Annotated in this window: 54 protein-coding genes (2 of these 54 running past the window's edge); 26 read left to right on the top strand and 28 right to left on the bottom strand. The window is 67.2% G+C overall.

Annotated elements, in window-relative coordinates; all coding sequences use genetic code 11:
* On the top strand, positions 1–543 hold the 3' portion of the coding sequence (chsH3, locus tag GOPIP_RS11320; protein WP_006369787.1) for an enoyl-CoA hydratase ChsH3. Its footprint begins 318 nt before the window's first position; the window shows 543 of its 861 coding nt (coding positions 319–861); its start codon lies beyond the left edge, outside the window; the stop codon is at positions 541–543.
* A gap of 35 nt (positions 544–578) precedes the next feature.
* Here chsH3 and GOPIP_RS11315 read toward each other — a convergent pair whose 3' ends face one another.
* Complete coding sequence (locus tag GOPIP_RS11315; RefSeq protein WP_006369786.1) at positions 579–1199, bottom strand: acyl-CoA-like ligand-binding transcription factor; 621 nt, start codon at positions 1197–1199, stop codon at positions 579–581.
* Positions 1200–1328: 129 nt separating this feature from the next.
* Here GOPIP_RS11315 and GOPIP_RS11310 point away from each other — a divergent pair, with 129 nt between their 5' ends.
* The 5 genes from GOPIP_RS11310 to GOPIP_RS11290 all read left to right on the top strand — a co-directional run bounded on the left by GOPIP_RS11310 (position 1329) and on the right by GOPIP_RS11290 (position 5533).
* Positions 1329–2156 (top strand): mycofactocin-coupled SDR family oxidoreductase, encoded by an 828-nt coding sequence (locus GOPIP_RS11310; RefSeq protein WP_006369785.1) that lies wholly within the window; start codon positions 1329–1331, stop codon positions 2154–2156.
* 46 nt (positions 2157–2202) lie between these two features.
* Positions 2203–3060, top strand: a complete 858-nt coding sequence (locus GOPIP_RS11305) for a mycofactocin-coupled SDR family oxidoreductase (RefSeq protein ID WP_006369784.1) — start codon at positions 2203–2205, stop codon at positions 3058–3060.
* Entirely contained in the window at positions 3057–4025 is a 969-nt protein-coding gene (locus GOPIP_RS11300; protein WP_006369783.1) for an AAA family ATPase, read from the top strand. Before GOPIP_RS11305 ends, GOPIP_RS11300 begins: the two co-directional genes overlap by 4 nt.
* Positions 4026–4049: 24 nt before the next feature.
* The gene (locus tag GOPIP_RS11295; protein ID WP_006369782.1) at positions 4050–5018 is read left to right on the top strand and encodes a vWA domain-containing protein; all 969 of its coding nucleotides are present in this window, start codon (positions 4050–4052) and stop codon (positions 5016–5018) included.
* Between the two features lie 86 nt (positions 5019–5104).
* Positions 5105–5533 carry a DUF6918 family protein gene (locus GOPIP_RS11290; protein WP_006369781.1) on the top strand — a complete coding sequence of 143 codons (429 nt, stop codon included), beginning with the start codon at positions 5105–5107 and terminating at the stop codon, positions 5531–5533.
* Between the two features lie 52 nt (positions 5534–5585).
* Here the strand turns inward: GOPIP_RS11290 and GOPIP_RS11285 are convergent, their stop codons facing one another.
* A complete protein-coding gene (locus GOPIP_RS11285; protein WP_238534764.1) occupies positions 5586–5753 on the bottom strand; it encodes a hypothetical protein in 168 nt (55 codons plus the stop codon).
* Positions 5754–5903: 150 nt separating this feature from the next.
* Here GOPIP_RS11285 and GOPIP_RS11280 point away from each other — a divergent pair, with 150 nt between their 5' ends.
* Both GOPIP_RS11280 and GOPIP_RS11275 read left to right on the top strand, forming a co-directional pair.
* Positions 5904–7415, top strand: coding sequence for an MFS transporter (locus tag GOPIP_RS11280; protein WP_006369779.1), 1512 nt, complete (start codon positions 5904–5906; stop codon positions 7413–7415).
* A 9-nt stretch (positions 7416–7424) separates the two neighbouring features.
* On the top strand, positions 7425–8717 hold the full coding sequence (locus GOPIP_RS11275; RefSeq protein WP_006369778.1) for an SLC13 family permease: 1293 nt from the start codon (positions 7425–7427) through the stop codon (positions 8715–8717).
* A 7-nt stretch (positions 8718–8724) separates the two neighbouring features.
* Here GOPIP_RS11275 and GOPIP_RS11270 read toward each other — a convergent pair whose 3' ends face one another.
* Genes GOPIP_RS11270 through GOPIP_RS11240 form a run of 7 tightly spaced genes read right to left on the bottom strand, consistent with a single transcriptional unit; the run spans position 8725 to position 17477 of the window.
* Positions 8725–10419 (bottom strand): AMP-binding protein, encoded by a 1695-nt coding sequence (locus GOPIP_RS11270; protein WP_006369777.1) that lies wholly within the window; start codon positions 10417–10419, stop codon positions 8725–8727.
* Between the two features lie 28 nt (positions 10420–10447).
* Entirely contained in the window at positions 10448–11623 is a 1176-nt protein-coding gene (locus GOPIP_RS11265) for a lipid-transfer protein (protein ID WP_006369776.1), read from the bottom strand.
* A gap of 13 nt (positions 11624–11636) precedes the next feature.
* Positions 11637–12053, bottom strand: coding sequence for a MaoC family dehydratase (locus tag GOPIP_RS11260; RefSeq protein WP_006369775.1), 417 nt, complete (start codon positions 12051–12053; stop codon positions 11637–11639).
* Complete coding sequence (locus tag GOPIP_RS11255) at positions 12050–13060, bottom strand: bifunctional MaoC family dehydratase N-terminal/OB-fold nucleic acid binding domain-containing protein (RefSeq protein WP_006369774.1); 1011 nt, start codon at positions 13058–13060, stop codon at positions 12050–12052. Before GOPIP_RS11255 ends, GOPIP_RS11260 begins: the two co-directional genes overlap by 4 nt.
* Positions 13057–14220, bottom strand: a complete 1164-nt coding sequence (locus GOPIP_RS11250; protein WP_006369773.1) for an acyl-CoA dehydrogenase family protein — start codon at positions 14218–14220, stop codon at positions 13057–13059. The genes GOPIP_RS11255 and GOPIP_RS11250 overlap by 4 nt, the downstream gene beginning before the upstream one ends.
* A complete protein-coding gene (locus tag GOPIP_RS11245; RefSeq protein WP_006369772.1) occupies positions 14210–15280 on the bottom strand; it encodes an acyl-CoA dehydrogenase family protein in 1071 nt (356 codons plus the stop codon). Before GOPIP_RS11245 ends, GOPIP_RS11250 begins: the two co-directional genes overlap by 11 nt.
* 49 nt (positions 15281–15329) lie before the next feature.
* The gene (locus GOPIP_RS11240; RefSeq protein WP_006369771.1) at positions 15330–17477 is read right to left on the bottom strand and encodes an acyl-CoA dehydrogenase family protein; all 2148 of its coding nucleotides are present in this window, start codon (positions 17475–17477) and stop codon (positions 15330–15332) included.
* A 136-nt stretch (positions 17478–17613) separates the two neighbouring features.
* Between GOPIP_RS11240 and kstR the strand changes: the two genes are divergently transcribed.
* Both kstR and GOPIP_RS28275 read left to right on the top strand, forming a co-directional pair.
* Positions 17614–18258 carry a cholesterol catabolism transcriptional regulator KstR gene (gene kstR, locus GOPIP_RS11235; protein WP_006369770.1) on the top strand — a complete coding sequence of 215 codons (645 nt, stop codon included), beginning with the start codon at positions 17614–17616 and terminating at the stop codon, positions 18256–18258.
* Complete coding sequence (locus GOPIP_RS28275) at positions 18255–18401, top strand: YuzB family protein (RefSeq protein ID WP_006369769.1); 147 nt, start codon at positions 18255–18257, stop codon at positions 18399–18401. The genes kstR and GOPIP_RS28275 overlap by 4 nt, the downstream gene beginning before the upstream one ends.
* Positions 18402–18413: 12 nt before the next feature.
* On the opposite strand, the gene GOPIP_RS11230 is transcribed toward GOPIP_RS28275, so the two are convergent.
* Entirely contained in the window at positions 18414–19529 is a 1116-nt protein-coding gene (locus tag GOPIP_RS11230) for an alpha/beta hydrolase (RefSeq protein WP_006369768.1), read from the bottom strand.
* Between the two features lie 199 nt (positions 19530–19728).
* Here GOPIP_RS11230 and styD point away from each other — a divergent pair, with 199 nt between their 5' ends.
* Both styD and GOPIP_RS11220 read left to right on the top strand, forming a co-directional pair.
* Entirely contained in the window at positions 19729–21216 is a 1488-nt protein-coding gene (gene styD / locus GOPIP_RS11225; protein ID WP_006369767.1) for a phenylacetaldehyde dehydrogenase StyD, read from the top strand.
* 72 nt (positions 21217–21288) lie between these two features.
* Positions 21289–22401 (top strand): NDMA-dependent alcohol dehydrogenase, encoded by a 1113-nt coding sequence (locus tag GOPIP_RS11220; protein WP_006369766.1) that lies wholly within the window; start codon positions 21289–21291, stop codon positions 22399–22401.
* 413 nt (positions 22402–22814) lie between these two features.
* Here the strand turns inward: GOPIP_RS11220 and GOPIP_RS11215 are convergent, their stop codons facing one another.
* From GOPIP_RS11215 to GOPIP_RS11170, 10 genes are read right to left on the bottom strand one after another with little or no spacing between them, the layout of a single operon-like run.
* Positions 22815–23777 carry an AraC-like ligand-binding domain-containing protein gene (locus GOPIP_RS11215; protein ID WP_006369763.1) on the bottom strand — a complete coding sequence of 321 codons (963 nt, stop codon included), beginning with the start codon at positions 23775–23777 and terminating at the stop codon, positions 22815–22817.
* A 4-nt stretch (positions 23778–23781) separates the two neighbouring features.
* Positions 23782–25098, bottom strand: a complete 1317-nt coding sequence (gene paaK, locus GOPIP_RS11210; RefSeq protein WP_006369761.1) for a phenylacetate--CoA ligase PaaK — start codon at positions 25096–25098, stop codon at positions 23782–23784.
* Between the two features lie 32 nt (positions 25099–25130).
* Positions 25131–26237: a 1,2-phenylacetyl-CoA epoxidase subunit PaaE gene (gene paaE / locus GOPIP_RS11205; protein ID WP_006369759.1), complete on the bottom strand. Its 1107-nt coding sequence runs from the start codon at positions 26235–26237 to the stop codon at positions 25131–25133.
* A gap of 2 nt (positions 26238–26239) precedes the next feature.
* Positions 26240–26749: a 1,2-phenylacetyl-CoA epoxidase subunit PaaD gene (gene paaD, locus GOPIP_RS11200; protein ID WP_020170097.1), complete on the bottom strand. Its 510-nt coding sequence runs from the start codon at positions 26747–26749 to the stop codon at positions 26240–26242.
* A 1-nt stretch (position 26750) separates the two neighbouring features.
* Complete coding sequence (gene paaC, locus GOPIP_RS11195; RefSeq protein WP_006369756.1) at positions 26751–27668, bottom strand: 1,2-phenylacetyl-CoA epoxidase subunit PaaC; 918 nt, start codon at positions 27666–27668, stop codon at positions 26751–26753.
* 12 nt (positions 27669–27680) lie between these two features.
* On the bottom strand, positions 27681–27974 hold the full coding sequence (gene paaB / locus GOPIP_RS11190) for a 1,2-phenylacetyl-CoA epoxidase subunit PaaB (RefSeq protein ID WP_006369755.1): 294 nt from the start codon (positions 27972–27974) through the stop codon (positions 27681–27683).
* The gene (gene paaA / locus GOPIP_RS11185) at positions 27971–28921 is read right to left on the bottom strand and encodes a 1,2-phenylacetyl-CoA epoxidase subunit PaaA (protein ID WP_006369754.1); all 951 of its coding nucleotides are present in this window, start codon (positions 28919–28921) and stop codon (positions 27971–27973) included. Before paaA ends, paaB begins: the two co-directional genes overlap by 4 nt.
* 13 nt (positions 28922–28934) lie before the next feature.
* Positions 28935–29714 carry an enoyl-CoA hydratase-related protein gene (locus GOPIP_RS11180; RefSeq protein WP_006369753.1) on the bottom strand — a complete coding sequence of 260 codons (780 nt, stop codon included), beginning with the start codon at positions 29712–29714 and terminating at the stop codon, positions 28935–28937.
* Positions 29711–30589, bottom strand: coding sequence for a 3-hydroxyacyl-CoA dehydrogenase family protein (locus tag GOPIP_RS11175; RefSeq protein ID WP_006369752.1), 879 nt, complete (start codon positions 30587–30589; stop codon positions 29711–29713). The genes GOPIP_RS11180 and GOPIP_RS11175 overlap by 4 nt, the downstream gene beginning before the upstream one ends.
* Entirely contained in the window at positions 30586–31347 is a 762-nt protein-coding gene (locus GOPIP_RS11170) for an enoyl-CoA hydratase/isomerase family protein (RefSeq protein ID WP_006369751.1), read from the bottom strand. The genes GOPIP_RS11175 and GOPIP_RS11170 overlap by 4 nt, the downstream gene beginning before the upstream one ends.
* A gap of 114 nt (positions 31348–31461) precedes the next feature.
* On the opposite strand from GOPIP_RS11170, the gene GOPIP_RS11165 reads away from it, so the two are divergent.
* The 4 genes from GOPIP_RS11165 (at position 31462) to paaI (ending at position 34931) form a co-directional block, all read left to right on the top strand.
* Positions 31462–32076 carry a TetR/AcrR family transcriptional regulator gene (locus tag GOPIP_RS11165; protein ID WP_006369750.1) on the top strand — a complete coding sequence of 205 codons (615 nt, stop codon included), beginning with the start codon at positions 31462–31464 and terminating at the stop codon, positions 32074–32076.
* 79 nt (positions 32077–32155) lie between these two features.
* Positions 32156–34195, top strand: a complete 2040-nt coding sequence (paaZ, locus tag GOPIP_RS11160; protein ID WP_006369749.1) for a phenylacetic acid degradation bifunctional protein PaaZ — start codon at positions 32156–32158, stop codon at positions 34193–34195.
* 5 nt (positions 34196–34200) lie between these two features.
* A complete protein-coding gene (locus tag GOPIP_RS11155; protein ID WP_006369748.1) occupies positions 34201–34515 on the top strand; it encodes an EthD family reductase in 315 nt (104 codons plus the stop codon).
* A 44-nt stretch (positions 34516–34559) separates the two neighbouring features.
* Positions 34560–34931, top strand: a complete 372-nt coding sequence (paaI, locus tag GOPIP_RS11150) for a hydroxyphenylacetyl-CoA thioesterase PaaI (RefSeq protein ID WP_170320195.1) — start codon at positions 34560–34562, stop codon at positions 34929–34931.
* A gap of 18 nt (positions 34932–34949) precedes the next feature.
* Here paaI and GOPIP_RS11145 read toward each other — a convergent pair whose 3' ends face one another.
* Positions 34950–35885, bottom strand: coding sequence for an NADP-dependent oxidoreductase (locus GOPIP_RS11145; RefSeq protein WP_006369746.1), 936 nt, complete (start codon positions 35883–35885; stop codon positions 34950–34952).
* Between the two features lie 171 nt (positions 35886–36056).
* On the opposite strand from GOPIP_RS11145, the gene GOPIP_RS11140 reads away from it, so the two are divergent.
* From GOPIP_RS11140 to GOPIP_RS11120, 5 genes are read left to right on the top strand one after another with little or no spacing between them, the layout of a single operon-like run.
* Positions 36057–37319, top strand: coding sequence for a flavin-containing monooxygenase (locus tag GOPIP_RS11140; protein ID WP_006369745.1), 1263 nt, complete (start codon positions 36057–36059; stop codon positions 37317–37319).
* A 34-nt stretch (positions 37320–37353) separates the two neighbouring features.
* Entirely contained in the window at positions 37354–37821 is a 468-nt protein-coding gene (locus tag GOPIP_RS11135) for a RidA family protein (RefSeq protein WP_006369744.1), read from the top strand.
* Positions 37818–38492: a DUF1028 domain-containing protein gene (locus GOPIP_RS11130; protein ID WP_006369743.1), complete on the top strand. Its 675-nt coding sequence runs from the start codon at positions 37818–37820 to the stop codon at positions 38490–38492. Before GOPIP_RS11135 ends, GOPIP_RS11130 begins: the two co-directional genes overlap by 4 nt.
* A complete protein-coding gene (locus GOPIP_RS11125) occupies positions 38489–39646 on the top strand; it encodes a M20 family metallopeptidase (RefSeq protein ID WP_006369742.1) in 1158 nt (385 codons plus the stop codon). Before GOPIP_RS11130 ends, GOPIP_RS11125 begins: the two co-directional genes overlap by 4 nt.
* Positions 39647–39683: 37 nt before the next feature.
* Positions 39684–41123, top strand: coding sequence for an aspartate ammonia-lyase (locus tag GOPIP_RS11120; RefSeq protein WP_006369741.1), 1440 nt, complete (start codon positions 39684–39686; stop codon positions 41121–41123).
* Here the strand turns inward: GOPIP_RS11120 and GOPIP_RS11115 are convergent.
* Positions 41062–41718, bottom strand: a complete 657-nt coding sequence (locus GOPIP_RS11115) for a TetR/AcrR family transcriptional regulator (protein WP_006369740.1) — start codon at positions 41716–41718, stop codon at positions 41062–41064. The two genes, GOPIP_RS11120 and GOPIP_RS11115, sit on opposite strands and share 62 nt — an antisense overlap.
* A 208-nt stretch (positions 41719–41926) precedes the next feature.
* On the opposite strand from GOPIP_RS11115, the gene GOPIP_RS11110 reads away from it, so the two are divergent.
* Positions 41927–44029, top strand: coding sequence for an oxidoreductase (locus tag GOPIP_RS11110; RefSeq protein ID WP_006369739.1), 2103 nt, complete (start codon positions 41927–41929; stop codon positions 44027–44029).
* 19 nt (positions 44030–44048) lie between these two features.
* Entirely contained in the window at positions 44049–45701 is a 1653-nt protein-coding gene (locus GOPIP_RS11105; protein ID WP_006369738.1) for an amidohydrolase, read from the top strand.
* A 109-nt stretch (positions 45702–45810) separates the two neighbouring features.
* Here the strand turns inward: GOPIP_RS11105 and GOPIP_RS11100 are convergent, their stop codons facing one another.
* The gene (locus GOPIP_RS11100; protein WP_006369737.1) at positions 45811–46191 is read right to left on the bottom strand and encodes a cupin domain-containing protein; all 381 of its coding nucleotides are present in this window, start codon (positions 46189–46191) and stop codon (positions 45811–45813) included.
* Positions 46192–46244: 53 nt separating this feature from the next.
* Positions 46245–47747 carry an APC family permease gene (locus GOPIP_RS11095; RefSeq protein ID WP_006369736.1) on the bottom strand — a complete coding sequence of 501 codons (1503 nt, stop codon included), beginning with the start codon at positions 47745–47747 and terminating at the stop codon, positions 46245–46247.
* Between the two features lie 125 nt (positions 47748–47872).
* On the opposite strand from GOPIP_RS11095, the gene GOPIP_RS11090 reads away from it, so the two are divergent.
* Positions 47873–48772, top strand: coding sequence for a LysR substrate-binding domain-containing protein (locus tag GOPIP_RS11090; protein ID WP_006369735.1), 900 nt, complete (start codon positions 47873–47875; stop codon positions 48770–48772).
* Here GOPIP_RS11090 and GOPIP_RS11085 read toward each other — a convergent pair.
* Both GOPIP_RS11085 and GOPIP_RS11080 read right to left on the bottom strand, forming a co-directional pair.
* Entirely contained in the window at positions 48769–50319 is a 1551-nt protein-coding gene (locus GOPIP_RS11085; RefSeq protein ID WP_006369734.1) for a GMC family oxidoreductase, read from the bottom strand. The two genes, GOPIP_RS11090 and GOPIP_RS11085, sit on opposite strands and share 4 nt — an antisense overlap.
* Positions 50319–51737, bottom strand: a complete 1419-nt coding sequence (locus tag GOPIP_RS11080; protein WP_006369733.1) for a purine-cytosine permease family protein — start codon at positions 51735–51737, stop codon at positions 50319–50321. The genes GOPIP_RS11085 and GOPIP_RS11080 overlap by 1 nt, the downstream gene beginning before the upstream one ends.
* 212 nt (positions 51738–51949) lie before the next feature.
* Between GOPIP_RS11080 and GOPIP_RS11075 the strand changes: the two genes are divergently transcribed.
* On the top strand, positions 51950–53446 hold the full coding sequence (locus tag GOPIP_RS11075) for an aldehyde dehydrogenase family protein (RefSeq protein WP_006369732.1): 1497 nt from the start codon (positions 51950–51952) through the stop codon (positions 53444–53446).
* Positions 53447–53475: 29 nt separating this feature from the next.
* Here the strand turns inward: GOPIP_RS11075 and GOPIP_RS11070 are convergent, their stop codons facing one another.
* The gene (locus tag GOPIP_RS11070; RefSeq protein ID WP_006369731.1) at positions 53476–54108 is read right to left on the bottom strand and encodes an isochorismatase family protein; all 633 of its coding nucleotides are present in this window, start codon (positions 54106–54108) and stop codon (positions 53476–53478) included.
* Between the two features lie 133 nt (positions 54109–54241).
* Between GOPIP_RS11070 and GOPIP_RS11065 the strand changes: the two genes are divergently transcribed.
* Positions 54242–55192, top strand: coding sequence for a GlxA family transcriptional regulator (locus GOPIP_RS11065; protein ID WP_006369730.1), 951 nt, complete (start codon positions 54242–54244; stop codon positions 55190–55192).
* Positions 55193–55207: 15 nt separating this feature from the next.
* On the opposite strand, the gene GOPIP_RS11060 is transcribed toward GOPIP_RS11065, so the two are convergent.
* Positions 55208–56562 carry the 3' portion of an AMP-binding protein gene (locus tag GOPIP_RS11060; protein ID WP_085949123.1) on the bottom strand. 367 nt of this gene lie beyond the right edge of the window, so 1355 of the gene's 1722 nt are visible here — the last part of the coding sequence; its start codon lies off the right edge, out of view — the gene reads right to left on this strand; it ends in the stop codon at positions 55208–55210.

Raw genomic sequence — 56562 nt, 5'->3', positions numbered from 1 at the left:
CGGACCACGATCGCCGAGATCCAGGACAAGGGATCGGCGGCGGTGATCATCCAGGAATCGGTCACCGTCGACGGCGCCGGCACACCGCTGTGGACGGCGCGCTCGTCCATCTTCGCCAAGGGCGAGGGCGGTTTCGGCGGCGACCGCGGCAACTCCGCCAAGCTCGACTACCCCGATCGGGCGCCCGACCAGCGCCTGTCGGTACCGACACTGCCCAACCAGGCGCTGCTCTATCGGCTGTGTGGTGACCGCAACCCGCTGCACTCCGACCCCGAATTCGCTTCTCGTGCAGGATTTCCCCGCCCGATCCTGCACGGACTCTGCACGTACGGGACGGTGTGCCGAGCCGTCGTCGACGCACTCCTCGCCGGCGACGTGACCGCTGTGGCCGACTACTCGGCCACCTTCGCCGGCGTGGTGTTCCCGGGCGAGACCATCGACATCGACGTGTGGGACGAAGGCCGGTCGTTGCTGATCGCGGCGAGCGTCGCCGACCGCGACGGCGCACCCGCGCTGAAGAACGTGGTCATCGAGAAGCGCTGACGGCACTGCCGCGGTGCCTCGACGGGCCCGCCCGGTCAGGCCCGTCGAGGCACCATCAGCGCGAACATCGGGGCCAGGCTCGCCCGGAGACCACGACCCGGATTCGCGATCCACTGCTCGTGCCCGGCGGCCGACGCCGCCATCATGGCGTGCGCGACCGCGGTCGGATAGATCGCGGTCGCCGGCATGTCGCTCCGGTCGCCGACGAACTCGGCGATCACCGCGCGCCACTGGCGATAGACCTCGCTGGCGCGAGCCTGCACGGCGGGCACCTCGAGGATCAATTGTGCTCGCCCGCGGGCCCATTCGTCCTCATGACGCCCGTGATCGACGACCGAGATGAACGCCTCGACCACGATCTCGATCGGGTCGGTCTCCGAATCCGACGCCGCGAGCAGACGACGGAATTCGTCGAGTTCCGTGTCGGATTCGACCCACACCACGTCGGCCTTGGTCGGGAAGTACCGGAAGAAGGTGCGTCGGCTGACGCCGACCGCGGCAGCGATGTCCTCGACGCTCGTCTCGTCGAATCCGTCGCGGAGAAACAAGCGTTGTGCGGCCGCCGCGAGTTCGTGGGCGCTCGTGCTGGCAGGCCGTCCCCCGCGATCGACCTCGCCCGAGGCGTCCGCGACGCTCCGCTCTGCGCTGAATGCCATCCGCCCATCGTCCCACCGACCGATGTCAGCGTGGGGACCTTCGTCCCTCTGGCGTTGTGACACCGTGTGACATATCCTCGGGGTGCGACGTGGATCACACGAGTTCGTCGAGGGAAGCAGGTCATCATCATGGGCACACTCGAAGGCAAGGTCGCCTTCATCACCGGAGCGGCACGCGGCCAAGGACGTAGTCACGCACTACGTCTGGCGCAAGAGGGCGCCGACATCATCGCCGTCGACATCACCGAACAGGTCGACACCGTCCCCTACGCAACGGCACGTCCCGGCGATCTCGAGGAGACGGTGCGTGCGGTCGAGGCGCTCGACCGTCGCATCATCGCCTCCGAGGTGGACGTGCGGGATCTCGCCGGGCTGACCAAAGCCGCGCAGGACGGGGTCGCCGCCCTCGGCCGGCTCGACATCGTCCTCGCCAACGCCGGGATCTCCACCATGGCCCCCACCCTCGAGATGGACGAGCAGACGTGGCAGACCATGATCGACATCAACCTGACCGGCGTGTGGAAGACCGTGCGCGCGGCGGTGCCGCACATCGTCGCCGGTGGGCGCGGCGGTGCGGTGGTCCTGACCAGTTCGCTCGCGGCCATCACGACCAATGAGAACATCGCCCATTACACCGCCGCCAAGTACGGTCTGATCGGACTGATGCGCGTACTGGCGAAAGAGCTCGGGCCGCAGAGCATTCGGGTGAACACCGTGCATCCCACCACGGTCGCGACCGACATGATCCTCAACGAGCCCACCTACAAACTGTTCCGACCGGATCTCGAGGAACCGACCCGCGCCGACTTCGAGGAGGCGGCCTCGCAGATGAACCGGCTACCGGTGTCGATGGTCGAACCCATCGACATCTCCAACGCAATCCTCTATCTCGTCTCCGACGCCGGACGCTACGTCACCGGAACCACACAGGTCATCGACGCCGGCGGAGCGCTGTAAACCTCTCCATCCCCCACGACACAGACCCAACGACAAAGGAGTTGACATGGGACTCTTGGACGGCAAGACCGCACTCATCACCGGCGGTGCCCGCGGACAGGGCCGCGCCCACGCAGTGACCTCGGCACGCGAGGGCGCCGACGTGATCCTGCTCGACATCACCTCGCAGGCCCTCGGATCGGTCGACTATCCGCTCGCGACCGCCGACGACATGGCCGAGACGGTGCGTCAGGTTGAGGCACTCGACCGTCGCGCGTTGACCTTCGACGCCGATGTTCGCGATCAGGACCAGCTCGACGCGGCAGTCACCGCGGGCATCGCGGAGTTCGGCAAGATCGACATCCTCATCGCCAATGCCGGCATCTGGACCCGGGCACCGTTCTGGGAGATGAGCGAACAGATGTGGTCGGACATGATGGACGTCAACCTGACCGGGGTCTGGAAATCGGCAAAAGCGGTGGCGCCGCACATGATCGAGCGTCAGTCCGGCTCGATCGTCATCACGTCCTCGGTGAACGGACTCGAACCGGGCATGAACTACGCCCACTATGTCTCGACCAAACACGGCGTGATCGGGTTGATGAAGAACATCGCGCTCGAACTCGCCCCGTACGGAATCCGCTGCAATTCCATCAATCCCGGTGCGATCCTGACGCCCATGACCAATCAGCAGGGCGCGTGGGACATGTTCGCCGGGCACGAGGGCGGCACTCCCGACGACCTCATCGCGGGTGGCTACAGTTTCCACGCGCTCAAGGGCACCTCGTTCATGCCGCCGGAGGTCATCGCGAACACGGCGCTGTACCTGAATTCCGATCTCGCGGCCACCGTCACCGGGGTCACCATTCCGGTCGACGCCGGGCATATGCTGCTGACCGGCGTGAACCCGGATCCGGTGAAGTGAGCGGGCCCATCCCGACGGGACCCACCCTGACCACGGACCGCAGCGATGTCGCTGCGGTCCGTTCGGCCATCGCGACCGAGATCGTCGGGCGCGACCGCGAATTGGATCTCGTCCTCGCTGCGGTCGCCGCCGGGCGCGACATGATCCTCGAGGGCCCACCGGGTACCTCCAAGAGCACCCTGCTGCGGGCGATCACCGCGCACTGGGGCATTCCGCTGGTGCTGGTGGAGGGCAATGCCGATCTCACGCCAAGTCGCCTTGTCGGCCACCACAATCCCGCTCGGGTCCTCAAGGAGGACTACCGTCCCGACAATTTCGTCGACGGGCCTCTGCTGCAGGCGATGCGCAGCGGCGGGTTCCTGTACGTCGAGGAATTCAACCGCGCGCCCGAGGACACCGTCGACACACTGCTGACCGCGATGGCCGAGCGGGTCATCACCGTGCCTCGGGTGGGAACCGTCGTCGCCGCCGACAGTTTCCGGATCGTCGCGTCGATGAACCCGTACGACAACGTGGGCACCACACGCCTGTCGACCTCGGTGCACGATCGGATGTGCCGACTCGTGGTGGACTATCAGGACGACGCGGCCGAACGCGAGATCGTCCGGCGCCGAACCGGATCGGGGTCGGATCGGATCGTCAACGACTCGGTGGCACTGACCCGGGCCACCCGGATCCGTGACGACATCCGTCAGGGCAGCAGCGTGCGCGGAGCGATCGACCTCGCGCTCATCACCGCACAGTTGTGCGCGATGCGCGGGGTTCCGGTGCCCGCCGACGGCGCCGTGCCGCCGCCGCGCGACCTCCCGACCGACTACACCGCCACCGTCCTCGATGCGATGATGGTGGCGCTGTCGGGTCGAATCCATCTCGACGACACCGCCTTCACCACTCCGGAGGGCGTCCTGACCGAGATCTGGCAGGACCATTTCGTCCTCGACCCCGCGGCGGCCGAGCCCGGTTGAAGAGCGATCGCCGCCGAGTCGCCGTTGACCCGCCGCCGCGGTGCCCGGCGCACCGACCCGCGCACACTCGCGCCGCTGCGTCGTAAGCCGAAGCACCTCGACACCGAGCCCGATCTCCTCGTGCCGGGCGCCGGCGGCGCGGGCTGGGTTCTCCTCGGACGACGTGATCGCCGCCCGCCCGGGGCACCCGGCGCGGCGGGCTCGACCCAACCGGGAATGACCTCGGAGACAGGCGAACTCGACACTGCTGACCACCCGGCCGCACATGACGACGAAGCCCGCCGGCGGGCACATCAGATCGCCCGGAAGCTCGCATTGACCGAGGTCGTCCGATCCCCGCGTGCCCCGCGGTCGGCCACGGGAACCCTGCGGACCGGTCGGTGGCGTGGCGATTCCGACGAGATCGATCTCGATGTGACACTCGAGGCGATCGCGGCGAATCCGCTGCCGACCGACGACGACATCGCGGTGCGTCGGCGCATCCGGCGCAGGCGGTCGGTGGTGATCGTCGTCGACATCTCCGGATCGGCCCGCGGAGAACAGGTCCGCACCGCGGCGGCCACCGTCGGCGCGCTCACCGGTGAACTCTCCCGAGATGCCGTGTCGGTCATCGCCTTCTGGTCCGATGCCGCCGTGATCTCTCGACTCGGCGATCCGGTCGACCCCGACCGGGTCATCGACGCACTGCTCACGCTGCCCACCCAGGGGCTGACCAATCTGAGCTTCGCGTTGAGCACCGCGGCCGACCAACTCCGTGGGGTACCCGCAGCGGACTCCCGCGTGCTGCTGCTGAGCGACTGCGTGCACAACGCCGGCCCGGACCCGCGAGAGATCCCGGGAACATTGAACCGGCTCGACGTCCTCGTCGACGTCTCCGGCGAGCACGACCTCGAGTTGGCGGCCGACCTGGCTCTCCTCGGCCGCGGCCGCGCCATGCCGATCCGGGATCATCGCGGCGTGGCGCCGGCGCTGCGCACCATCTTCGAGAACTGACCGATCCGTCTATTCTGCTCAGGGGGCGCCGGTCGCGCCGGCCGCGCCCGTCCTTCGTCGAAACCCGTCCCTTGAGGAGAATCTTGATGAGCGATTCGCTGCAGTCCCTGCTCGGTCCGAACCGTCCGGCCGTCGTCGACGATCTGGTGGGGGTGATCGACTCGCAGGTCGCAGCCCAGAAGGGGCTCGGCGGTGCGACCGTCAAGGCTGCATACGGTGCCGTCGGCAAGGTCAAGCCCGACATCGTGAAGAAGGCGACCAACCTGATGCTCCCCGAATTCGTCGCCGCCCTGCAGCCGTTCTGGGACTCCAAGCCCGCGGGCACACCGTTCGGTGCGCATCTGGCCAGTGACCCCGACACCGCGTCGGAGGCCCTGCTCGCGGTGACCGACGCCCAGGTGGAATCCGCCAAGGCGCCGCTGGCCAAGGCCTACGGCACGCTGCGCGGCAAGGCCAAGGGCTATGTGTCCGAGGCGCTTCCCGCCGTCGGCGACGTGATCGAGAAGCACGCGTGACCCGCGGCCGCGGCTCGCTCACCCGGTCGCACCCGGGTGGGCGTCGCGGCCCTCAGGCGGCGCTGGTGACGACGAGTACCAGCGCGCACACGACGGCGATGAGCGCCGCCAGCATCACCAGGACCCGCCAGACGTGCAGGCGCGCGGTCGGTGTGTCGGTGGATCGTGAAGAGGCGACCGGTGCGGCCATGATCTCCCACTTTCGGTTGTCCGAGGACACGACCACAGTGGCGATCTGCAACCTCGGGTTTGTTACTCCAGTGATCAATGTGTCACAGGTTGCCTGTGGTGTCGCGATTTGCGCCCCGCGTGTCGCCTGGATCACACTCTTGGATTCGTTTTCTGCAGCACTTCGGGGAGGGAGGGCCGGATGAATCGGTTCAGGGCGCTCGATCTGCGCTCGGTGTGGCTGATCGCGATCGCGTGTGCGGCGGTCAGCATGGTGGTCGCCGCCATGGCCGCACTGAACACCGCGCTCGCCGACATCGCCATCGACCTCGGCGCCGACACCGGCCAGATGACCTGGATCGCCGACGGCTACACCCTCGCCCTCGCCGCGCTGCTGCTGCCCGCCGGCGCGATCGGCGACCGTTTCGGCCGCCGCGAGATGTTGATCGTCGGTCTGGCCATCTTCGCGGTCGGGTCGCTGACCGCGATCTGGGCCACCGATCCGACGCAGTTGATCATCACCCGATGCGTCGCCGGCGTGGGCGCGGCATTCATCATGCCGACGACGTTGTCGCTCATCACCTCCGGTGTGCCGGCCGACAAGCGCAGCATCGGCATCAGTATCTGGGCCGCTGTCGCCGGCGCGGGCGCGATCGCCGGATTCTTCGTCTCCGGCGTCCTGCTGGAATTCTTCTCGTGGCATTCGATTTTCATCACCTTCGCCGCGTCGGCGGTGCTGACGGCACTGGTGTGCCTGACGATCGGCACCTCCAAGGACTCCCATCCACGACCCTTCGACTACGCCGGATCGGCCGTGTCGATCCTCGCGGTCACCGGCATCGTGTTCGGGCTCCTCGAGGCCCCACACCGCGGCTGGGACGATGCGCTGGTCCTTCTCACCCTGATCGGCGGCGTACTCCTCGTCGCCCTGTTCTGCGTGATCGAATTGCGCGGCACCCGGCAACTCCTCGACGTCCGGCTGTTCACCAACCGCGCGTTCGGGGCCGGTGCGTTGTCGGTGGCGCTGCAGTTCTTCGCCTCCTTCGGCGCCTTCTACCTTCTACTGCAACGCCTGCAGCTGGTGTTCGACTTCTCGCCGCTGCGCTCGGCCTTCGCCCTCATGCCGATGGTCCTGGGTGTGAGCATCTTTGCGCTGCTGGGCAATTGGCTCGCGGTGCGGTTTCACTCACTGCGCTTCGTGTTGGGCAGTGGGCTGCTCATCGCCGGCATCGGGCTGATCCTGTTGGGGGTCATCGACTACGACGCCTACTGGATGATGGCGTGGATGCTCGCGATCTGCGCGATCGGTATCGGTCTGGCGACCGCCCCGTCGACGACCGCGATCATGTCCAACACGCCGCTGGAGAATCAGGGGGTCGGCTCCGCGGTCAACGACACGGCACGCGAGATCGGCGCCGCCATCGGCATCGCCCTGGCCGGCAGTCTGCTCGCCGCCGGGTACGCACACCGCATCGGCCCGACCGCCGACCTCGTCCGTGCCGAGCCCGCTGCCGCCGACCACATCACCCGCTCACTGGCCGAGGCACGGGAGGTCGCGGCGCTGATCCCCGGTGACCTCGGCGCCCGCGTCCTGCACGGCGCACAGGATGCCTTCGTCGTCCCGATGAACCAGGGGTGTCTGGTGCTGGGCATCGTGCTCGTGGTCGGGTCCGCGGTGACCACGATCCTCGCACCGCGACGGGTGGTTGCGTAGGCTCTCGACGTGCTCGACGTCCACAGCCCACTGGGCACCGCCGTGGCCGTGATCGCCCTGATCGCCGTCATCGGGATCGCGGTGTCCGCACAACGCCTTTCACCGGCGATCGTCGCGGTTCCGGCCGCGGTGCTGGTGACCCTACTCGGTATCGTGTCGTGGTCGCAGGTGTGCGACGAACTCGAGTTCATCGGGCCGACAATCGGTTTCCTCGCCGCCATGCTGGTCGTCGCCGAGGTGTGCGCACGCACCGGGGTCTTCGCCTGGGTGGGTCAATTGCTCGCGGACTGGAGTCGCGGATCCCCCACGCACCTCCTCGGCCTGGTGTTCGTCGCCGCGGCGCTCACCACGGCGGTCCTGTCGATCGACACCACGATCGTGCTGCTGACCCCGGTCGCGGTGGCCACCGCGCGGCGGATCGGCGCCCGGGTGACTCCGGTCGGTACGGCGACCGCACATCTGGCCAACAGTGCCTCGACGCTGTTGCCGGTGTCGAATCTGACCAATCTGCTGGCCTTTTCGGCGACCGGGCTCGGTTTCCTCTCCTTCGCCGGACTGATGGCGGCCCCGTGGGTGGTCGCGATCGTCGTCGAATACGTCATCTTCCGGATCTTCTTCGCCGGCGAACTGCAGACCACCGCACCGCAGACCACCCGCACTCCGGCACAGCCGCACAGCGGCACACCCGAGAGCACCACCCGGCGCCCGGCGCCGGTCGTCACCCTGATCCTGCTGGGTCTGCTGCTGTGCGGCTTCATCGTCGCCGAGCCGTTGGGAATTCCGCTGGCCGCGATCGCCGGCGTCGGGGCGGCGGTGATGCTCATCGTTCCGATGCGCAAGGCGCCCGTGGTCACCGCGGTTCGTGCGCTGCGCGCGGTGAACATCCCGTTCCTCGCGTTCGTCGCTGCGCTGGGCATCATCATCCTGCCCATCCGGCTCGGACCGATCGGCGAGGCGATCACCCATCTCATCCCGGGCGGCAACTCGCTGTGGGCACTCCTGGCGGTCGCCGCACTCGCGGCGGTCGCGGCCAACGTGCTCAACAATCTCCCGGCGACGTTGCTCCTGCTGCCGATGGTCGCCCATGATCACGGCTTGGCGCTGGCCATGCTGCTCGGCGTCAACATCGGCCCCAACCTCGCCTACTTCGGTTCGCTGGCAAACCTGTTGTGGCGCGACGTGATGCGCCGCCACACCATCGCACCGCCGACGCGACGCTACGTGCTGCTGGGCACGCTCACCGTACCGCCGACCCTCGTCGCCGCGGTCGTCGCGCTCTGGGTCGGCCTGCAGGTGATGTGATCCGCGGTCAGGCTGTCACAGCCTGCTGTTCGGAGGCCGCCGCGGTGTTCTTGGCCCAGCGGTAGTCGGCTTTGCCCGCCGGGGTGCGCTTGACCTCGTCGACGAACACGATGGTGCGCGGAACCTTGTACCCGGCCAGCGATGCGCGGCAGTACTCCTGGATCTCGGCGAGGGTGGGCTCCGCCTCGCCGTCGGCGACGCGGGCGACCGCGGCCACCCGCTGACCGTAGCGTTCGTCGGGCACCGGGACCACGAGTGCATCGCCGATCGCGGGATGGGCGTGCAACACCGCCTCGACCTCCTCGGCATACACCTTCTCTCCACCGGTGTTGATGCACTGCGAACCCCGGCCGAGGAAGACGATCGACCCGTCGGCCTCCACGGTGCCCATGTCGCCGAGGATCGAGATGCGACGGCCGTCGGGCAGGGTCGGGAACGTCCGGGCGCTCTTGTCCTCGTCCTTGTAGTACCCGAGCGGCACATTGCCGATGCGTGCGATGTAACCGACGTCCCCCGAGCCGGGCTCGATCCGGTCGAGCCGCTCGTCGACGACCATCATCTTGTCGGTCGGCGGTACCCGCAGATTGCCGTTGTCGTCCATCATGATCTCACCGTCATTGCCCGACTCCGACGCCCCGAAGTTGTCGCGCAGGATGAGTTCGGGTTTGATCGCCGCGAACCGGTCGCGGTTGTGGTGCGACCAGATCGCGCCGCCGGAGGTCACCGAGAACAGCGACGACAGGTCGACGTCGTCCTTGCGGCGTTCCATCTCCTCGACGAGCGGCATGCCCATCGCGTCACCGACGATGAGGATGATCTGGATCTTCTCGTCCTCGATGCCCGCCACGATCGCGGCCGGGTCGAAGTCGCGCATCAGCACCAACCGCCCACCGAGGGTGAGGAAGGTGAACAACGAGTACGACGCCGCGCCGTGCATGAGCGGAGCCGCGATGTTGAAGGCGATGGAGCCGAATTCCTTGACCGCACTGCCCACCTCGGCGAGATCCTTGCGGGCGTCGCCGTACGGGTTGCCGCCGGAGATGGGCTTGCGGAAGAAGTCGTCGTGACGCCACATCACGCCCTTGGGGTATCCGGTGGTGCCGCCGGTGTAGAGCAGGTACAGCTCGTCACCGGTGCGAGCCTCGAAGTCGCGCTCTTCCGACGCCGCGGCCTCGTCGTCGAACGGCACGATCGAGACCGTGCGCCCTTCGGGTAACGACGCTGCGGCCGTGGTCAATTCGTCGATGATGTCGCCGACGACGAACACCGTGCGAACCAGCGGCAATTCGGGAAGCAGTGCGGCAACGCTGCGTTGATGCTCGGGGAGTTCGACGATGATGCCCCGTGAGTCGGAGTTGTCGAAGATGTAGCGCAGTTCGGAGTTGGTGTAGCGATAATTGACGTTCACCGGGACCGCGCGGATCTTCAACAGCCCGAGCAGGCTGGTGACGTGCTCGACGCTGTTCTTCAGGAACAGTGAGACGTGATCTGCCGTACCGATACCGTTGTCGCGCAACAGGTGTGCCACCCGGTTGGCGAGCCTGTCGAGTTCGGCGTAGCTGATCTGGCGGCCCTCGTAACTCAGGGCGATCCGCTCGGGCACCGAGTCCGCGACGGTCTCGAACACGTCGGCCAGATTGAACTTGAAGGGGGTCTGCGAAACGGGGGTCTGTGAAACGGGGATTTGGGCGTCTGGGGTCATGATTGACGAACTCCTTCGGGGTGTGAGGTCATGCGGTCAGGACCAGACCGCTGGTGGGGACGCCGGTGCCCGCGGTCACGACGACCCTCGTCGCATCGTCGACCTGGTTGACCGAGGTGCCGCGCAGTTGCCGAACGCCTTCGGCGATGCCGTTCATGCCGTGGATGTAGGCCTCACCGAGCTGGCCGCCGTGGGTGTTGAGCGGCAACCGCCCACCCACTTCCAGGGCGCCGGGCTCGGCGACGAAATCCTTGGCCTCGCCGCGGCCGCAGAAGCCCAGCTCTTCGAGCTGGAGCAGCGTGTACGGGGTGAAATGGTCGTAAAGGATCGCCAGATCCATGTCGTCGGGACGCAATCCGGACTGCTCCCACAGCTGCCGGCCGACGAGGCCCATCTCGGGGAGCGCCGCCAGCTCGTCGCGGTAGTAGCTGGTCATGATGAACTGGTCGGCCGCACTTCCCGCGGCAGCAGCGGCGATCACCGCGGGCGTATGCGGCAGGTCCCTGGCACGTTCGACCGACGTGATCACCAGCGCCACACCACCATCGGATTCCTGGCAGCAGTCCAGCAGATGCAACGGTTCGGCGATGTAGCGCGAGGCCTGATGGTCCTCGAGGGTGATGGGTTTGCCGTAGAAGAACGCATTCGGGTTCACCGCTGCGTGTTTGCGGTCGACGACGGCGATCCGACCGAAGTCGGCACTGGTGGCGCCGTAGTCGTGCATGTAGCGCTGCGCGACCATCGCGACGAACGCCGCCGGGGTCGACAAGCCGTGCGGGTAGGAGAACGCATTGTCGGTACCCGACGAGTTCTCCTGATTGGCGACTGCCGAATTCACCTGCCCGAAGCGCAATCCCGACCGCTCGTTGAAGGCACGGTAGGCCACGACGACGTCGGCGACACCGGTCGCGACCGCCATCGCGGCCTGTTGCACGGTCGCACACGCCGCCCCGCCGCCGTAATGGATGCGGGAGAAGTACGTCATCTCCTCGATGCCGACGGCTCGGGCGACGGCGATCTCGGCATTGGTGTCCATGGTGAAGGTGACCAGGCCGTCGACATCGGCCGGGGTCAATCCGGCGTCGGCGATCGCCGCACTTACCGCCTCCGCGGCCAGCCGGAGCTCACTGCGCCCGGAATCCTTGGAGAACTCGGTGGCACCGATGCCGACGATGGCGGCCTGTCCGCCCAGTGTGCCCGTCACTTCGCTGTTCCCATCACTTCGCTCCTGCGTGCAACGTCAGTGAGACCGACGAGATGACGTGTTTGCCAAGGGAATTGGTACCCACCACCGACACGGTGACCGCGTCCTGATCGCATGCGGTCACCTCGCCGGTGAACGTCACCGAATCGTAGGCGTACCAGGGCACCCCCAACTTGAGGGTGATCTTGGTGATGCGGGCCGACGGGCCGGCCCAGTCGGTGACGAACCGCTCGACCAGTCCGGTGTCGGTGAGGATGTTGACGAAGATGTCCTTGGAGCCCTTGGCGTGCGCGAGATCCCGGTCGTGGTGCACGTCCTGGAAGTCGCGCGTGGCCAGCGCGCTGGCCACGACGAAGGTCGGGGTGGCCTCGATCGTCAACTCCGGCAACCTTGTTCCCACCTCCACGGCCGGTGCCGCCTCGATGGTCATGACCGCTCTCCGTTCTCACGCGGGGTGAAGGCGTAGAGCGTCCACGCCGGCGCACCGGTGTCGGGGTCGGCGTGGAAGTCGAGATAGGTTGTGGTGACCGGCATCCCGATCTCCACCGCATCGGCGTCGACGTCGCGCAGTTCGCCGAGCATACGTACACCCTCGTCGAGTTCGACGAGCGCGACGACGAAGGGCAGGCCGCGTCCGGGGACCTTCGGCGCGCGGTGCACCACGTAGCTGTACACGGTTCCGAATCCGGCGGAGACCACATAGTCGGTGTCCGGGACGGTTCCGTCGGCTGCGCGGGGTTTCCAGGTCGCCGGGATCGGCGGATGCCGCAACGAGCCGTCGGCGATCTGCTGGATGCGCAGTTCGTGTGCGGCCACACCGTCCCAGAAGAACGCGGTGTCCCGGGACGCACTGGGCCGCAACATCTTCGCGGGGTCCAGATCCTCCGGGACCGTCGTCGTCTCCGGAACGGCTGGGCCGGCCGGCGGACGGAATTTGAGGATGCGGAAGTCCATCTCGGCGACCACCTCGTCGCCGACCGACCAGGTGTTGCGGGTGGTGAAGAACCAGCCCTCGCCGAGCGCGGTGGTCTTGGGGCCGACGACGTCGACGAGTTCGGCCGACAGGCTCACCTCTTCACCGACCTCGACGTAACGGTGATAGGTGGTGTCGCAGTTGGTGGCGACGACCGAGGTGTAGCCGGCCTCGTCGAACAGTTCGCTGGCGCGCCCGAGCGGATCGTCGGCGCTGCGCACCCCGCGCAGTCCGCGCATCGTCCACACCTGCGCCATCGCCGGTGGTGCGACGATCCCCCGGTGGCCTGCGGCACGAGCCGCGTCTGCGTCGACGTAGATGGGGTTGTCGTCACCCATTGCCTCCACCCAGTTGCGGATCATGGGCAGGTTCACCGGATCCCGGCCGGCGACCGGTGCGCTGGGTCCGGCCGCCTTGATCTGTTCGGTGGCCTCGATGATGGCCTCGCTCGTCTGGGCGGTCATCGCTTGGCCCTCGGCAATCCGAGTCCGGCGGTGGCGATCATGTCGCGCATCACCTCGTTGACGCCGCCACCGAAGGTGATGACCACGTTGCGTTTGGCCTGCACGTCGAGCCATCGCACGAGCTCGTCGGTGTCCGGGTCGGTGAGATCACCATGGCGGGTGAGGATCTCGTCGATCATGCGGTGGATGCCCTGCAGTCGTTCGGTCGCGAAGACCTTGGTGGCCGCGGCGTCGGCCATCGAGATGGCCTCACCGGTGGAGGCCACCTGCCAGTTGAGCAATTCGTTGATCCGGGCGTAGGCGTCGATCCGGGCGAGCGTGCGCCGGACGTCGGGGTGCTCGGCGATCGGTACGCCGTCGGCGCCCGGTCGCTGCGCCCAGCGCCGCACGCGCGCGGCCAGTCCCTCGATGCGTCCGGCGGGGCCGAGCATCACCCGCTCGTGGTTGAGCTGGGTGGTGATCAGCCGCCAGCCGCCGCCCTCTTCGCCGACGCGCATCGACACCGGTACCCGCACGTCGTTGTAGTAGGTGGCGTTGACGTGATGTGCGCCGTCGGCGGTGATGATCGGCGTCCACGAGTAGCCGGGGTCGGTGGTGTCGACGATGAGAATCGAGATGCCCTTGTGTTTCGGGGCGTTCTTGTCGGTGCGTACCGCAAGCCAGATGTAGTCGGCGTCGTGGCCACCTGTGGTGAAGATCTTCTGTCCGTTGACGACGTAGTGTTCGCCGTCGAGCACGGCGGTGGTGGTCAACGACGCCAGGTCGGTGCCGGCCTCGGGCTCGGTGTAGCCGATCGCGAAATGCACGTCGCCGGAGAGGATCTTGGGTAGGAACAGGTCTTTCTGATCCTCGGTGCCGTGTTCCTGCAGGGTCGGGCCGACGGTCTGCAGGGTCACCGCGGGCAGCGGGACGTCGGCACGGACCGCCTCGTTGGTGAAGATCTGTTGTTCGATCTCACCGAAACCCTTGCCGCCGTACTCTTTGGGCCATCCGACGCCGAGCCACCCGTCGGTACCCATCTGCTTGATCACCTTGCGGTAGGTCTTGCCGTGCCGCTCGGTGAGCATGGCGTGCGCGTCGTCGGGGCTGATCAGGTCGGAGAAGTATTCGCGCAGTTGCATTTTGAGCGCCCGTTGATCGGGCGTCAGGTCAATGAACATCGGCGGTCTCCTCGGTGTGCAGGCCCGCGAGCTCGTCGATCCGCGCCGACGGCCCCCCGACCAGCCTGGCGAGGTCCTTGGCGATCGAGAAGTACCGGTGCAACGGATAGGTGACGTCGACGCCGAGTCCGCCGTGCAGGTGGATCATCGTGCGCAGGGTCGGGGGCAGCTCGTCGGCCATCCAATAGGTGCCGATGGCCAGATCTTGCTGCGCATCAAGATCTTCCGACATCCTCCACGCCGCGGCGGTGGTCGCGAGGTTCATCGAGCGGCCGACGACGTAGACGTCGGCGAGTTGCTGACTGACCGCCTGGAACAGTGCGATGGGTTTGTCGAACTGGTGACGATTGCTGACGTGGTCGGCGGTCAGACGGGTGGCGCCGGCGATCAGGCCGTCGGCATAGGCGCACAACGCGATCCGGTAGGCGTCACGCAACACCGCGAGGTCGGCGGTGAGCAGGTCGGCGGCGTCGACGGACACGTCGTCGAAACGCACCGTGTACTCACCCCAGCCGCTCGAGGACGGGGTGCGCACCAGCGCCACGCCGGGTGCCTCCGTGCGTACCGCGACGACTCCGGCGTCGGTGCCGACGAGCAGCACCGTCGAGCCCTCCGCGTGCAGAACCCCGGTTTTGACCCCGTTCAGCCGGCCATCGCGCAGCGACGTCGCCGGGGCGTCGGTGAGCGCACTGCCGAGCTCGCCGAGCGCGACGGCATGCCAGGCGCCCTCGGCGAGTGTGCCCGCCCATCGCTGCCGCGAGTCGAGGGCGCGCAGCACCAAAGCCGAGGTCAGTGATCCGATCGCGGGCACCACGGCCGCCGACTCCCCCAGCCGACGCAACAGCGGCGTCAACGCGAGGATGCCGAGATCGTCACCGCCGAGCGACTCCGGCAGCGCCAGATGTCCGAGTCCGGCAGCGGTCATCTCGTCCCAGAGCGCGGTGTCGAAGCCGCCGACGGTGTCGGCGAACTTCGACTCCCAGACCGTGTCGTGTCGTGTGAGCACCTCGGCGGCGACGTCCCCGACGGCGATCGCCTCGGTATCGACGGCAAAGTCCACCCCGGCACCTCCTATCGCAAGAATTAGAACCTGTTCTAGTTGTATCAGATCAGGCGCGCGGGAGTCCGAGGATTCGCTCCGCCGCGGCTGTCTTGAGGATCTGGGTGGTGCCGCCCGCGATCGACAGGCACCGATTCTGCAATGCGAGATCCGAAGCGCCACCGGCCATCACCGCGTCGAGCCCCAGGAAATCGAGCGCGGCGTCGGGGACCGACTGCCGGTGGGCGACGCCGATCAGTTTGCGCACATTCGACAGCGCCCCGGGATCATGGCCGGCCAGGCGCCGGGTGACCGCACGTGCGTCGAGGACCCGACCGATGTGGGCGTCGGCGACGAGTCGGCCCAGGCGTGCTTGCTCGGCGCGTTCGAGCGGCCGGGACATCCCGGAGATCTGGTGCAGCAGCGACTCCATCTCCTTGCCGAGCCCGGAACCACCCATCGCCACCCGCTCGTTGGCCAGGGTCGTGCGCGCCAGTCTCCACCCGCCGCCGACCTCACCGACCACGCAGTCGTCGGGGACGAACACCTCGTCGAGGAAGACCTCGTTGAAGTTCGCGCGACCGGTCAGCTCGCGCAGCGGCCGGATGTCGATACCCGGCGAGGCCATGTCGACCAGGAAGTAGGTGATGCCCTTGTGCTTGGGGGTGTCACCATCGCCGGTGCGCGCCAGGCAGATTCCCCACTGCGCGTTGTGCGCCTGTGAGGTCCAGATCTTCTGTCCGGTCAGCATCCAGCCGCCGTCGGTCCGGGTGGCGCGGGTGCGCAGCGAGGCCAGATCCGAGCCGGCCTCGGGTTCGCTGAACAGCTGACACCAGATGATGTCGCCGGCCAGCGTGGGCGCCACGAAGCGGTCGCGTTGGGCGTCGGTGCCGTGCTCGAGGATGGTCGGGATGGCCCAGGCTCCGATGACGAGGTCCGGCCGGACGACACCGGCACGGTCGAACTCGGCGTCGATGAGCAGTTGGAGCGCGGGGTCGGCGCCGAGCCCGTGCGGCGGCGGCCAGTGCGGTGCCAGATAGCCGCTCCCGGCGAGAAGCCGACGTTGCTCCGATTCCGGTGCGGCGCGCACCTTTTCGGCCATCGCGCGGACCTCTGCTCGTTGGCTCTCGACGGCCGACAGGTCGACCTCGAACTCCCGCCGCCCGCCGTCGAGTCCGCGCTGCGACAGCGCGATCCGCGCGGGAACACCGGCGTCGAGACGGGCGCGCGCGGTCATCGCCGAGCGCAGATACAGATGCGCATCGTGCTCGAAGGTGAAGCCGATGCCGCCCAGGACCTGCACACAGTCCTTGGTGATGGCGACTGGTAGGTCGGCGACCAGGATGTCGGCGACCTCGACGCTCAGCGACAACTGCTCGTCGGCGCCGGCGTCGGCAGCGGCGGAGTCGAGGGCATTCGCGAGATCCCAGGCCGCGGCCTCGACCTGCTCGGTGCGGCACAACATGTCGGCACAGATGTGTTTGATCGCCTGGAAGGAGCCGATCGCCACCCCGAATTGGGTGCGAACCTTGGCGTAGCAGACGGCGGTGTCGAGCGCCCAGCGGCACACGCCGCTCGCGAAAGCGTTGCGCGCCAACGCCAGTACACCGTCGACGAGGGGTGAGTCGGCGCACCCGATCAACGCATCCGGCTCGAGGCCGTCGATCGTGACGCGGGTGACCGGAGTGGCCCCGTCGACCGGTGTCTCGACGGTCGCTTCTCGCGTCCCGTCGCCGGGCGCGAGAATGCGCCACCCGTCGACGGTGGGCAGGAGCAGTACCGCTGCGTCGACGTATCCGGGCACCACCAGCTCCAGCCGATCCCCGATGGATGGCAGCGGACCGTCGGAGACCGGGACGACTCCGGGCGCCTCGCCTGCGACCACTGCGGCCAGCAGCCCCTCGGCCCGTGGATCGTCGGTCCTGGTGAGCGCGAGTGCGGTCGCCGCGGTCTCCCCGATCGGGCCGGGTACGAGGTCGCGGCCGCATTGCTCGAGCATGGCGGCGAGGTCGATGAAACCGGCGCCCAGACCACCCTTGGATTCGGGTAACACCGCGGCGAACAGCCCGAACTCGGCGAGTTGGTGGAACAATCCCAACCAGTCCTCGCCCGGTTTGTCGATCTGGGCACGGGCGATGTCGGTGGTACCGACTCGCGCCGACCAGGCCGCGATGGCCTCGCAGACCGCGAGCTGTTCGGAAGACGTGGCGAGAGTCACGGGATTCCTTCGGTGTCGAAAGGTGACCAAGAACTAGAACCTGTTCTAATATGCCATGAGGGACGCGGGTTCGGTACCCACCTACTCCACCGCGCGGCCCACCACGACCCGACGACGTGAGGATGTCCGAGAGCACATGGCTGCATCTGACAACGCCGCAACCGCGACCGAAGCAGTCGCCGACACCGGCACAGGCGAATACGGGTCCGCGGCCCAGCGAGACCGACGACGTCGAATCCTCGACGCCACCCTGACGTTGGCGTCCAAGGGCGGCTACGACGCCGTCCAGATGCGGACCGTCGCCGAGAAAGCCGACGTCGCGGTCGGCACGCTCTACCGATATTTCCCGTCCAAGGTGCACCTGCTGGTGACCTCGCTGGCGCGCGAACTCGCCCGCGTCGAGTCTCGGGTCGACCGGTCACAACTGCGCGGCGACAACGCGATCGAACGTCTGCGGCACGTCCTGGACATGATCACCTTCGCGATGCAGCGCGATCCGCTTCTCACCGAGGCGATGACCCGGGCGTTCATGTTCGCCGACGCGTCGGCGACCGCCGAGGTCGATCAGGTCGCCGGCATCATCGACCGACTACTCGCCGGCGCGATCGTCGACGAGGGAGAACCGGGCGAGGAGGATCTTGCCATCGCCCGCGTGCTTGCCGATGTGTGGATGTCCAACCTGGTGCAGTGGCTCACGCGCCGCGCGTCGGCGACCGATGTCACCAATCGCCTCGAACTGACCGTCCGACTACTCCTGAAGGATCGGGTGCCCCACTCATGAAGACCCGGCTGACCTGCCCGTGTGGTGAGATGCTGCGCGGCACCACCGAAGACGAACTCGTCGACAACGTCCGCAAGCACCTGGCCGAGAATCACCCGGACCACGAGTACTCGCGCAACGAGATCCTGTTCATGGCCTACTAGGCGTCTATCGGCCTAGTTGCCGGCCGGCCGCTTCGCGAGGTCGGCGGCGATCATCGGCCAGGTGTCGTGCAGGTCCTGTTCCCAGTAGGCCCACGAGTGGGTTCCGGTGGGGCGCAACATGACCTTGTTCTCGACGCCGAGCTCGTTCATCCGCTGGGCCATCTGCTCGGTGCACTGGTTCACCGCGGCCTCGATCACGCCGCCGAGGAGGATCTGGTTGCCGAGGGTGACCGGATCACCGTCGATGAGGGGCGCATTGAGCTGATCGTTGGGACCCGGCAGACCGCTGCCGCTGGTCATGTATACCTTGGTGCCGTTGAGTTTTCCGGCGTTGACGTACGGGTCGTTGGCCACCCAGCCGGGGCCGCCCGGCACACCCCACATGTTGACGATGTTGCCGTGGCCGCGATCGCCGACGACCATCCGGATGTACGCCAGCCCCAACGGGTCACTGGTGCGGGCGCACCCGCTGTAGGCGGCGACCGACTTGTACAACCCGGGGGCGGCGATCGCGAGATTGAGCACCGACGTGCCGGCCATCGAGATACCGGCGATGGCGTTCTCGCCCGTCGTGTCGAACTCCTTGTTGATCAGCGGCGGAAGCTCTTTGGTGAGAAAGGTCGTCCACTTGTTGCGCCCGAGTACCGGATCGTCCTTCTGCCAGTCGGTGTAATAGGAGAAGGCGCCGCCGATCGGCGTCACCACGTACACGTTCTTGTCGGCGAAGTACTGCATGTAACTGGTCTTGGCGGCCCAGGTGGCCGAGTCCTCGCCACCACCGGCACCGTTGAGCAGGTACAGCGTCGGCGCGGGCTTGCTCTTGTCCTTGGGCAGAAGGACAGTCACCGGGATCAGCTTGTCCATCGACGCCGAGTACACGATCGCGGTGACCTGCTGGGGCGAGTCGTGGACGAGGGTCTGGATCTTCGACGCATTCATCGGTGCCGGATTGGCGGGATTGGCCGGCTGGTCGGCGGTCGAGGTGGTCGACGTCGTCGTGGTGTTGGTCGAGGAATTGGGCGGCGCCGGATCGGTGTCGGCGACGCCGACGCCCGTGCCGGTGAGCGCGCCGACGGCCACGGCGGTCGACGCCGCCGCCAGAACCCGCACCAAGCTCTTATGCACCATCAGCCCCTTCAATCACAACAGTCACAGTTTTCTCAGCTTAACGTCCCGATCGGCGTCCCGGAAATCGCGGGAGCGGTCGTTAGCCAGTTGTGATGGTTCGCGTTCGGTCAACAATCCATGCGCGCACGTGCAAGTAATGCCGGCCGCCGATTTCGAGAATTGTGGCAGCAGTCACAACGACCGAGAGAGCGGAGACGCAATGACGGCAGTGGACATCGACGGTGCGGCCACCCACCTACCCGCGGGCACCGAAACGAGGCTTTTCATCGGAGGTGCCTGGCGCACGGCCGCCGACGGCGAGACCTTCACCGACCTGAACCCGGCGACCGGTCGGCCGCTGGTCGACGTCGCCGCGGGCTCGGCCGCCGACATCGATGACGCGGTCCGTGCGGCCCGTGCCGCGCTGTCGGGCAGTTGGGGCGCCACCCCCGGCGCCGCAAGGGGTGTGCTGCTGAACCGGGTGGCCGACCTCATCGAGCGTGATGCCGACATCCTCGCCCGCCTCGAGTCACTCGACATCGGCAAGCCGATCGGGCAACCGGCCATGCTCGACGTCCCCAACGCGGCGGCCACGTTCCGTCACTTCGCGGGCTGGGCCGACAAGATCACCGGTCAATCGATCCCCACCGCCGGCTACTTCGGGCGGCCGACACACTCCTACACCGTGCGCGAGCCGGTCGGTGTGATCGGCGCGATCATCCCGTGGAACACCCCGCTGATGATCGCCGCATGGAAGCTCGCACCAGCCCTGGCGGCCGGGAACACCGTCGTGGTGAAGCCCCCGGAGGATGCACCGCTGTCGATCCTGCATCTAGCATCGCTACTCGCCGAGGCCGGACTGCCCGACGGTGTCGTCGGCGTCGTCCCCGGACTGGGCCAGGTGGCGGGTGAGGCGTTGACCGCGCATCCCGACGTCGACAAGATCAGCTTCACCGGAAGCCCACGGGTGGGTCGCCACATCCTCAAGGTGGCCGCCGACACCTTCAAGCGCACCACGCTCGAACTCGGCGGCAAGTCACCGCAGATCATCCTCGCCGACGCCGACGTCGAGGCCGCGATCAACGGCACCGCGATGGGGCTGTTCTTCAATCAGGGCGAGGTGTGCGCCGCCGGAACCCGTGTGCTGGTGCATCGTTCGCACTACGACGCGGTGGTCGAGGGACTCGCCGGCGCCGCGGCCGCGCAGGTCCTCGGCGACCCGCTGGACCCGGCCACCACCATGGGTGCGTTGGTCAACGCGACACAGCAGGCCACCGTGCTGGACTACATCGCGTCCGGCCGGTCCGAGGGGGCTCGCCTCGTCGCAGGCGGCGACCGTGGCGGGGAGTCCGGATTCTTCGTGCAGCCCACCATCTTCGCCGACGCCACCAACGACATGCGGATCGCCCGCGAGGAGATCTTCGGGCCGGTCGGCACGGTGATCGCCTTCGACGATCCGGACGAGGCGATCGCACTGGCCAACGACACCGACTACGGCCTCGCCGCAAGCATCTGGACATCGGATGTGGCCCAGGCTCATTCGCTGGCTGCGCGGGTACGGGCCGGAGCGGTCTGGGTCAACGGGTGGGCGGCGATCGACCCGGCGTTGCCCTGGGGCGGCATGAAGACCAGCGGTGTCGGCCGTGAGCTCGGGTGGGCGGGCATCGTCGCGAACACCGAGGAGAAGGTCGTCACCGTCGTTCTCTGAACAAGTCAGACCTGTGACGACCGCCCGAACATCGGATCACCGAAGTAGTTTCACCGAAGACAAGGATCGATCATGAAGACACAAGCAGCAGTTCTGTGGGAGCCCGGTCAGGATTGGCAGATCGAGGAACTCGAGCTCGACGCGCCGAAGTACGGCGAGGTGAAGGTCGAGCTGGCGGCGTCGGGGATGTGCCATTCCGACGAGCACGTCCGCGACGGCAGCGTGCCCGTGGGGATGTATCCGTACATCGGCGGCCACGAGGGCGCCGGTGTGGTGACCGAGATCGGCCCGGGGGTGAAGTCCGTCGAGGTCGGCGACCACGTCGCCCTCGGCTTCATCCCGGCGTGCGGGCGGTGCCCGTCGTGCGCCAAGGGGATGTCGAGCATCTGTGATCTCGGCGCCAATCTGCTTGCCGGCGTGCAGCTCTCCGACGGCACTTCTCGCCATCACGTCAACGGCCAGGATGCGGGTCTGATGTGCCTGCTCGGCACCTTCGCACCGGTGACCGTGGTCAACGAGGCGTCGTGCGTCAAACTCACCAAGGACATCCCGCTCGACAAGGCCGCTCTCGTCGGGTGCGGTGTGACCACCGGTTGGGGCTCGTCGGTCTACGCGGCCGGCGTTTCCGCCGGTGAGACCGTCGTCGTGTTGGGCATGGGCGGCGTCGGCTGCGGTGCGGTGCAGGGTGCCGCGCTGGCGGGTGCGCGGCACGTCGTGCTCGTCGATCCGTCGCCGTTCAAGCGGGATCAGGCCAAGATCTTCGGCGCCACGCACGCGGTCGCGAGCATCGAGGAGGCACAGGAACTCCTGCAGGAGATCACTTGGGGTCAGCTGGCCGACAAGGTGCTCATCACCGTCGACGTCGCACAGGGCGCCCTGGTGGCACCGGCGATGAGCCTGGTCGCCAAGGGTGGTGTGTGCGTGCAGGTCTCGGTAGGTGACCTGACCGCCACAGATGTCACGATGAGCCTGTTCGACCTCACCGCGATGCGCAAGACGTTCAAGGGCGCATGGTTCGGCAACGCCAACATCCGCTTCGACATCCCCCACCTGCTACGTCTGTACATGGAGGGGCGCCTCAAGCTCGACGAGATGATCACGCGCACATACACTCTCGACCAGGTCAACGACGGCTACGCCGCGATGCGCCGCGCCGAGAACGTGCGTGGGGTCATCATGTACTGACGTTGCGAACGCTGCCCGAGCTTGCAGACGCCGTGGGTGTACCACCCGCGTTTGCCGACTCGGGCAGCGTTTTTCATACAGTCGGTCAGTCCACTCCGGCCGGGTCACGATCCCGGCAACCTGGCCCAGGAACCAGCACCGGCACAATCGGTCTCGAGGCTCCTCGCTGCGCTCGTCACACCTCGACCAGCGGGCAAAGGGACCGACAACACCGATCACCACCGGAACCAGCACCGGCACAAGCGGTCTCGAGGCTCCTCGCTGCGCTCGTCGCACCTCGACCACCGGGCAAAGGGACACCGAGTTCCTATCGTCACCGCGACCAGCGGGCAAAGGGACACCGGCTGGGATCGGCCACGCAGGTCGGGCGAGCGGACGCGGACCAGCGGGATAAGGGGACGCCGGGGGCGGAATCAGCCGGCGGCGGGCAGGTGGGAGTCGCGATATTGACGCGGACTCATGCCGAAGGCGCTCTTGAAGATCCGGGAGAAGTGGGCGGCCTCGACCAGACCGTTGGCGGCACAGATCGCCCCGACGCTGCGGTGGATCTGCAACGGGTCGGCCAGGTCGCGGCGGCATCGCTCCAGTCGCAGCCGGCGGATGAATCCGGCGACGGTGTCGTCGTCCTGCGCGAAGAGCTTCTGCAGATAGCGCAACGACACATGATGACGAGCCGCAACGGCTGCCGGTGTCAGGAACGGGTCACCGAGGTGCCCTTCGATGTACGTCCGCGCCGACATCAGCACAGTGTCCCCGGCACCGATGCCGGTGTCGGGCACCGCGGCGCGCAGGCAGGCGCTGACGAGGTCGGCCACGGCATCGGTCACGAGGGACTGTGCGCGCATTCCCTGAGGCGCCATCGACTCCTCGCCCAGCGATTGTTCCCGCAGCGCGCAGAGCATCGGACGCAGCAGAGCGCCCACACCGGTGCATGAGGTGATGGTGCGCGCCACACCGTCGTCGAGTTCGGAGTCATTGATACGCAACGTCTCCCGCGGGATGACGGCGACCAGGATGTCGAACGAGTCGGCCAAGGCCAGCTCGTAACGTCGGCTCGTGTCGTAGACGGCCAGGTCCCCGGGTCCGAGTTCGGCCTCCCGCCCGGCCTGTGACACCGTCGAATGCCCCGACAACTGCAGCGCCACCTTGATCACGCCGGGGTCGGCCCGCCGGATCGTCGACGCGGTCCGGCGCACCCACGCCGACTCCCCGAGTACCTCCGACAGTTGGAGGTCCCCGAGTTCCCGGCTGGCGAGGCCGCCGCCGAATGCCGTGGGCGCGCCGACGAGCGGCGCGGCGTCCAACGGCACGAAGGCACTCGAGATCGCCTCCCGCCACACGTCGAACTCCAGATCGTGTGAGGCGGCGGTGCTCATGACATCAATCCTTGGGGCGGTTGTCGACCAATCGTTTCGCCTTGCCGGTCGATCGTTGCAGGGTCCCCGGCTCGGCGATCTCGACGTCCACGGTAACCCCGATCCGATTCTTGATGGCCTTTCTCAGCGAATCGGCAGCAGGCTGCCAGTCCGAACCCGGTGCGTCGGGACGGTATTCGACGCGAACGGTCAGATTGTCCATGCGGCCGGGACGTTCGAGGACGCACTGGAATTGGGGCGCGAGTGCCGGCACGGCGAGGATCAGTTCCTCGATCTGCGTCGGGAACAGATTGACCCCGCGCAGGATGATCATGTCGTCGCATCGTCCGGTCACCTTCTGCATTCGTCGCACCGAACGCGCGGTGCCCGGCAGCAGTCGCGTCAGATCGCGGGTGCGGTACCGGATGATCGGCATCGCCTCCTTGGTCAGAGAGGTGAAGACGAGTTCCCCCTCCTCCCCGTCCGGCAGCACCTCACCGGTCATCGGGTCGACGATCTCGGGATAGAAGTGGTCCTCCCAGATGTGCAGTCCGTCTTTGGTTTCCACACACTCCTGCGCGACACCGGGCCCCATCACCTCCGACAGTCCGTAGATGTCGACGGCATCCATCCCCACCTGGGTCTCGAGTTCACGCCGCATCTGCTCGGTCCACGGCTCGGCACCGAAGACACCGACGCGCAACGAGGTCGACGACGGATCGATCCCCTTGGCGATCATCGCATCGACGATGGTCAGCATGTACGACGGCGTGACCATGATGGCGTCGGGGGCGAAGTCCTCGATCAGCTGGATCTGGCGATCGGTCATGCCGCCGGACATCGGGATCACCGTGCAGCCCAGACGCTCTGCGCCGTAGTGTGCGCCCAGCCCACCGGTGAACAGACCGTAGCCGTAGGCGACGTGGACCTTGTCCGACGACCGAACCCCGGCCGCCCGCAGGCTGCGGGCCACCAGATCGGCCCAGTTGTTCAGATCGTTTGCGGTGTAACCGACGACGGTGGGACGGCCCGTCGTTCCCGATGAGGCGTGAATCCGCGACACCTGCTCCTGCGGTACCGCGAACATCCCGAACGGATAGTTGTCGCGCAGATCGGCTTTCGCCGTGAACGGGAACAACGACAGATCCGAGAGTTCCTTCAGATCGCTCGGATGAACCCCCTTCTCGTCGAAGGCTTTCCGGTAATGCGCGACGTTGTCGTAGGCGTGGTGCAACGACCACTTGAGACGCGAGAGCTGCAGATCGGCGATCCGGTCGCGACTCGCGTATTCGATGTCGACGGTCTCCGAGCCGCCGGCGGCGCTGGGGAGGGTGCTGGTCATGGTGGACTCCAGGCGTGAGAGAGAGGACGGTGTCAGGCGTCGAAATCGACGGTCACGGACTCGGTTACGGGATAGGACTGACAGGTGAGGACGAACCCGGCGGCCACCTCGGACTCCTCGAGGGCATAGTTACGTCGCATGTCGACCTCCCCACAGGTGATCTTGGCGCGGCAGGTTCCGCACACCCCGCCCTTGCAGGCGAACGGCAGGTCCGAGCGCAGGTTCTCCCCCGCGTCGAGAATGCTCTCGTCCCGAGAGAGCGAACCGGCAACCGAACGTCCGTCGAGGACGATGGTCACCTCGCTGGTGGGCCCCGAGATCCCCGGCTCCCGATGCCGATCCGGTGGCGGCGGCGTTGCCTCGACGTAGAAGAGTTCGTGGTGGATACGGTCCCTGGCGATGTCACGGGCCAGGAGCACCTCCTCGGCCGCCTCGACCATGCCGAGCGGGCCGCACAACCAGAAGTGGTCCATGTCGCCGGTCGGTACGACGGTGGTGAGGATCTCCTCGAGACGATCACGATCGAGTCGCCCGCTGAACAATTCGGCCTCGCGCGGCTCGCGGGAGAGCACGTGGATCACGTCGAACCGCGGACCGTGGGCGTCCTTGAGATCGGCGATGTCCTCGGCGAACATCACCGACCGGGTCTTGCGGTTGGCATAGATCAGCGTCACCTCGGCGTCGGGAGTCGCCAGCATCGACGCAGCGATCGACAGCATCGGGGTGATGCCCGAGCCGGCCGCGATCAACAGGTGCCGCCCGCCCGAATCCGGGTTCGCCTGAAACGATCCCGATGGCGGCTGCACCTCGATGCGATCGCCGGGACGCACCTGATGGACCAGCCAGCTCGAGAACAGTCCCCCATTGACCTCACGAACACCCACCCGCGGCGCGGCGCCCGCGGGCGCGCAGATCGAGTAGGTGCGCCGGTGTTCGGTCCCGTCGACCGTTCGCCGCAACGTGAGGGACTGTCCGGGCCGAAAGGTGAAGGTGTCCCGCAGATCCGGCGGAACGTCGAACCGGACGGCGACGGCGTCGTCACACAGGGATTCGACGTCGGCAACGGTCAGGCGGTGGAAGTCGCGGTTGCGCGACGGACCGGTGACCGGAACGGCGGTGGTCTCGACGGTTGAGGTCACGGTCAGATCTCCTTGACGTGATCGAACGGCTCGGCACACGCCAGACACTGGTAGTGGGCTTTGCACAGGGTGGCACCGAACTCCGAGATCAGTTGCGTACGAGTCGAACCACACTGGGGGCACGCCACCTCGCGCGGGCGCGCGGTCAACGTCAGCGGGATCGGCCCGGACCGCCGCAGCGGTGCCGCACCCGGTGGCGAGTACCCGGCCTCGACGAGCTTGGCGCGCCCTTCGTCGGTGATCCAGTCGGTGCTCCACGCCGGAGTGAGGCTGGTCCGGATCGTGACGTCGGCGAATCCGTGACAATGCAGTGCCGCGCTGATGTCGTCGCGGATCGTGGCCATCGCCGGGCAGCCCGAGTAGGTCGGGGTGATCGTGACGGTCACCGCGCCGGGATCGTCGAGCCGGACCTCGCGGATGATCCCGAGGTCGGCGAGGGTGACCATCGGCATCTCCGGGTCGAGAATCGATTCCACGATCTCACGCGCGGATCGGGTTGCGAGTGTCTGCATCTCACCACACCCCTTCAGGGTGGCGACGGGCCACGCTCTGCATCTCGGCGAGCAGCAATCCCATGTGCTCGGTGTGCAGACCGTCACGTCCGGCGCGGCCCCCGACCCGCCCGATGTGCGGTCCGTCGAGGATCTCGACCTCGGCAGCGTGACACACCTGGCCCACGATGTCGTCGAATTCGTCTCGCACGCAAGCGGGATCGACCGCCACACCGACGGCGGCGAGTGCGAGCTCCTCGGCTGTCGGGACGAACAGCTCGTCGACGTAGGGCCACACCCGCGACAGCGCGTCGAGCAGGCGGCGTCGTGACTCCGCGGTGCCGCACCCGAGGGTGACCACCCAGCGGGCCGCGTAATCACGGTGATAGGTCAGCTCTTTGACGCCCTTGTCGGCGACCGCGGCCAGCACCGGATCCCGTGAGGTGCGCAGTCTGTCGAACAGGGCCAGTCGCCAGGTCGAGAACACCAGCAGCCGGACGAGCGAGACCGCGAAGTCGCCGTTGGCGATCTCGACGAGATGCACGTTGCGGAACGACGACTCGTCCCGGAAGAAGGCCAGTGCGTCTTCGGCGGGCACCGGCGTGGTCTCGGAGATGTGGGGTACCACAGCCGGATCGGCGGCCGCGGCGCGGGCGAGCAGGAGCCGCGCCGCACCGAGGAGGTCGATTCCGATGTTCGCCAGCGCCACCTCTTCCTCGAGTTCGGGTGCGTGGGTGCACCATTGGGCGAGTCGCTGAGCACTGATCAGCGCGTCGTCGCCGAGCATCAGGCAGTAGGCGGCCAGCGCGGCGTGGTCGACGTCGTCGGGGACGGTGGTGTCGACGCCGGCGAGCGGATCGTCGAAGCTGGTGCCGAAGGCCCACTGGCCGTGCGAATCCTCGTCGACGAGGCCCTCGTAGGCGTTGTCATGATCGGTCATGTCGTCGTCCTCTCACATGTGGGGGACGTTGTCGGGGATGTCGTAGAACGTGGGATGCCGGTACACCTTGTCGCCGCTCGGGGCGAAGAAGGGGTCCTTCTCCGACGGACTGGTGGCGACGATGTCGGCCGAGCGCACCACCCAGATACTGACGCCCTCGTTGCGGCGGGTGTACACGTCGCGCGCATGCCGCAAGGCCATCTGGTCGTCGGCGGCGTGCAGCGACCCGACGTGCACGTGGTTCAGCCCACGCTTGCCGCGCACGAACACCTCGTACAGCGGCCATTCCGCCTTGATGTCACTCATCGGTGGTTCTCCTGTTCCCGTGCGGCGAAAGCCGTTGCCGCGTCCCGCACCCAGGCGCCGTCCTCGTGGGCGGCGCGGCGGACGGCGATCCGTTCGACGTTCATCGCACCGTTGCCCTTGACGACCTCGGTGAATTCACTCCAGTCGGGTTCGCCGAAGTCGTAATGTCCGCGTTCGGCATTCCACGCCAGATCCGGGTCGGGGAAGCTCACGCCGAGGGCCTCGGCCTGTGGGACGCTCATGTCGACGAACTTCTGGCGCAACTCGTCGTTGCTGTGCCGCTTGATACCCCACGCCATCGACTGCTCGCTGTTGGGCGAACGGTCATCGGGCGGACCGAACATCATCAGCGCCGGCCACCAGAACCGGTCGACGGATTCCTGGACCATCGCGCGCTGCTCGTCGGTGCCACCCATCATTGTGGTGAGCAGCTCATAACCCTGCCGCTGATGGAAGGACTCCTCCTTGCACACGCGGATCATCGCCCGGGCGTACGGTCCGAAAGAGCTGCGGCACAACGGTACCTGGTTGCAGATGGCCGCGCCGTCGACCAGCCACCCGATGGTCCCGACGTCGGCGTAGGTCAGCGTCGGGTAGTTGAAGATCGAGGAGTACTTCTGCCGCCCGGAGATGAGTTTGTCGGTGAGGTCGGCGCGATCGGCGCCCAGTGTCTCGGCGGCCGAGTACAGGTAGAGGCCGTGGCCGGCCTCGTCCTGCACCTTGGCCATCAATATCGCCTTGCGCCGCAACGACGGAGCCCTGGTCAGCCAGTTTCCCTCGGGCTGCATGCCGATGATCTCCGAATGCGCGTGCTGGGCGATCTGCCGGATCAGCGTCTTGCGGTAACCCTCGGGCATCCAGTCACGCGGTTCGATGCGCGCCTCGGCGGCGATGGTCGCGTCGAACGACTGCTGAAGCTCGGATTGCTGTAGTTGCGTGTCGGTCATCGTTCCTGCTCTCTCAGCGACCGCTGAACTCGGGCGTGCGCTTGTCGAGGAATGCCTCGACGGCGGCGGCGTGGTCGGCGGTCGCCCCGAGGTGGCGTTGTGCGTCGTACTCGCGGTCCAGCGCTGCGCTCAGCCCGTCGGTTCCGGCCCCGATGAGATCCTTGATCCGGCGGAACGCCTCGGTGGGTCCGTCGGCGAGGCGCCGAGCGAGATCCGCTGCGGCGGAGTCGAAGTCCGCATCCTCGGCGACGCGATGCACCAGGCCCCAATTGAGGGCCTGCGCGGCGTCGATGCGATCGCCGAGCATCAGCAGTCCGGTGGCGCGGCTACTGCCGAGCATGGAGACCAGATGATGCGAGAGGCCCGAGTCACTCGCCAGACCGATGCCCGCGAATGCGGTCGCGAAAGTGGCATTCTGCGAGGCGATCCGGATGTCGGCGGTCAGCGCGATCCCGAATCCCGCACCGACGCAGGCGCCTCGGACGGCCGCGATCACCGGCACCTCGATGCCCGCGAGCGCCCGAATGACCGGGTTGTAGTGGTCGGCGACGGTGTCCATGGCGTGCTCGGGCGACTTCTTCAGTTCGGCGACGTGATCGCCGAGATCCTGTCCGACGCAGAAGTTCTTGCCCTCGGCCGCCAGCAATACCGCACGTACCGTGCGATCACCTGCGACCTTCTCGATCGCCTGGCGCAACGCCGTCTTGGTCTCGACGTCGAGCGCGTTGTGGGCGCGCGGGCGCGCCAGCGTGATGGTGGCGAGTCCGTCGGTGATCTCCAGTGTCGCTGTCATCTGTCAGCCTTCCAATCGTAGAAGCCACGGCCGGACTTGCGACCGAGTTCACCGCGGGCAACCTTGTCGCGCAGCAGTTGTGGCGGTTCGAATCTCGCCCCGAGGGTCGCGGCGAGGTGGTCGGCGACGGCCAACCGCACGTCGAGTCCGACGAGATCGGTCGACCGGAGCGGACCCATCGGGTGCCGATAGCCCAATTCCATGGCGCGGTCGATGGATTCGGCGTCGGCAACGCCTTCTTCGACCATCCGGATGGCTTCGAGACCCAGGTGGACCCCGAGCCGGCTCGTGGCGAATCCCGGGGAGTCGTTGACGACGATCGCCGTCTTGCCGAGGGCGTCGACCCATCCGCGGACGGCGTCGACGGTGCTCTGGGCGGTGGTGCCGGCCCGCACGATCTCGACGAGTTCGGAGACCGGCACCGGATTGAAGAAGTGCATGCCAACGAATCGTGACGGGTCGGGCAGTGCCGCACCGAGTTCGGAGATCGACAGGGAACTCGTGTTGGAGGCGGTGACGGTGGTGGCGGCCACCGTCTCGGCGACCTGTGCGAGAACGTCGAGTTTGAGCGCGACGTTCTCGGGAACCGCCTCGACGACCAGACCGAGATCCGTCGGCAACGCGCGGGGTTCACCGACGGTGTGCACCCGTGTCAGAACCTCGTCGGGTGCCCGTCCCCCCAATTGGCCGCGGTCCGCGGCGCGTTGCAGACCGGTCGCGACACGACTGCGGGCTCCCTCCTGGTCGAGCGGGTCCGCGATGGTCACCGTGACACCGCGCTCGGCGAAGACCTGCGCGATGCCCGCGCCCATTCGTCCGCCACCGACGACGCCGACGGTTGCCGGGAGATCGCCGCCAGAAGTGCTGCTGTTCATGACTTCTTCTCCAGGAATGCGGCCATGCGGTCGGTCTTGTCGGGTCCTTCGAAGAGCACGGCCTGTGCGATGTCGTCGGCCCACGGGTGATGCCCGGGGGCGTCGATGACGGTCTTCGACAGGCGCAGCGCCAGCGCCGACTGCGCGACGATGCGATCGATGACGGTCTCGGCGACGGCGAACGGGTCGTCGGCGACCTCCATGACCAGGCCGTGACGGAATGCCTGCTCGGCGTCGAGTCGCGCGCCGGCGAGCAGGATCTGTTTGGCGACCGAGATGCCGACGAGTTGCGGGAGGCGGTAGCTCGCGCCGGCCGCGGCGAGGATGCCCAGAGCGGGCTCCGGGTTGCCGAACACCGCATCCGGTGCGGCGATGCGGATGTCGCAGGCATAGGCGAGTTCGGCACCACCACCGAGCGCGTAACCCTCGACGACGGCGACAGTGGGAAGCGCGAGCGCCGCGATCCGGTCGAACAGGGTGCGATTGATCCCGGCCAGGGCATCGTCGCGGGTACGTCGGGCGAGCTGTGCGATGTCGGCGCCGCCCGCGAAGTTGCGTCCGGCCCCGCACAGCAGCACCGGTTTGGGCGCCCGCTCGACGATCGCACACACCCGGTGCAGTTCGGCGATCATCTCGCCGGTGATCGCGTTGCGACGCTCCGGACGGTTCAGCGTGACCCGGTAGCGATCACCGTCGTCGGAGATCACCACGTGGTCGAGATCGACGGGTGGTGTGTCGGTGGTCACCGCACCGGCCATGATTGGCCCTCCTCACACTGTGGACCCCTCCATTAATAACCGACCTTTTGGTCGGTTGCAACCCCTTGCCCACCCCGGACGCCACTCCGCGGACTCTTTGCCATCATGAGATCCATGACCACAGCGAAACCGGCCAAGCGCACCGGCCGCCCGGGGCGCCCCGGTTACGACCTCGACTCGCTGCTCGCGGTCGCGGTCAAGGTGTTCAACGAGAAGGGGTACGACGGCACCAGCATGGATGTGCTCGCCGACCGGCTCGGGATCAGCAAGTCGTCGATCTATCACCACGTCTCGGGCAAGCAGGAACTCCTCGAGCTGGCTCTCGGGCGTGCACTCGGAGCACTCTTCGCCGCCACCACCGAGGCCGGCACGACCGAAGGCCGGCACATCGATCGGCTGGAATACCTGGTCAGACGGAGTGTGGAGATCCTTGCCGCCGAACTCCCCTACGTCACGCTGCTGCTGCGGGTACGTGGCAACTCGGTCGTCGAGCGCCGAGCACTGGCCCGTCGACGCGAGTTCGACGAGTTCGTCGGCAACCTCGTCATCGGCGCCGCCGAGGAGGGCGATGTCTCGCCGGAGGTCGACCCGGCGCTGGTGGCGCGGCTGCTGTTCGGCACGGTCAACTCGCTCATCGAGTGGCACCGGCCCCGCGTCGGGGTCAGCGTCGACGAACTCGCCGACGCCGTGGTCGCGATGACGTTCGACGGACTGCGCCGCCGGCGCTGACACCGCCACCCCTTGACACGGAACCAACGTCCCGGCGATGGTAATTACCGACCGAATGGACGGTAGAGGGAGCTGGGCTGTGAGCCGATTGTTGGAAAGCTGGACACAAGGACGCTGGTACGCCGCGCCCGACGAGGGCACGCCGTTGCTCGACGCCGTCGACGGATCGGAGGTGGCGCGGATCTCGGCGACCGGTGTCGATCGCGCCGCGATGGTCGAATATGCACGCACCGTCGGCGGAGAGGCGCTGGCCACGCTGACCTTCCACGAGCGGGCCGGGTTGCTCAAACAACTGGGCCTCACCCTCATGGCGGGCAAGGACGAGTTCTATGAACTCTCCCGCAAGACCGGCGCCACCGACCGCGACAGCGCCGTCGACATCGACGGCGGATTCGGGACCGTCCTGAGTTACGCGAGCAAGGCACGACGGGAATTGCCCAACGACACCGTCTATCTCGACGGCCCGGTCGAGCCGCTCGGCAAGAAGGGCACCTTCCTCGGCCAGCACCTCTACACCTCGCGACGCGGGGTTGCGGTGCAGATCAATGCCTTCAACTTCCCGGTGTGGGGTTTCCTGGAGAAGCTGGCCCCGGCGTTCATCGCCGGCGTGCCCACGATCGTCAAACCCGCCAGTGCCACTGCCTATCTCACCGAGCTCGTGGTCCGCCGCATCGTCGAGAGCGGCATCCTGCCCGAGGGGTCGGTGCAACTACTGTGCGGAAGCGCGGGCGATCTGCTCGACCATCTCGACGGACAGGATTCGATGGCGTTCACCGGCTCGGCCGACACCGCCGCCGTGCTGCGCGCCCATCCGACGGTGGTGGCATCCGGGTTGCACTTCACCGCCGAGGCGGACTCACTCAACGCATCGATCCTCGGTGCCGACATCGGCGTCGGCGATCCCGAATTCGACCTGTACGTGCGGCAACTCGTCACCGAGATGACCGTCAAGGCCGGGCAGAAGTGCACCGCGATCCGCCGCGCCCTGGTCCCCGAGCCGCTTGTCGATGCCGTCGTCGAGGCCGCGTCGGCGAGACTGGCCACGATCCGCGTCGGCAATCCCGCCGCCCCCGACGTGCGGATGGGCGCGCTCGCGAGTATCGAGCAGCGCGACGAGGTCCTGAAATCACTTCGGGGACTGACCAAATCGGCCGACATCGTCTTCGGCGACCCCGACCACGTCGAGCTCGTCGACGCCGAGCGGTCAAAAGGCGCATTTCTCTCGCCGATCCTGTTGCGCGCCAACGACAGCTGGGCGCCGGAGATCCACGACATCGAGGCCTTCGGCCCAGTGTCGACGGTCATCGGCTACCGCGACACCGACGACGCCATCGCCCTCGCCGCCCGCGGCCGTGGATCGCTGGTCGCCTCATTGGTGACCGCCGATACCGATGTCGCGGCGACCGTCGTGCGCGGCATCGCCGCCTACCACGGTCGCATTCTGGTGCTCAACGCCGAGGATGCCGCCGAATCCACCGGCCACGGCTCACCGCTGCCGGTCCTGGTGCACGGCGGCCCCGGCCGCGCGGGTGGCGGGGAGGAACTCGGCGGCATCCGCGGCGTGCTCCACCACATGCAGCGCACCGCGGTGCAGGGCACACCGAACATCCTCACCGCGATCGGACGGCGTTGGGTCAGCGGCGCCGACCGCGTGCACACCGACGTGCACCCGTTCCGGAAGAATCTGTCGCAGTTGCAGATCGGTGACACCATCGTCGGTGGGCCGCGTCAGGTGACGCGCGCCGACATCGACCACTTCGCAGAATTCACCGGCGACACCTTCTATGCACACACCGACCCGGAGGCTGCCGCGGCCAACCCCCTCTTCGGCGGCATCGTCGCCCACGGATACCTGGTGGTGTCGCTGGCCGCGGGCCTGTTCGTCGACCCGGCACCGGGTCCGGTGCTGGCCAACTTCGGTGTCGACGGATTGCGATTCCTCACCCCGGTCAAAGCCGAGGACAGCCTCACCGTCACGTTGACGGCCAAACAGATCACGCCGCGCCAGAGCGCCGATTACGGTGAGGTGCGCTGGGATGCCGTCGTCACCAATCAGAACGACGACCCGGTCGCTACCTACGACGTGCTCACCCTCGTCGCCAAAGCCGAAAAGGAGTAATCGACATGACCGTTCGCGTTGCCGTCTGCTACGGACAACCCACCGACCCCGCCGCGTTCGACGACTACTACGAGCGGGTGCACATCCCGCTCGCGAATGCGATCCCGGGCCTGACCGAGTACACCTATGCCAAGGTGTCGACGCTGGACGGCTCCGAGCCGCCGTATTATTCCGTGGCGAGCCTGTACTTCGCCGACGAGGACTCGTTGAAGGCCGGACTGGGGTCTCCCGAGATGGCCGCCGCCGCAGGCGATGTGCCCAACTTCGCCACCGGTGGGGTCACCATGTTCACCCACGCCGAGACCTCGGTGCGTCCGTGACGTCGGTTCCCGACGAGGTCACCGACCACGCGATCGCGCGGCGGATGTTCGCCGAGGACAACGCCTCTCGCGCGCTCGGCATCGAGCTCCTCGAGCTCGGTGCCGGGCGGGCGCGGATGTCGATGCGCATCGGAGCACAGATGGTCAATGGCCACGGCATCACCCACGGCGGTTACGTGTTCCTCCTCGCCGACACCGCGTTCGCGCTCGCCTGCAACAGCGGTGACGACGCCGCGGTTGCCGCCCGCTGCGACATCCGCTTCCTACGTCCCACCCACGCCGGTGACCTGCTCGTCGCCGACGCCCGCGAGGTCGCGGGCTTCGGGCGCAACGGGATCTACGACGTCACCGTCACCAGCGGTGAGCAGGTGGTCGCCGAATTCCGCGGTGACAGCCGCACCATCGCCCGCCCCTGAGCCACGCGCCGGCCGGTCTCAGACGCGGACGACGATCTTCCCGCGCACGTGGCCGGACTCGCTGCGCTCGTGCGCGGCGGCGGCATCGGCCAGGTCGAACACCTCGGCGATCTCGGGAGTCAGGGCACCCGTCTCGCCGAGTCGGGCGAGTTCTGCGAGATCGGTGGCGTCGGGCCGCACCCAGACGTACTGGCCACCGAACTCGTCGCGCGCCCGCGCATCGGTGATGGAGGCGACGGTGCCGCCCGCGCGTAACACCTCCGGTACCGAGTCCAGCGCGTCACCGCCGACATAGTCGAGAACCGCGTCCACACCTCGGGGTTCGAGCGCGCGTACGCGCTCGGCCAGCCCGTCTCCGTAGGTCACGGGTTCGGCGCCGAGGCGTCGGAGGAAGTCGTGATTGGCGGCCGACGCCGTGCCGATCACCCTGGCGCCCATCGACCGCGCGATCTGCACGGCAAACGAGCCGACGCCACCGGCAGCGGCGTGGACGAGCACCGTGTGCCCCGATCGCACTCCCGCGCGCCGAATCGTCTGGTACGCGGTGAGCCCGGCGAGCGGAACGGCCGCGGCCTCCTCGAACGACCACCCGGCCGGCTTGCGGGCGAGGGTTCGCACCGGTGCCGCGACGAGTTCGGCGAGCGTTCCGCCCGCCACCTCCCCACCGACGATGTCTTTGCGGACGTAGCCGAACACCTCGTCGCCGACCTCGAATTCCGGTGTGTCCAAACCCACTTGCTCGACGACACCGGCGACATCCCATCCCGGGACGACCGGGAACACGGTGTCGAGCACCTCGGCGAGGTAACCCTGACGAACCTTCCAGTCCACGGGATTGACACTCGAGGCGCGCACGCGCACGAGAACGGAGTCGGGTCCGACGTGAGGTGTCGGCAGATCGCGCAGCGTCAGGACATCGGAGCCGCCGAAGCGGTCATAGGTGATTGCTCGCATGGTCGCTGCAACGGGCTTCCCGATCGATTGATTCCGTGGGTTGTCGACCGCTCTGACAGCATTCGGGAAAACCGATGCAATGCACCGATTAATACCGCTGTACAGATTCAACAGCTTCACGCGATCCTTGATCCGACGCACGAGACATTGGGCGAACGTTGGAGGTTGACAGTGGAGAACGAGCAGATCGACGTGGTCATCGTCGGTGCCGGGCAGGCCGGTATCGCCATGAGTGAACACCTCGGCGCGCAGGGAATCGAGCACCTGGTGCTCGAGCGTGATCGCGTCGCCGAGCGCTGGCGCTCGTGGCGGTGGGACTCCCTCGTCGCCAACGGGCCGGCGTGGCACGACCGCTTCCCGAACATGCAGTTCGATGCCGACCCCGATTCCTTCGTCGGAAAGGACGGCGTCGCCGACTATCTCGCAGCCTACGCCTCGATGATCTCCGCGCCCATCCGCACCGGTGTCGAGGTGATCTCGGTCCGACGACACAACGGCCGCTCGGGTTTTCGTGTCGAAACGAGCGAGGGCACCATCGACGCCCGCTTCGTCGTCTCGGCAACCGGGGCCTTCCAGAAGCCCGTCATCCCGCCGCTGGTACCCGCCGATTCGGCACTGCACCAGATCCATTCGAGTTCCTATCACCGGCCACAGCAGCTACCCGACGGCGCGGTACTCGTCGTCGGTGCCGGCTCGTCGGGTGTGCAGATCGCCGACGAGCTCCGCGAATCGGGGCGTACGGTTTATCTTGCGGTCGGACCGCACGACCGTCCCCCGCGCAACTATCGCGGCCGTGACTTCTGTTGGTGGCTCGGCGTTCTCGGCAAGTGGGACATGGCCGTTCCGCCCGCCGGGGCCGAGCATGTCACGATCGCCGTCAGCGGCGCTCACGGCGGACACACCGTCGATTTCCGCAGCCTCGCCGCCGATGGCATCACCCTGCTCGGACGTGCGGAGGCCGTCGTCGACGGAGTCATGACCTTTGCCGACGACCTGCGCGCCAACATCGAGGCCGGCGACGCCAATTACCTGTCGATGCTCGACGAGGCCGACGCCCACATCGCCCGTAACGGGCTCGATCTGCCCGAGGAACCGCAGGCCCGGGTCATCGGACCCGATCCGGCCTGCGTCACCACACCGGTCCGATCACTCGACCTGGCGGCCCATTCGGTGACCTCCATCGTGTGGGCCACCGGCTTCGCCTACGACTACGACTGGCTACAGGTCGCGGCCCTCGACGAACTTGGTCGGCCGCGGCATCAGCGCGGTGTCTCCAGCGAGCCCGGCGTGTATTTCCTCGGGCTGCCATGGCTGTCGCGACGCGGATCGAGCTTCATCTGGGGTGTCTGGCACGACGCCAAGTATCTCGCCGATCAGATCGCCATCCAGCGCGGTTACCTCGCCTACGAAGCGCCCGCTCTCGCCGCACGCTGAGCCCCGACACCTGACAGCCGAAAGGATTCCCTCCATGAGCGCCGCACCCTCCCGCGGGGTCACCCACACCCGGATCCGTCCGTTCAACACCCGCGACACCTATCCCGAGCAGAACCTCGACAACGATCTGTGCCAGGCCGTCGTCGCAGGCGGCGTGGTGTACCTGCGCGGTCAGATCGGACAAGACCTCGACACGCGCGAGTCGATCGGCATCGGCGATGTCGAGGCACAGGCCGACAAGGCCATGGCCAACATCGCGATGCTGCTCGACGAGTCGGGGAGTTCGCTGCGCGACATCGTCAAGGTCACCGTGTATCTCACCGACATCCGGTTTCGTGAGACCGTGTACCGCGTGATGGGCCGATGGCTCACGGGTGTCTTCCCCGTCTCCACCGGACTGGTCGTCGAGGCACTCGCCCGACCCGAGTGGCTCGTCGAGATCGATGCGACCGCCGTTGTCAGCGAACCCGTTCTCACCGAACCGAAGTCCGACGATCGATGACACTCTCACTGATCGCCCACGAACCGGCAACGGGTGCCTTCGGCATCGTGATCTGCTCGTCGAGCCCGGCAGTCGCCGCGCGCTGCGCGCACCTGCGGCCAGGTGTCGGTGTGGTCGCCTCGCAGAACATCACCAATCCGGCGCTGGGCACCGCCGTGCTCGACGAGATGGCTGTTGGCGCCAACGCGGCGGATGCTCTGGCAAATGCACTGTCGCGGGAGCGCTTTCCGGACCATCGACAGGTCACCGCGGTCGGGGCCGACGGCACGACAGCAGTGCACTCGGGCTCGCAGAGCCTCGGTGTGTACGGTCACATCGAGGCCGAGAACGTGGTCGCCGCCGGCAATCTCCTGGCCGACGAGAGCGTTCTCACCGAACTGGTGACCGGCTACACCCGCAGTAGGGCAGAACATCTCGAGGAGCGACTACTCGACGGGCTACGTGATGCGCTCGCTGCCGGCGGTGAGGCCGGCCCGGTACATTCGGCCGGACTGCTCGTCGTGGCCGACGTCGACTGGCCGGTCACCGATCTGCGGGTCGATTTCGCCGACGACCCAGTGGGCGAACTGAGTGCCCTCTGGCAGATCTGGGCACCACAGAAGGACGACTACCGGGTGCGCGGTATCGACCCGACGCGCGCCCCCTCGTACGGTGTTCCGGGGGATCTGTGAGCACCCTTGACTCGGCGCTCGCCGATAAGATCGCCGCCGACCACTCGCTGCTGACCACGCTGTCCCGGGAGCTGTACGATGATCCCGAGATTGCCTGGGAGGAAGTACGTTCGGCGCGGCGGGTGGCCGATCGCCTGTCCGACGCCGGCTTCGAGATCACGGAGAAATACTGCGGGCTCGACACCGCCTTTGCCGCGACGATCGGGACCGGCGACCTCCATTTCGCGCTGTGCGCCGAGTATGACGCACTTCCTGGCCTCGGTCACGCCTGCGGCCACAATCTGATCTCGGCGATCACCGTCGGTGCGGCGCTCGCTCTCGCGCCGCTCACCGACGATCTCGGGTTGCGTCTGACCGTCATCGGCACACCGGCCGAAGAGGGCGGCGGGGGCAAGATCGAGATGCTCGAACGCAATGGTTTCGATGGTCAACACGCTGCCGCAATGGTGCATCCAGGACCAGTCGATGTGGCGCGGGCCCGGCCATTTGCTGTGTCGCACAACCATATCGAGTATCACGGCAAGGCTGCGCACGCCGCCGCCTACCCCGAGCGTGGGGTCAACGCCGCCGATGCGTTCACTGTCGCGCAGGTTGCGATCGGGCTGCTTCGGCAACAGCTGCCGTCGTCGGTGCGCGTGCACGGGATGATGACCCGTGGCGGGGAGGCGCCCAACGCCATCGCCGAGCACACCGAGGGCCGCTGGTATGTGCGGGCCGAGACGCTCGCCGAACTCGCCGAGGTGACGCCCCGGGTACTGCGCTGCTTCGAGGCCGGCGCCCTGGCGTCCGGGGCTCGGCTCACTGTGACACCCGAATCCCGTCCGTACGCCGAATTCCGCACCGACGAGCAACTTCTCGGACTGTACGAACGTCGTGCCACCGCACTCGGCCGGCGTTTCGAGACCGGACCGGACTCGATGATGGCACGGGCATCGACCGACATGGGCAATGTGTCGCAGCTACTCCCCGCGATCCATCCCTACATCGGTATCGATTCGATGCCGGCGGTCAATCACCAGGCCGAGTTCGCCGCGGCCACCCTGAGCCCGGCCGCCGAGACTGCGATCGCGCACGGTGCGCTCGCGATGGCGGGAACCGTTGTCGACGCCGCGATGCAGTCGACTGTTCGGACTCGTCTGCTGGGCGCCCACTGACCCACCGTCCCCCACCGACCCAACGGAGGAGAACATCGTGTCCACCGAGCCTCATGCCGCCTTCCGTATCGAACACGACCTGCTCGGCGACCGGGAGATCCCCGCCGGGGCCTACTACGGTGTGCACACCGCCCGTGCACTCGAGAACTTCCCGATCAGCGGGGTTCCGATCGCCGTCCACCGCGATCTGGTGATTGCACTGGCCTCGGTCAAACAAGCAGCAGCGCAGACCAATCGCGAACTCGGGCTCCTCGACCCAGTCATCGCCGGGGCGATCACGGACGCCTGTACCGAGATTCGCGGGGGCGCGCTACACAATCAGTTCGTTGTCGACCAGATCCAGGGCGGCGCGGGAACGTCGACGAACATGAACGCCAACGAGGTCATCGCCAACCGTGCACTCGAGATCCTCGGTCACCCGCGAGGCACCTACACCGTCGTGCACCCGCTCGAGCACGTCAATCTCGGGCAGAGCACCAACGACGTCTACCCGACGGCGGTCAAGGTGGCCCTCGGATTCGCCGCTCGCGCCCTGGAGACCTCGCTGCGCGAACTGGCGGCGCGCTGTGTGGCCAAGTCGCAAGAATTCGGCGACATGCTCAAGCTCGGACGCACCCAATTGCAGGACGCGGTGCCGATGACCCTGGGCCAGGAGTTCGGCGCGTACGCGGTGACCATCGTCGAGGACGCCGACCGGATCGCCGAGGCTGCCCTGCTGATCGCCGAGATCAACTTGGGCGGCACCGCCATCGGAACCGGTCTCAACACCGATCCGGAGTACGCCGCACGGGCCTGCGAACATCTGCGCACCATCACCGGTTTGCCGCTGAGCACCGCCGGCGATCTCGTGGAGGCAACCTCCGACGTCGGCGCATTCGTGCAGCTGTCCGGGGTCACCAAACGGACCGCGGTGAAGCTGTCCAAGATCTGTAATGATCTGCGGCTCTTGTCCTCCGGACCCCGCGCAGGCTTCAACGAGATCAATCTCCCGCCGGTGCAGGCGGGGTCGAGCATCATGCCGGGCAAGGTCAATCCGGTAATCCCGGAAGCGGTCAACCAGGTGGCCTTCGAGGTGGTCGGCAATGATCTGACGATCACCATGGCCGCCGAGGCCGGACAGTTACAGCTCAACGCATTCGAGCCCATCATGGCTCGTGCACTGCTGTCGTCGCTGACCCACCTGACCGCCGCCGTGGACGTTCTCGGCGAACGCTGCATCGCAGGCATCACCGCCAATCCCGATCGTATGCGCGAGGCCGTCATGGGATCGGCGAGCCTGGCCACTGTCCTGAATCCGCTGCTCGGTTACGAGGTGGCCACCGCCCTGGTGGCCGAGGCGATCGCCACCGGCGCTTCGATTCCCGATCTGGTCCGGCGCTCCCGACTCGTCGACGACGACGTCCTGGCACGCATATTCAGTCCTGCACTCCTGTCGCGTCCACACTCGGCGGTCGAGGTCGCGCGCGACCGCCGATGATGTCGGCGCAGGCGAGTACCGCAGCGAGGTAGCCACGGAGTGCGGTACGCGCGGCGTCGGCATCCACCTCGCGGTTACGGGCGACGAGGTGGATGCCGTAGCCATCCTCGAGAGCCACCGCCGTGGCCGCGATCCGTTCGGCGTCATCGCCGAGGTCGAAGACACCGGACTCCACCCCGGCGGAGATGACGTCGCGGTAGAGCGAGACCTCGAGTTCGAACAGTCTCGACATCAGTTCGGCATGACGCGGTTCGCGCGCGCTGTGCAGATGCAACTCGTACAGTGCGGGCCACATCGGATCGTCAGGGTCGCAGACACCGAGGTCCACCAGCATCCGCAACCGGCCCACCGGATTGTCCTGGGTGGTCATGGCCGTTCGCCGACCCCCGTGGAACCGTTCGACGGCCCGCTCGTGGACGGCGAGCAGGAGGTCGTCGAGTTCTGGGTAGTAATAGGCGACCGAGCCCGCCGACATCGCCGCGGCCTCGGCGATGTCCTTGAGCCGCAGCCCGATCAATCCTCGCTCGGCGATGGCAACCGTTGCGGCGGTGATGATCTCGGAGCGCCTGGCATCCTGTCTTCGAGGTCTGGCCATGTGTGCCGATCCTGCCTTGCACCGCCGGGTGATGCAACATGCCCCGGCTGCATCGATCCAGCCGATGTCACGGATCGGATCTTCGCACGACGAGATCCCGCTGACAGCTGTGCGCGGTGGCCGAGCTCGCGATACCGTCGATTCATTCTTTGAGATTGAACCCAAAGAATGAGGTGCTCCCTCACAGTCCAGCCCCCGGAGTGTTCCCATGCGCGATCCCCGCTACGACGTCCTCTTCGAACCGGTCACCATCGGACCGGTCACCGCCCGCAACCGCTTCTTCCAGGTGCCGCACTGCAACGGCATGGGGTACCGCGATCCCTCCGGCGAGGCCGCGATGCGCCGCACCAAGGCCGAGGGAGGCTGGGCCGTGGTCTGCACCGAGCAGGTGGAGATACACCCCACCTCCGACATCGGCCCGTTCATCGAGCTACGCCTCTGGGACGACAAGGACATGCCGGCGATCGCCCGCATCGCCGAGCAGATCCACGAGGGCGGCGCACTCGCCGGCATCGAGCTGGCACACAACGGCCTCAACAGCCCCAATCTCATCAGCCGCGAAACCCCCTTGGCGCCACAACATCTGCCCGTCGTCTCGTGGAACTTCGATCCGGTTCAGGCACGCGCGATGAGCAAGTCCGACATCGTCGACCTGCGCAAGTGGCACGCCGATTCGGTGCACCGATCACTGCGAGCGGGCTACGACATCGTCTACGTCTACGCCGGGCACGCCATCGGCGGCCTACACCACTTCCTCTCGCCCCGCTACAACAACCGCACCGACGAGTACGGCGGGAGCCTGGAGAATCGGGTGCGGTTGATCCGCGAGATCCTCGAGGACACCCGGGAGATCGCCGACGGCAAAGCGGCTGTCGCCTGCCGCATCTCGGTGGATGAACTCCTCGGTGACGACGGCATCACCCGCGCGGAGATGGAGGACGTGTTCGGCCTCATCGGCGAGCACCCCGACCTCTGGGACCTGGTGCTCGGCAGCTGGGAGGACGATTCGGTGACCTCGCGGTTCGGCCCCGAGGCCGAACAGGAACCGTTCGTCACCGGACTCAAGCAGCTCACCACGAAACCCGTTGTCGGCGTGGGCCGCTTCACCTCCCCGGACACCATGGTCCGCCACGTCCGCGGCGGCATCCTCGATCTCATCGGCGCCGCCCGGCCCTCCATCGCGGATCCGTTCATGCCCAACAAGATCGAACGTGGAGATCTCGCGGACATCCGCGAATGCATCGGCTGCAACATCTGCGTGTCCGGCGACTTCACCATGTCGCCCATCCGCTGCACCCAGAACCCGACCATGGGTGAGGAGTTCCGTCGCGGCTGGCATCCCGAACGCATCGCCCCGGCCACCTCGACGTCGTCGGTGCTCGTGGTCGGAGCCGGGCCGGCGGGCTTGGAAGCCGCGCGCTCGCTGGGCAACCGCGGCTATCCGGTGACCCTCACCGAGGCGAGCCGCGTACTCGGCGGGCGCGTGGCCAAGGAGTCCACGCTCCCCGGCCTGTCCGCATGGATTCGGGTCGTCGACTACCGGCTGCAACAGCTCGATCGTCTCGACAACGTGGAGGTCTATCGCGAGTCACCGATGACCGAGCAGGACATCCTCGAGTACGGCTTCGACCACGTGGTGGTCGCCACCGGCTCGTCGTGGCGTCGTGATGGGGTGGGCCGCTGGCACACCCACCCCATCGAGATCGCCCCCACCCCCGAAGTCCTCACCCCCGACGACATCATCGCCGGGCGTCGTCCCGCCGGAAAGCGCGTCGTGCTCTTCGACGACGACCACTACTACCTCGGCGCCGTCATCGCGGAGTTGCTCGCCAAGGAGGGGTATGCGGTCACCCTGGTCACCCCCGCGCCGCAGGTGTCGCAATGGACGGTGAACACCATGGAGGCCCACCGCATCCGGGCTCGGATCATCGAGGCCGGCGTGGAGGTCCGCACCGACACCGCGCTCACCGCGATCGGTGCCGGCTGCGTCGGCACCGCCTGCCGATTCACCGGGCGCACCGGAGAACTCGACGCCGACGCCGTCGTCCTCGTCACCGCCCGACTCCCCCACGACGAGCTGTACACGGCCCTGCACGCACGTGCCGACGAGTGGTCTGCCGCAGGCGTGCGCTCGGTACGCGGCATCGGCGACGCGTGGGCACCCTCGACGATCGCCGCCGCGGTGTGGGCGGGCCATCGGTACGCCGAGGAACTCGATGTCGAGAAGTCCGATGACCCGGTGCCGTTCCGGCGCGAGGTCACCCAGTTGTCCATCGAACCGGTGTTCCGGACACCGGTGACGGCCTCGTGACCAGCCCGAAGGAGTAACCATGTACGCCTCTCATGTCTTCACCAATGCCGCACTCTGGCGGCCGGATGACGTGAGCGGTGCCGATACCCTCGCCGTGGCCGACGGAGTGATCATCTCCGTCGGCCGCGGCGTCGATCGGGCACTGCTCGGGCCCGCCACCGAGGTCCACGACCTCGGTGGCGCAAGCCTCCTGCCGGGCTTCGTCGACGCCCACGTGCATCCGGTGGCCGGCGGGCTCGCCGCCCTCCGGTGCGACCTGTCCGAGCTGCCGCACACCCGACGCGGCTACCTCGACGCGATCGCCGCATATGCGCGTGCCCATCCGGACGAGCCGGTGATCAGTGGAAGCGGTTGGTACGGAGATGCTTTCGTCGGTGGTCTACCCACCTGCGGCGATCTCGACGAGGTCGTCGCCGACCGCCCGGTGGTGCTCTCGAGCCATGACGGTCACGGCGTGTGGGTCAACAGCGAGGCTCTCCGCAGGGTCGGCATCGACGCGTCGACACCCGACCCCAGCGGCGGCCGCATCGAGCGGGACGCGCACGGCACACCGACCGGAATCCTCTTCGAGCGCGCCGGCGATCCGGCGAATGCGTTGATCCCCGACTACGACGAGGCCTTCCTGCGGCGCGCACTGCTGATCGCACAGCAGCGCCTGCATGCGGCGGGTGTCACCGGCTGGCAAGATGCCGGCGTCGACATCCCGGCGTTCGGGCTGTCGGATACCCTCGCCACCTACCTCGCCGCCGATGCCGCGGGCGAGCTGACCGCCCGCGTCTGCGGCGCCCTGTGGTGGGCCGCCGACGAGGGCGTCGGGCAGCTCGACACCCTGCGGGAGCGTCGAGCACAGGGCCGGGGACACCGCTTTCACGTCGACACCGTGAAGGTGATGCAGGACGGCATCTGCGAGAACTGCACCGCCGCGATGTTGGCGCCGTACTCGGACCTGCCGGCCGGAGCATCTCCGACAGGACTGTCCTTCATCGATCCTGCCGAGCTCGAGCAGGTGTGTGCACTATTGGTGCGCAACGACTTTCACATCCACATGCACGCCGTCGGCGATCGGGCGGTCCGCGAATGCCTCGATGCGCTGGGCGCCGCGCGGTCGGCACGCCCCGGCTTCGATGCCCGGCATCAGATCGCTCACCTCGACGTGGTCGACCCGGCCGACATCCCGCGGTTCGCGCAACTCGGCGTGATCGCCAACATCCAGGCACTCTGGGCGCGACGCGATACCGAGATCGTCGAACGCAAGCTCCCGCTACTGGGACCCGATCGCGAACCCTTCCACTTCCCGTTCGGGTCGATCCGGGCCGAGGGCGGGGCGCTCGCAATGGGCAGCGACTGGCCGGTGACCGATCCTAATCCGTTGTGGGCCATCCACACCGCGGTGCACCGAACGGGGTCGATCGCCGATCCGCACGCCATCGGAGACGACGCCCGGACGGTACCGCTCGTCGCCGGGGAGGCCATCACCTTGCGCGCGGCCGTCGACGCCTACACGGTCGGCTCCGCCCGCGCCATGCACGCCGAGGATCGCGCGGGCTCGCTGTCCGTCGGCAAGGACGCCGACCTCGTCGTGCTCGATGAAGACATCCGCACGGCCGTCGACATCGGGGCTCTGACCGCGACGATGACGATGGTGGGCGGCACCGTGGTGCACGCCATCTGAGTGCCGTCGTCGGCGAGAGACATCTTCCGACGAGCACGAAACCCGGGGAGGAATGTTGCTCCCCGGGTTTCGGCAGTGGCCGGGCGCGGGCCGACGGCGTGACGCCGCGTCAGCCCAGATACAGCGCGAACTGCTTGAGCAGCGGCTGGGTCACGCGGTACTCGCCACGCCAGCCACGTCGCAGGGTGAACGCCTCGCCGGCGGAGATCGTATGCGCCACACCGTCGTCACCGGTGAGCGTGACCGATCCCTCGAGGACCCGCGCGTACTCGTCACCCGGATAGGACTCGATGAACTCGGTGTATGGCTGTGCCGACCACGAGCCGACGACGAATTTCTCGTCCGCGCTGACGAGGTGGGTGGCCTCGCGCTCGGCGGGGTCGCCGGCACGCAGGGTCTCCGAGGTGACGTAGGCGCTCGGCGTCATCGCGGTGCGGGCGGCGTCGTCGGTGGAGATGATCTGCGGGGTGGTCGATTGCAGGGTGCTCATGGGTACTCCTTCAGGGGTGATCGATCGGTGACAGGTGATCCGGCGAATGCCGGCTACGAGATCTGTGCGGCGACAGCCGGGGTGTCGGTACCGACCGGCGTCGAGGGGGTCACGCGTCCTCGGAGGTAGCCGACGATCGCGATCAGGGCGAGCACTGCGAGCGTGCCCAGGGTGAACACCTCGAACCGCAGCCGACCCACTCCCCAGGTCTCGACGAAGTCGTAGTGCACACCCATGAGGTTCTCCAGGGTCCCGGGGAACACCGCCACCCAGACACCGAGCGCGGCCCAGAACGTGGTCAGGGCGACAGCCACCGCCAGGCCCGCGCGACCCCCGGGGATCGCATAGGGGCGCTTGATGTCGGCGTGGGTGAATCGCAGCCGCAGTGCTGCCGGGAACACGAACAGATAGGCGACCAGGGACGTCGAGATGGTGATGGTCAGGACGACGGTGAAGGTGGCGGCGCTGTCGCCCCGCGAGAAGAGGACGCCGACGATCATGAACAGCAGCGCGATGACGCCGGTGAAGACGTTGACACGCACCGGCGAATTGCGCTTCTCGTCGAAGCGCGCGAAGTATGGGAAGAAGCCTCCGTCGGAGGCCGCCACTGCCAGAGCGCGATTGGCCGCCACCGCCCACGTGGCGCCGGTGATCCCGAGTCCGATGATGAAGGCGACGACCGCGATCTTGACCAGGATCGACGCGGCCGGACCGTAGACACCGAAGACAGTGTCCACCGCGGCCATGAATCCGCCGATTCCGGTGATCGCCCCGGCCGGGAGGACCAGCAGCAGCGCCAGGACGGGCAGCGCATAGACCGCCAGTCCGACGAACCCGCCGAGCGCGATGCCGCGCGGTACGTCGCGCTGCGGGTTGGCCATCTCGCCGCCCGCCTGACTCGGTACCTCGAACCCGACGAGCGAGAACAGCAGCAGCGGAACGAGTCCCAGGAATCCGGCCATCGTGGGCGACCAGCTGACCGCACCGATGCCGTGAAAACCGTGGTCGATGCCGTAGACGACGGTGGTGATCAGGAAGACCGCGGCGAGGCCGAGCTTGAGATAGGTACCGATCCGGAAGATCACGCGTGCTCGTCGCATCGACAGGAGCGTCACCCCCACCGAGGCGCACACGAAAACGATCTTGAAGGCGAAGTCGCCGAGCGTTCCCGAACCCACCGGATGAATGAAGCCGCTCCACGCCTGGGTACTGATGAACGCAAGCGAGCCGCCGATCCACAGCGGATTGATCGACCAGTACATGACGGTGGCGATCGATCCGGGTAGGCGGCCGAAGGCGCGCTTGACCCATTCGTAGAGGCCGCCCTCGTCGGGGAAAGCGCTGCCCAACTCGGCCGTCACCAGCCCGTACGGGATCATCCAGAGCAGTGCCAGGACGAGCAACCAGGTGAACGTCTCGCCGCCGAACGACGAGATCTCACCGACCATGTCGAGGCTGATCAGCGCCGACAAGATCATGATCGGGACGTCGAGGCGCCGGAGCGACCGTTTCAGATGCAGATCCGGACCGTCCTGGCCTACTGGATGAGTTCCCATGAAACAACTCCTGATTGCGAGAAAAAGTATGACGTGCACTACAAGACTGAGTCTGGCGATCACATCTGTACAGTCGTTGTTTTCTTGGTTTAATATCGGTTCAGTCGAATCAACGGAGGCGGGACATGGCCGACTACACCCTGCGGCAACTCGAGTACTTCGTTGCGGTCGCCGAGGCCGGCAGTATCACCAAAGCCGCCGCCGCCGTCCATCTTTCACAGTCGGCGATGTCGACGGCCCTGACCGACCTCGAGGGCGCCCTCGGCGTGCAGCTGTTGGTACGTCATCACGCGAAGGGCATCACCCTGACCCCGTCGGGTCGGGAGCTCCTCGTGGCGAGCAGGCAACTGCTGACCTCCGCGGCCGATCTGCGGTCCATCGCGCACGGACTGGGCGGCTCACTGACCGGATCGCTGTCGATCGGCTGCTTCGAGGTGATGGCGCCGTACCTGTTACCCGAATTGCTCAGCACCGCTGCGGAAAAGCTTCCGCGTCTACATCTGCAGACCACCGAGGTCGACCTCGCCGATCTCGCCGAGGGCGTCGCCGACGGCACCTTCGAACTCGGTATCGGATACGACCTCGTCGACGACGCCCGTCTCAAGCGGTGGCCGCTGCGTACCGTACCGCCGTACGTGCTCGTGTCGGGGACCCACCGGTTGGCAAAGCGAAAGTCGTTGCGGCTGCGTGAACTCGCCGACGAGCCGATGGCCCTGCTCGATCTACCGCACAGTCGCGACTACTTCGGACGTGTCTTCGGCGACGCCGGGGTGGAGCCCGCGATCCGCTACCGCTCCACGACGGTCGAGACATGTCGGGCGCTCGTCGGACGGGGACTGGCCTACACAGTGCTCAACCTGCAGTCGGCGGTGCCGGTGGCGCTCGACGGACACGCGGTCGCGGCGATCCCGATCGCCGACGACGCCCCGGCACTCACGATGGTGCTGCTCAGCGCGGTCGCCGCCCGTCCCACGCGCCGCGCGGCCGTGGTGGCCGAACTCTGCCGGGATCTGTTCGGGAGTTAAGACGCGGACGCCCCGACCGGCGCAATGAGTTCGGCGGCAATGAGTTCGGCGGCACGTTCGGCGACGCTCATGATGGTGCCGACCGGATTGACCGAGGTCAGCGTCGGCAGCACCGACGCATCCACCACCCGCACACCGCTCACGCCACGCACCCTCAGATCGCTGTCGAGGACGGCGAGCGGGTCACCATCGCGACCCATGCGGCACGTGCCGGACACGTGATAGACCGTCTGGTGCGTCGCTCGCAGCGCGGCCGAGAGCTCCTCGTCGCCGACCACCTCCGGGCCCGGGAATACCTCTCGGACAATCCACTTCGCCATCGGCTCGGTCTCGGCGATGCGACGGGCCGCACGAACACCGGCCAGCAACACGGCCTCGTCCGCCCCGGACTGATCGGTGAAATACCGGTAGTCGATGGCCGGCGGCGTCGCCGGATCGGCATCGGTGATCCACACCCGCCCGCGGCTGCGGGGCTTGGCCACATTGGGTGCGATCGAGACGATGTGCTCGGGCAGTTCGGCACCGGCGGCGACGGCATGATCGGCGACGGCCTCGACCGGAAAGTGCATCAGCACGTCCGGCCGTGCCGGGCTGTCGGCCGAGATCCGCAGCGCCGCACCGGCGTCCCAGCCGGTCGCGCAGGTCGACGGCACGTCGCGATCGGTCTCCCAGACGATCAGCCCCTCGGCATGATCCATCAGGTTCTCGCCCACCCCGGGCAGGTCGAGCAACACCGGCACCCCGGCGGCGCCCACCACGTCCGCGGGACCGATCCCCGATCGCTGCAGGATAGCCGGCGATCCGGGAGCACCGGCGCACACGATCACCTCCACTGCGGCGCGCACCTCGTACTCGGCCCCGTTCTCGTCGACGGCCACCACACCCACCGCGCGTGTCCCGTCGAACAGGATTCGAGAAACCGAACTATTCTGCAGCAGAGTCAGATTGGCGCGCGACCGGACGTCATGGAGATAGTGCACCGACGTCGATGACCGGAGATTGGTGTCCGGGGCGTAACCGATCTCGAAGAAGCCGGCGCCCTCTCCCGTCGAGGCGAAGTCGTCGTCGCTGTTCCACGCCGTCCGCAAAGGCAGGCCGAGCGCCTCCCCGGCCGCGGCGACGACGTCGGCCACGTAGGGGTTGCGATCCTGCTCGGCGACCGGCGTGATGGGGGTGGCCAGTCGATCGAAGCATCGTCCGAGGGTGTGCACATCCCAGCCGACGACGCCGAGGTCGGCCCACTCCTCGAGGTCAGCGGCCAGCGGCCGCCAGGTGATCATCGTATTGGCGGTCGAGCATCCACCGAGAATGTGCATGCGCGACTGGCGGATTCCCGAGTTCCCGCGCTCCTGCGGGATGCTACGGTAATCCTGGTCGTACTCGCTCTCGATCATCTCCGCCCACCGGCGGATCGATCGGGCACGAGGCTCGTGCTCGTCGTCGGGACCGGCCTCGAGCACCGTCACCGTGACGTCGGGGCGTTCGCTGAGCCGTGCGGCGACGATACAGCCTGCGGTGCCACCGCCAACCACCACGTAGTCGCTCATCACGCGACCGACCCCGACACCAGCGAGGCCGACGGCACAGGCATCTTCGCGCGCATCAGCACGTAGTAGAGGGGGCAGATCACCGCGAGCCCCACCAGCCACGAAATATCCACGCCGCCAAGCGATGTAGCAATAGGACCGACCCACAGGGTGGTCGAGAGGAAAGGGATCTGCAACGCGATGCCGAGGACGTAACAGGCGATGGCCGTCCAGTTGAAGCGACCATAGACTCCGCCGTCCTTGGCGAACAGCGAGTCGATGTCGTAGTCACCGTGGCGCAACAGGTAGTAGTCGACGAGGTTGACCGCGGTCCACGGGATCAGCACGCACAGCAGCAGGGAAAGGAAATTGGCGTAGTTGGCCAGGAAGTCGTCGGCGCTGAGAAGGGCAGGCGCCATGGCGATGGCGAAGAGCACGACGGCGATCACCGCGCGGCTCGTTGCCTGCGGACGCCACCACGCAAAGATGTTCTGCCCGATGGTGATCGTCGACAATGCACCACAGTAGAGGTTCATCCCGTTGGTGACGCTGATGCCCACCGCGAAGATCACGAAGAGCCCGGTCGAGATGCCGTGGGTCAGCGTCGACAGGCCGTCGAGGGTGTCGGCGGCGGGCAGAGCAGCACCGACGACCACACCGAGGAGCATCGGCAGCACCGATCCGAGTACACAGCCGGAGTAGGTGGCCCAGAACGCGGTGGTCACCCCGGTGTCCTTGGGTAGATACCGCGTGTAGTCGGAAACGTAGGGCGCATAAGCGATCTGCCATAGTGCCGCGGCCGAGAAGGTGGCCATGAAACCGGCCCAGCCGAATCCGCCGCCATGCCACGTGCCGCTGGGCAGGCCCTGCACCCCGACCATCCACACGAACGCGATGATCAATGCCACACCCGCCACCACCGACAACACCGCGGCCATCGAGTGGATCAACCGGTAGCCGATGATGGTGACACCGACGCTGATCGCACCGATGATCACGATCGCCCAGTTGGTCGGCAGGCCGGTCACCGCCGCGAAGGCCTTGCCACCGAGGACCGCGTTGGAGGCGAAGAACCCCAGGTACATGAAGACGACGAGCACCACCACCAGAAGGCTTCCCAGCGAGCCGAACTGGGCGCGGGTCTGCAGCATCTGAGGCACGCCCATCTGCGGACCCTGCGCGGCGTGCAACGCCATCACAACACCACCGACGACGTTGCCGGCGATCACCGCGAGCGCCCCGGCCCACAACGGCAGACCGAACACGGTGGTCGCGAGCGCGCCGGTGATGATGGTCAGGAGCATGATGTTGGAGCCGAACCACACGGTGAAGATGTCGCGGGCGCGACCGTGCCGTTCGTCATGCGGAATGTGATCGATGGTGCGGCGTTCGAGTGCCGGCGCGGCGCCCGGGGCGCCGGATTCTGGTGTGCTCGTCATGGGTTGGTCGGCTCCTGGCTGGGATCGTGATCGCTGTTCGGCCAGTATTCGACACCGGCCATCCCAGAGAAAACAGAATCTTTCTGGCTTCTGTATCACCGGAGTCGATGCAATACCCACGCCGCTATCTTCGGCTGAACCGATGCAGATCATCCAATAATTCGGCTCAACTGGATCTATCGACCGGCGCGGACATCGGCCATCCTGGGTCCATGCCCGCACCGTCCACACCCACCCCGATCGACTGGCACGCGCGAGCGGCCGGCCTGAAGCCGCCCACCGACGCACTCATCGACGGTCGCCCGGTACCCGCGATCTCAGGCTCCACCTTCGACGTCGTCAACCCGGCGACCGAAGAGGTGCTGGTGAGCGTGTCCGCGTGCGACGCGGCCGACGTCGACGCCGCGGTGGTGGCGGCTCGCCGGGCCTTCGACGACGGCCGGTGGTCCCGCCTGTCGGCCGCCGAGCGTGGCGCGATACTCAACCGCTTCGCCGATCTTCTGCTCGACCACAGCGCCGAACTCGCGCTGCTCGTCACCCTGGAGATGGGGAAGGCCATCACCGATTCGCTCGACGTGGAGATACCCGGCGCGGCTGCGGTCTTTCGCTACTACGGCGAGGTCATCGACAAGATCCCCGGTGAGCTTCCGCCGACCGCCGACGGAAGCGTCGCCATGGTGCGGCGCGTCCCCCTGGGCGTGATCGGCGCGGTGGTGCCGTGGAACTTCCCGCTCGACATCGCCGCCTGGAAACTCGCTCCAGCCCTGGCCGCAGGCAACTCCGTGGTCCTCAAACCCGCCGAGGAGTCACCTCTGTCGGCACTGCGGATGGCCGAGATCGCCCTGGATGCAGGCATACCCGCCGGAGTGTTCAACGTGGTACCGGGCCTCGGGGCCACCGCCGGAGCAGCTCTTGGACGACACCCCGACGTCGACTGCCTCACCTTCACCGGGTCGACGGAGGTGGGCAAGAAGTTCCTGGCCTACAGCGCCGAGTCCAACATGAAACAGGTGTGGCTCGAATGCGGCGGCAAGAGCCCCAACATCGTCTTCGCCGATTGCGCAGATCTCGAGCAGGCAGCGGAGATGGCGTGTTTCGGGATCTTCGGCAACCAGGGCGAGGTGTGCTCGGCCAACAGTCGTCTACTGATCCAGCGTGACATCGTCGACGAGTTCGCCGCCGCACTGATCGACAAGGCGGCGGCCTACCTGCCGGGCGACCCTCTCGATCCGGCATCGAGCGCCGGTGCGATGGTCTCGCGCAAGCAACTCGACCTCGTCCTGCGCTACATCGACCGCGCCCACACCGACGGACGGATCATCCTCGGCGGCAACCGGATCGGCGATACCGGCTTCTTCCTGGAACCGACCGTCGTCACCGACCTGCCGGTCGACTCGCCGGTGGTGACCGACGAGATCTTCGGCCCGCTGCTCGCGATGATCCCCTTCGACACCGAGGAAGAAGCCGTCGCACTGGCCAACGACACCCCGTATGGGCTGGCCGCGTCGGTGTGGACGGCGAGCCTCGACCGAGCCCTGCGTGTGTCCGAGGCGCTGCATGCCGGCACCGTGTCGATCAACACCGTCGACGCGTTGTCGCCGGGCACACCGTTCGGCGGCTTCAAGGGGTCAGGCTTCGGCGCGGACCTGTCAATCCACGCGATCGACAAATTCACCGGCCTCAAAACCACCTGGATCGCCCGGCGCTGAATGCTCGCGCGCCCAATGCTGTTGGCAGGTCAGGAGTTGGCCGCAGCACCCGCCACCGCGGACTCGACGAGATTGCCCTTGTCCAGTGCCGCACCGGCGTTCACCGCCGCAAGCCAGTCGTCCGTCGTGGCCACGGCCGCGAAGTTCGAGTGGTAGAGCACCATCAGCGTGTTGTGCAATTGCTCCGCCGACACCTTGCCCGCATCGTTGGCGAGGTGGATGGCGCCGGTCGCGTCGGAGAGGATCTCCGCGCTCAGACCCCGCGTCTCGGATTCGGCGGCGGTCGCGAGATCACAGTTGTTGGTCATGTACCCGACGATCGTGATGGTGTCGACGCCCCGCTCGGCGAGCCACTCGCCGACCCCGGTGCCGGCGAACACGGTGCCGAACTGTTTGTCGGCCACCTTCCAGTCCGCCCCGATGCGCCGCTCGATGTCGGGATGCAACTGCCAGCCGTGCGAGCCCTCCGCGTACACCGGGAAGTCGGCCGGAAGGGTGTGTCGCAGAGCCACTATGGGTAATCCGGCCTCGGTCGCGGCGTCGATCGCGCGGGTGATGTTGGCCAGCGAGCCCTCGCGCGGCGGGTACTGGATCTGCATCGGACCGTCGAAGTACTCGTTCTGGACGTCGACGACGACGAGTGCGCGGGTGGGTGCGGTCATGTCGGGCCTTCCTTCTGGCTCGGCGGACGGTCATCCTCGCCGTCCCCGACCCACTTTGCTGCGTTACGCTGACCCACGACAGTGGCGCGAATGCCGATTTCCGATGAGATCGTGCCACGGAGTAGGTGCACCGATGCGGGTCGCGATTCATGTGTTCGACGGCGTCAGTCTCTTTCATGTCGCTGCACCCCAAATGGTCTTCCGGGAGGCCGCGGTGCTGGCGCCCGACCCGGCGCTCTGGTCGATCACCTTGTGGGCCGCCCACTCCGGAGATGTCGAGCTCGAGATGGGCCAACGCCTCAGCGGGATCAGTGGTCCCGAGGCGACCACTGCTGCGGACATCGTCATCGTGCCGTCGTGGCCCGAGTCGGCACCGGAGATCGACGACGTGGTGCGCTCGGCTCTGCTCGATGCCCATGGGCGGGGTGCGATCATTGCCGGACTGTGCCTCGGGGCCATCGCCGTCGCCGACACCGGCCTCCTCGAAGGCCGTGGAGCGGTGACGCATTGGCTGGGCACCCGCGAACTGGAGCGTCGTGGGCGCTGCGGCTGGGTCGACGATTCGGTTCTCTACATCGACCACGGCGACGTGATCACCTCGGCCGGCACGGTCTCATCGGTGGATGCCTGCCTGCACCTGCTGCGACGATTGTGCGGCGCCGACCTGGCCAACCGCGTCGCCCGACGCATGGTGGTGGCCCCGCACCGCGACGGCGGCCAAGCGCAATACATCGAACATCCGCTCGCCACAAGCGAATCCGACACCTCGGTCAGCGCGGTGCTGGAATGGGTGATCGGCCATCTGGATTCCGACCTGTCGGTGTCGGGGCTGGCGGCCCGGGCCCGGATGAGCCGACGAAGCTTCCTGCGCCACTTCCGCGACGCCACGGGTACCACCCCCGCGCGATGGGTGACCACCCAGCGAGTCGCCCATGCCCGCACCCTGCTCGAGACCACCGATCTCGACATCGGGCTGATTGCACACCGGTGCGGATTCGGCAGCGAGGTCACCCTCCGCCAGAACTTCGTCGCCCGGTTCGGCGTGTCACCATCGGTGCACCGCAACCAGTTCCGGCCCGGCTGACCTCGCGGCCGACGCTCAGTCCACCAGATCCTCATACCGGTATTCGGTGGTGATCGTCTCCTTGTCCCGATGCGCAGCGGCCTCCCGCTGCTGCAGTTCGACGCGGCGGATCTTGCCGGAGATGGTCTTGGGCAGTTCGAAGAACTCGACGCGGCGCACCTTGAGATAGGGCGCGAGGTGATCTCGGGAGTACTCCAGGATCGAGCGTGCGGTCTGTTCGTCGGGTTCCCACCCGGAGGCCAGTGCCACATAGGCTTTCGGCACGGCCAGACGGGTGTCGTCGGGCTGCGGGACGACCGCCGCCTCCACCACGGCGGGGTGCTCGATGAGCACGCTCTCCAACTCGAAGGGCGAGACCTTGTAGTCCGAGGACTTGAAGACGTCGTCGGTGCGCCCGATGTAGGTGATGTAGCCGTCGGAATCACGTTGCGCCACATCGCCGGTGTGGTAGTAGCCGCCGGCCGTGACGAGTGCGTTGCGTTCCGGGTCGCCGAGGTATCCGGTCATGAGATTGACCGGATGCTGGGCGAGGTCCAGACAGATCTCGCCCTCGTCGGCGAGTTCGCCACTGATCGGATCGATCAGCACCACCGGGACGCCGGGCATCGGTCGGCCCATCGACCCCGCCTTGACCGGCGCGCCCGGCGTGTTCCCGACCTGCAGGGTGGTCTCGGTCTGCCCGAAACCGTCGCGGATGGTCAGGCCCCACGCCTTCTCGACCTGCCGGATGACATCGGGATTGAGCGGCTCCCCGGCACCGAGGAGCTCTCGCATACCCTCGGGTCGCTCGCCGAGGTCGGCCTGGATCAGCATGCGCCACACCGTCGGTGGCGCACAGAAGGTGGTGACACGCGCCCGCCGCAGCTGCGTCATCAGGGCCTGCGCGTCGAAGCGCGCGTAGTTGTAGACGAAGATCGTCGCCTCGGCGATCCACGGTGCGAAGAAACAGCTCCAGGCATGTTTGGCCCAACCCGGCGAGCTGATCGCCAGGTGAACGTCGCCGGGGCGCACCCCGATCCATGCCATGGTGGTGAAATGGCCGACGGCGTAACTGGTCTGGGAATGCTCGACGAGCTTGGGACGACTGGTGGTGCCGGAGGTGAAGTAGATGAGCATCGGATCGCCGACTTCGGTGACGACGTCGAACGGCCCGGCGGAGGTGACCGTGGCCGAGTCGCCGTAGGAGTGCCAGCCCGGCACCGCGTCGCCGACCGCGATGCGCAGATAGTCGCCGTCGATCTCGGCGAACTTGGCGGTGTCGGCGGCGTTGACGATGACACATCGCGCCGCACCACGGTCGATCCGGTCCCGCAGGTCGGCCGGCCCCAGCGCTGCGGTGGTGGGCATGACGATCGCCCCGAGCTTGCACA

The sequence above is a fragment of the Gordonia polyisoprenivorans NBRC 16320 = JCM 10675 genome, from assembly GCF_000241325.1.
Taxonomy (GTDB): domain Bacteria; phylum Actinomycetota; class Actinomycetes; order Mycobacteriales; family Mycobacteriaceae; genus Gordonia; species Gordonia polyisoprenivorans.
Note: the sequence above shows the minus strand (reverse complement) of the source record. Positions and strands in the feature narration are given on the sequence as shown.

What these genes read in the sequence shown, in the direction of transcription:
- GOPIP_RS11070 (WP_006369731.1), bottom strand. Translation starts at nt 54,108, where the DNA reads ATGACCGCACCCACCCGCGCACTCGTCGTCGTCGACGTCCAGAACGAG.
- GOPIP_RS11130 (WP_006369743.1), top strand. Translation starts at nt 37,818, where the DNA reads ATGACACTCTCACTGATCGCCCACGAACCGGCAACGGGTGCCTTCGGC.
- GOPIP_RS11305 (WP_006369784.1), top strand. Translation starts at nt 2,203, where the DNA reads ATGGGACTCTTGGACGGCAAGACCGCACTCATCACCGGCGGTGCCCGC.
- paaD (WP_020170097.1), bottom strand. Translation starts at nt 26,749, where the DNA reads ATGCAGACACTCGCAACCCGATCCGCGCGTGAGATCGTGGAATCGATT.
- GOPIP_RS11075 (WP_006369732.1), top strand. Translation starts at nt 51,950, where the DNA reads ATGCCCGCACCGTCCACACCCACCCCGATCGACTGGCACGCGCGAGCG.
- GOPIP_RS11220 (WP_006369766.1), top strand. Translation starts at nt 21,289, where the DNA reads ATGAAGACACAAGCAGCAGTTCTGTGGGAGCCCGGTCAGGATTGGCAG.
- GOPIP_RS11170 (WP_006369751.1), bottom strand. Translation starts at nt 31,347, where the DNA reads ATGGCCGGTGCGGTGACCACCGACACACCACCCGTCGATCTCGACCAC.
- GOPIP_RS11105 (WP_006369738.1), top strand. Translation starts at nt 44,049, where the DNA reads ATGTACGCCTCTCATGTCTTCACCAATGCCGCACTCTGGCGGCCGGAT.
- GOPIP_RS11260 (WP_006369775.1), bottom strand. Translation starts at nt 12,053, where the DNA reads ATGACCATCGAGGCGGCACCGGCCGTGGAGGTGGGAACAAGGTTGCCG.
- GOPIP_RS11175 (WP_006369752.1), bottom strand. Translation starts at nt 30,589, where the DNA reads ATGAACAGCAGCACTTCTGGCGGCGATCTCCCGGCAACCGTCGGCGTC.
- kstR (WP_006369770.1), top strand. Translation starts at nt 17,614, where the DNA reads ATGGCTGCATCTGACAACGCCGCAACCGCGACCGAAGCAGTCGCCGAC.
- GOPIP_RS11250 (WP_006369773.1), bottom strand. Translation starts at nt 14,220, where the DNA reads ATGTTCATTGACCTGACGCCCGATCAACGGGCGCTCAAAATGCAACTG.
- GOPIP_RS11155 (WP_006369748.1), top strand. Translation starts at nt 34,201, where the DNA reads ATGACCGTTCGCGTTGCCGTCTGCTACGGACAACCCACCGACCCCGCC.
- GOPIP_RS11110 (WP_006369739.1), top strand. Translation starts at nt 41,927, where the DNA reads ATGCGCGATCCCCGCTACGACGTCCTCTTCGAACCGGTCACCATCGGA.
- GOPIP_RS11180 (WP_006369753.1), bottom strand. Translation starts at nt 29,714, where the DNA reads ATGACAGCGACACTGGAGATCACCGACGGACTCGCCACCATCACGCTG.
- paaK (WP_006369761.1), bottom strand. Translation starts at nt 25,098, where the DNA reads ATGACCAGCACCCTCCCCAGCGCCGCCGGCGGCTCGGAGACCGTCGAC.
- GOPIP_RS11230 (WP_006369768.1), bottom strand. Translation starts at nt 19,529, where the DNA reads ATGGTGCATAAGAGCTTGGTGCGGGTTCTGGCGGCGGCGTCGACCGCC.
- GOPIP_RS11255 (WP_006369774.1), bottom strand. Translation starts at nt 13,060, where the DNA reads ATGACCGCCCAGACGAGCGAGGCCATCATCGAGGCCACCGAACAGATC.
- paaA (WP_006369754.1), bottom strand. Translation starts at nt 28,921, where the DNA reads ATGACCGACACGCAACTACAGCAATCCGAGCTTCAGCAGTCGTTCGAC.
- GOPIP_RS11165 (WP_006369750.1), top strand. Translation starts at nt 31,462, where the DNA reads ATGACCACAGCGAAACCGGCCAAGCGCACCGGCCGCCCGGGGCGCCCC.
- GOPIP_RS11310 (WP_006369785.1), top strand. Translation starts at nt 1,329, where the DNA reads ATGGGCACACTCGAAGGCAAGGTCGCCTTCATCACCGGAGCGGCACGC.
- GOPIP_RS11090 (WP_006369735.1), top strand. Translation starts at nt 47,873, where the DNA reads ATGGCCGACTACACCCTGCGGCAACTCGAGTACTTCGTTGCGGTCGCC.
- GOPIP_RS11095 (WP_006369736.1), bottom strand. Translation starts at nt 47,747, where the DNA reads ATGGGAACTCATCCAGTAGGCCAGGACGGTCCGGATCTGCATCTGAAA.
- styD (WP_006369767.1), top strand. Translation starts at nt 19,729, where the DNA reads ATGACGGCAGTGGACATCGACGGTGCGGCCACCCACCTACCCGCGGGC.
- GOPIP_RS11085 (WP_006369734.1), bottom strand. Translation starts at nt 50,319, where the DNA reads ATGAGCGACTACGTGGTGGTTGGCGGTGGCACCGCAGGCTGTATCGTC.
- GOPIP_RS11115 (WP_006369740.1), bottom strand. Translation starts at nt 41,718, where the DNA reads ATGGCCAGACCTCGAAGACAGGATGCCAGGCGCTCCGAGATCATCACC.
- GOPIP_RS11145 (WP_006369746.1), bottom strand. Translation starts at nt 35,885, where the DNA reads ATGCGAGCAATCACCTATGACCGCTTCGGCGGCTCCGATGTCCTGACG.
- GOPIP_RS11065 (WP_006369730.1), top strand. Translation starts at nt 54,242, where the DNA reads ATGCGGGTCGCGATTCATGTGTTCGACGGCGTCAGTCTCTTTCATGTC.
- paaI (WP_170320195.1), top strand. Translation starts at nt 34,560, where the DNA reads ATGTTCGCCGAGGACAACGCCTCTCGCGCGCTCGGCATCGAGCTCCTC.
- GOPIP_RS11290 (WP_006369781.1), top strand. Translation starts at nt 5,105, where the DNA reads ATGAGCGATTCGCTGCAGTCCCTGCTCGGTCCGAACCGTCCGGCCGTC.
- GOPIP_RS11100 (WP_006369737.1), bottom strand. Translation starts at nt 46,191, where the DNA reads ATGAGCACCCTGCAATCGACCACCCCGCAGATCATCTCCACCGACGAC.
- paaC (WP_006369756.1), bottom strand. Translation starts at nt 27,668, where the DNA reads ATGACCGATCATGACAACGCCTACGAGGGCCTCGTCGACGAGGATTCG.
- GOPIP_RS11270 (WP_006369777.1), bottom strand. Translation starts at nt 10,419, where the DNA reads ATGACCCCAGACGCCCAAATCCCCGTTTCACAGACCCCCGTTTCGCAG.
- GOPIP_RS28275 (WP_006369769.1), top strand. Translation starts at nt 18,255, where the DNA reads ATGAAGACCCGGCTGACCTGCCCGTGTGGTGAGATGCTGCGCGGCACC.
- GOPIP_RS11215 (WP_006369763.1), bottom strand. Translation starts at nt 23,777, where the DNA reads ATGAGCACCGCCGCCTCACACGATCTGGAGTTCGACGTGTGGCGGGAG.
- GOPIP_RS11315 (WP_006369786.1), bottom strand. Translation starts at nt 1,199, where the DNA reads ATGGCATTCAGCGCAGAGCGGAGCGTCGCGGACGCCTCGGGCGAGGTC.
- GOPIP_RS11280 (WP_006369779.1), top strand. Translation starts at nt 5,904, where the DNA reads ATGAATCGGTTCAGGGCGCTCGATCTGCGCTCGGTGTGGCTGATCGCG.
- GOPIP_RS11135 (WP_006369744.1), top strand. Translation starts at nt 37,354, where the DNA reads ATGAGCGCCGCACCCTCCCGCGGGGTCACCCACACCCGGATCCGTCCG.
- GOPIP_RS11080 (WP_006369733.1), bottom strand. Translation starts at nt 51,737, where the DNA reads ATGACGAGCACACCAGAATCCGGCGCCCCGGGCGCCGCGCCGGCACTC.
- paaB (WP_006369755.1), bottom strand. Translation starts at nt 27,974, where the DNA reads ATGAGTGACATCAAGGCGGAATGGCCGCTGTACGAGGTGTTCGTGCGC.